Source organism: Myxococcales bacterium, assembly GCA_022184915.1.
Lineage (GTDB): Bacteria > Myxococcota_A > Polyangia > Fen-1088 > Fen-1088 > JAGTJU01.
This window is the reverse complement of record JAGTJU010000001.1, coordinates 576717-634387: the sequence shown is the minus strand read 5'-3', so window position 1 is coordinate 634387 and position 57671 is coordinate 576717. Positions and strand designations below refer to the sequence as shown.

The following is a 57671-nucleotide window of genomic DNA, read 5'->3' as shown; positions in this document are numbered from 1 at the left end:
ATCTTCTTTGCGATCGCCTGATCCAAACTCATGGCCCCCCCGATCTCTTCCTTCGGAACCGGGGAGCTCACGCCCGTGAGGAGGTTGCAGTAGCCTCCATGGCCGCTGCTGTTCACACGGTTCAGGCCTTCGATGTAAATCAGATCCCCCTTGTGTGCCTCGAGCGGCTTGCCGATCTCTTGAAGCTCGAACACCGTGCTTTCCCCGTCTCCCGTGCCCGTGGCGTAGTTGCGCTGCGGGCGGTAATCGGGGGCGAAGGCCTGTGACCCCGGCGCGCGCGGCCAAAAGCGTTCTGGGTAGGTCCCAAGAACGGTGGCCATGGCGATGAATCGTTTGGGATTCTGCGCAGCGTGTGCGGGCTTGGCGCGGCCCTCCAGGGAGAGGAGCGAGGGAAGGGCTATCGTGACGCCCGCGGCTCCTCGAAGGAATTGACGTCGCGGCAAGAGCTTCATGGCTTCACTCCTTGGCTCGATGAAGGGGAGACAAAACGATCGGAGGTCACCAGCGTCGGAATCAAAGCCCAAAGCGGCTTGTCACCGGACAAAAGCTGGTCCTTCATCGCAGTGACCGTGTTCTCGTCGGCCGGTGTCTCGGAACGCCCCAACGCAAACCTGAGAAAGTTGGTGGCCATGCAACGGGCGGCGCCTTCGTCTGCCGCTAGCTTGCGACCGAGCTCTGCGGCGCCTCTGAAACTTCCTATCGAGGAGCCGAACACTTCACCGGAATCATCTACGGGCTTGCCCCCGTCTGTGTCTCGCAACCTTCCTACCGCGTCGAAACGCTCGAAACCGAAGCCGATAGGATCAAAGAGCCGGTGGCATCCGGAACAATTCGGGTCGGATTGGTGATCATTGACCCTGCCGCGGGTTGTCGTCGCGGGTGTGGGGGACGGCAGAACGTTGTCGACCGAAACCGGAGGGGGCTCCAACTCGTAGCACAGCACCCGTTCGCGAACGAACACCCCACGCAAGGTGGGGGAGGTTTGGTCGGGCGCGGCCAGCTTGGCCATCAAGCCGCCCATGCTCAGAATACCGGCCCGGTTGTCATCAGGAAAGGTTCGCCTTTCGAAGGTCGCGCCCGCCGGTTCGGGAAGCTGATAATGCTTTGCCAGCACGCTGTTCACGAAGGTGTCTTTGCTGGTGAACAGATCCGCAAAACCGCCCTCGTCCGACCAGAACGCAGCCTCGAGAAACTTCGCGATCTCCTGGCTTTGAGCCTCCGCCACGGCGGCACTGAAGCCTGGATATGCTTTTGCGTCCTTCGTAACGGTCTGCACGCCTTCGAGGCCCAGCCACTCCACGAAAAACTCCTGCATCGGAATGCGTGACCGGGGGCTTTTGAGGAGCCGTTCCGCTTGCGCCAGGACCTGCTCCTCGGTCTTGAGCTTGTCGTCTGCGGCCGCTGCAAAGAGCTCGGCATCGGGCATCGTGCCCCACATCAAATACGACAGGCGCGACGCCATCTCCCAGGAGGTGGGACGGAGCTGCCCATCAGGCCCACCTTCGCCCTGCTCGGTCCGATACGCGAACGAGGGGGACATGAGCAGAGCCTGCACGACGAGCCGCACACCTTCTGCGAATCCCGCTTTGGATCCCTCTCGGAACATATCGAGCAAGTTGGCGCTTTCCGTCGGTTCCAGAGGCCGGCGCCAGGCGCGTTGCCCCAGCCGTGAGATGAACGCTTTCGCGCAGTCTTCGTCTTGTTTTTCGCCGCAACCCGTGAGCTTCGGCAGATCCATCACCGCGCGTGAAGACAGTGTTTCTGCGATGAGCAAGTGTCGTTCTGCCAACACGGGTGAGAATGTCAGGGCTTCGGCGTTGTTCTTGAAGCCATGCACTTCCTCCTCGGGAGGCAAGCTCAGCCCGCCCACGTCGAGGTCCAGCAGGTCAGCCAAGGTGCGCGCGTACTCCTGGTTCGTCAGCCGGCGCATCGGGGCATCACCTGACAGGGGACCCTGGGTCGCCGTCATGCCACCGGTCCCCGGCATCGGGGAGCCCCCTGCCCCGGCACGGGGCGTTGGTGACGGCTCGTCGTCGTTTGCCCCCTCGCCGGAAGCGCCGATTGACCCTGCACACGCCGCGACGCCAAGACACAGGAGGCCAAAGACGCCGGTGGGTGCCCACGGGGCCCGAGGCCGGCAGGGAGGGGCGCCGCTCGCGGCCTGTGCGGCGCCAAGCCCCGCGGTGGAGACGAAACCTCGTCTTTTCAGGTACATCAATTTTCCTCCGGCACGCGTAGACACGGTGGACGATTCATCAACTCAGTCAATGTCGCGCCTCGGGACCCTGGAGGATCAACGCGGTGACAAACTTCTCGCTGCAAAGGCCCCCTGCCGGTTGCGTCAACGGGGCGCCGTCTTGCACCCACCGCGGGGTACTCATCCCCGGCCGCGACCTGGCGGGGTCACGAGCAACGCCTCGAAGGTCTCCCGGTTGGGCGCCACCGTGAGGGCCGTTTTGGCGGTGATGCGCCCCTGGCGTACCAGGTCCAAAAGAGACGCTTCGAGCGTCAACATGCCCTCTTCGCTTCCCAGCTCCATCTGGGTGGCCAGCAAGTGGGTGCGACCATCGCGTATCTGTGCGGCCACGGCATGGTTCACGGTGAGTTGCTCGACCACGGGGAGGCGCTGACCGTCCGTGCTGGCGACCAGATGCTGCGTGACCACGAACCGCAAGCACGACGCGATCTGCGCGCGTACCGCTGGGCGCTGCGACTCCGCGAACCCGCTGGTCATGCGTTCAATCGCCCCGGCGGCACTTCCCGCATGCAAGGTCGAGAGCACCAGGTGGCCCGTTTCGGCGGCGGTGAGCGCCAGCCCTATCGTTTCGGGATCCCTCATCTCGCCCACGAGGATGATGTCGGGGCTCTCGCGCAAAGCGGCTCGAAGGCCCGTGGAGAAGTTGGCAACGTGCGTGCCGATCTCGCGCTGATGAAACAGAGCGCGATCGGGCGTGAACCGGTGCTCGATAGGGTCTTCCAGCGTCACCACGTGGCAAGCCCTCGTGCCATTGACGTGCGCGAGCAACGCCGCCAACGTGGTCGACTTTCCCGAGCCCGTGGGGCCCGTCATCAGAACCAACCCGTGGGGCACCGTGATGAGCCGCAGCAGCGTGCGCGGCAGGGCAAGCTGCGCAAGCTCTGGCACACGGTCGCGGATGGGCCGCAGCGCGGCCCCAAGGCCCTGCAGGTGACGAAACAGATTCACACGAAAGCGCGGCCCTGGGTCGTCGAGCTGCAGGCCAAAATCAACACTTCCTTCGGCGTCCAGCTGGGCCCGCCGCGCGGGAGACAACCACTCCTCGAAGAGCGCCACCAGGCGATCCTCCGTGAGCTTCGCTCCCGACAGGGGTTCCACCTGACCCCGCACTTTCATGGTGGGCGCCCGGCCCGCCGAAAGAAAAACATCGGAGGCGTCATGGGCAACCGCCTGCGACAGCAGCGGCCGAAGCAACGCGCCGGCCACCCCGGGAGCGGGTGGCGCGGCGGCTGACGAAGGCAAATGATAGGCCCGTGGGGGCGGCGGCCTCGGGGCCTCGTACGCGCCCGCAGGCGGCGCGGCCGGGTGTGGCGAGGGTGATGGGTCCAGCAACGGAGCCGGCCCACGAAACACGCCTCGCCGGATTGTCATCTTGGCACGCCCGCTTTCCATGCGCGCCTTGATGACAAACTGTCCGTTCGCCGCCGATTCGTAGCCCCGCTCCACGATCTGCCCTGCGGCCAGGGCAAGGTTCTCTTCTGCGGTGAGCAGCTCTTCGAGAAAGACCGTCATCAGGCCTGCATCGAGAGGCGGCATGGTCAATGCCCCCCCGCTCGCGCCCCCCAGGAGGGCAGGCACACGTCCTGCTTCGAGAACCAGACCATCGGCCTTTCGCAGGTCGATGAGCCCCACCAAGGAATCCACGGCAGCCATCGTACCCCCAGCATTGCACGCGCCGGGCCAGAGCGTCAGCGCCCCAGGGCGCCAAGGGCGCCACTCAAAAAGCCTGTTGCATGTAACGCAATGACCGGGCAGAATGTTGCATGTAACCGGACTCGAGGCTCGGGCTTTGGCAACGACGCACGTCAATCAACGGGTTCAAAAGCACCGCGATGCCATGCGCGCGGCGGGACTTCGTCCCGTTCAAATCTGGGTGCCTGACACGCGCCGCCATGACTTTGCGGAGCAGTGCCGACGCCAATGCTTGCTCGTGGCTCAGGGCGACAGTGCCGACACTGCCATGCAGCAGGTTATGGATGAAGCCTTGGCTGACGTGAACGGCTGGGTGGAATAAACGCCTCACGGATGAAGCCTTGGCTGACGTGGACGGTGGGGTGGAGTAAACGCCCATGCGCGGCGACCTCGTGACCATCGTTATGCAGGGCGACCTTGGCAAGCCTCGGCCTGCACTGGTTATCCAGGCCAACCTGTTCAGCGAGCTCGGCAGCGTCACCGTGCTACCTGTAACCAGCGTCCTTGTTGCAGCGCCGTTGCTGCGCGTGACGATTCAACCAAGCCCACAGAACGGCTTGCAGAAGCCATCCCAGGTGATGGTGGACAAGGCTGTGACGGTCAAGCGCGACAAGTTAGGGCCCGCCTTCGGACACATCGACCCAGATGCTCTGTTGGAGGTCGAGCGGTGCTTGGCCGTGTTCTTGGGGATCGCGAAGTAAGCGGACCGTCAGAATCCCAAGGAGGCCGCTGGTCGCAGGTGTGCTGGTTCAGCGTCATCGAGACGACGGGTTGATTGTCGAGCCGACGAGAACTCTGGGCCATTGACGCGCTAACGCGCCCGCCATCAATTAGGCCTGGGCTCTCCTTGCCGTCCCCCATCTGGCCGGAATCACCAACATAAATCCCAGCATTCCACTCACTCCCGGCACATGAGACAGCCTTCGAGATTCGCCGTCATCTGGCCCGTCGATGCCGAAGCCATGCAGCGACGGTCACGGGCATTGCAAATGCCACCGACGAAGCGATTAGATCGAAGATGGGTAGAACTATCGAAACCTCTTTGAATCCACCCATCGCCCACGCCTCCACATACGCAGTGGCCCGCAAGAGAAAGAAGACAATGGGACCAGAGAATTGCCATCCGCCACCGGGCTTCTTCCTCTCAGCGAAACGACTTACCGCCAACCCCAACAGCCCCACTAGCAGCGCAAGACCTCCACGAGCAACAACGGAGAATCCGGCAACGACGCCAGAAATCCACAACACGAAATCAAGACCGACGGCGAGTGACAGCGCGACCCCGAGCGGCCAATCAAACAGAAGCATGAATGCTGCACCCGCGCCCATCACAATGCGCAACGCTATGAAGATCACTGGCGGCTCTTCCATGCGTCAGGATCAAAAGCGGTATAGATCGAAGTCAAATCTGGGTCGGCAATGCACTCCCGAAGGTACCGAGTTCGAACCACGACTTCTCGTTCTTTTACCTCCGACAAGGCATCAGCCGCAAGTGCACCAATACGGTCACCCGGGACCATTCCGACAGTGAGGGCCTTGCGCAACGCCTGTAACGTGCCAACGTGGTCCACGCTGCCTGACCTCACCAGTTGCTTGATTTCGACCAGCGAAATCGCCATGCGGTGCTCATCTCGAAAGCGATCAGAATCGCGAAGAAACGCACGCTTCAAATTCCCCGACATGGCCTCACCCACTGTGCCGGCCAGGGCCACTCCAATCACATCGGGCACAATCAATCGGATGGTTCCAACCACCTGAACCACGGTTCCTAAAAAGTTTTGTGAAACGGGAGAAAACTCAGACTTCGGAATGAAGAGGATCTGCCCAAGCAAGTGCGGAGCCAGAAGCCCAACAAGCGACAACCCTCCTCGCGTATAGGCACGCGGATGAGAGTCGAATGCCAACTCTGTGAATTCCTCCATGCCCAGCCTTGCCAGCGTGCCAGCGCGGAAACGATTCTGAATCACGTCAGCTATCTCAGTCTGCAGCAACAGCAAAGTGCGGCGCACCCATCTCTTCCCCACCGGACTCTCGTTGAGGACCCGATCCGAGTAGAATAGCTTGCAGTATTTGAGGCCATACGAAAGCGGATAGCCTTTGTCACCCCACGGACCAAGATAGGCATCGATCTTCTCGTAAAAAACCCAAGGCTTCCCCTCCGTCGCAGGCCTATAAGCCAAGATGCTTTGTAACCATGAACCTAACTGATTCAGGCTTTCGGCGTTTAGCGCGGCCGATTTTCCCGGAGGCACGAGCTCTCGGCTTGGAGGGTAATCCCGCCCAGGAGCTCGGACAGCAGGTCTGCCTCCCAGTTTCTCTGCAGCCGCAGGACTTATCCTTGACTCCCGCCTCTGCCGTCGATCGTTCTGCGGCAAGGCGATGACTTGGTTGTCGTGACTCACAGGCTTTGGCACTTCTTCTGGACCCTCTCCCCTCAGCGTAGTTCCGTTACCATCAGGACAGAGTCTCGCAGATCCTCGCCCGGGGCGATATCCCCACTAACCTCACTTGTTGCTGATGAGGGCGCGCAGGTTCCGGATGGAAGGCTCCCAGTTGCGTTGGCGATCAATGTATTCGATGGTCACGGGCGTCTCGGCAGGCAACGCTTCGAGCACGTCGCGCCGCCACGCCTGCAGGCCCTCGTCGGCCGGGCCCTCCACCGCCGCTTCCAGCGCTCCGGGGCCGCAGCCTCGCACTTGCAGCGCAACGACGTGGGGCAACAGCGGCTTGACGACGGAGAGCTCATAGCCCTGACCTATGTAATGGGAGTGATCCAGGTTGAGCGATACCTGCATCGCCTCGCACAGCGCCAGCGCGCGCACGGGGTCCTGCGTGGTGGTGCGTTTGTGCGTCTCGATCACCATGCGCATCCCGTAGCGGCTCAAGACCCTTGCCAACGCCGGCAAGCGCGTCTCGTTCGGGGCCGCACCGTCATCGAAGGCGAACACGGTCATCGTGCGGCAGCCGAGCGGTGCCAACAAGGCGGCGCAGGCGTCGAGCAGCTTTTGCTCGCGGGCCACGTCGGACCGGCGATCGATCTCGAAGCCTGCCGAGACCAAGCGCAGACTCTCCACCGCGCGCACGTCTCTCGTGAAGCGTTCCCCCACCTCGGGCGAGGCGAGCAACGCCACAGGATCGAGGTGCCCAAGGTGCACGCCATCACCCCGAATTGGCAGCTCCCAGCTGTCGAAGCCCATCGCGGCAAGCCGCGCTAGAGCCTCCGGCACGGGCAAGTGGGTCAACGGCAAAGACGAACAGGAAAGCACGCGCGACATCTACACAAAAAAACGCCTTTTCGAGCTCGCCGCCATGCCCTGCGTTGATGAAAGGTGCGCCGGCTTGACCTCGGCGGCCGGCAAGCGCGACGTCACGTTCCCGCACGCACGTCGCGGCCAAGGGCGTGCTCGAGCCGCGCCTTCGCCGCCCGGGCGTCGAGGCGCGCCCCGATGAGCTCCCAGCGCGCCCGCAAAAGATCCGTCTCGGCATCGAGCATCTCCACCGTGGTGGCCCGGCCCGTATCCAGCAAGAGCTTTCGCACGCGGTAGCCCTCTTCGGACGCCGCCAGCCCGCGCGAGGCTGCGTGCTGCGCTTGCAGCGCCTCGCGAAGCGCGCCTTGTGCCTGCGACACCTCCCGCCGAATGCCGTCCTCGAGAGCTCGTTTTTGAGCCTGCGTGGCTTCCACCTGCGCCAGCACCTCGCGCCGCTGGGACTCGGTGGCCACCGTATCGGTGGGGGCCCACGTCAGCTGAAGACCGGCCTCCCAGGTGCCCCGCCACGTGTCTTGCGCGGGAATGAAGCGTGGGTTCGGGTTCGCATAGAGCGCGCTCGCCACGGCATCGAGACGGGGAAGCCCCACAGCGCGCAGAACCTTTGCTTTTTGCACGAGGCTCTCGGAAACCGCATCGAGGGCCCGCGTCTCGAGCCGCCGCTCCAGCGCCTCCTCGTAAAGCGCCGTCAACGGCGCCGTGGCAGCATCGGCAGGCAGAGCCACCTCGGATTGTACGTCCTCACCCACCTCGTACGCACCCTCCCGCTCGTCGTGAAGCACGGTGCGCAGCTGCTGCTCGAGCACCTCGGCCTGGGTGCGCGTACGTGTGGCGAGCAACTCCGCTGAGGCCACCAGGGATTGCACCCGCAGCACGTCGGCCTTGCTTGCGCTCCCCACCTCGGCGCGTTTGTCCACGGTCTCGCGCTGGGCCCGCGCTTGCGCCAGCGTTTGTTCGGCCACCGCCACCTGCCAGCGGGCCTTGGCCCAGCCGAAAAAGAGCTGACGCGCGTTCTGGGCAGAGGCCAGCCTCGCGGCCCGCAGGGTGAGCTGCGCCGCGCGCCGGCGGGCCTCGGCCGAGGCATGCCCCCGCGGCAAACGAAGCAGGTAATCCGAAAGAGGCACCGTCAAGCTGGCCTGTGCGACGTACTGGTCGAGGATCACGGGGAACGTGAGCGGCACCGCAACCAGCGCCGCGCCTGGCGCCAACGGCCCGGGCGGTACACCGGGCGCCGCCACGAGCGTGCCCAGCGCGGGCTGCTCGATCGGAGAGAGCCGCGCATAGCGCGCACCTCCGCTCAAGCGCGGCAGATACGCCGCGTCGGCCTGGCTTACCGATGCCTCCGCCGCCCGCGCTTCTGCCGCGCGCCCTTGCACCTCGAAGCTCGTCGAGGCTGCACGCAAGGCCACGGCGTCTGCCGTGAGCCCGCCTGGTGTGATGGCAAGTCCGAAGGCGGCTTCGGGCGCCGGGGCGCCGTGCGCGCGGCCCGCGCTCATCAGCGTGAGCAAGCTGGTCGCGCCCACCAAGACTGCGGCATACAGCACGAGGCGCACGACGGAGGCGGCGAACGAGGCGACGAGCAAAGAGGCGATGGGCTTCACGACGATCTCCTGCACACGATCGGGGTTGCTTATGGACAAGGCGGACACGGTCGGGCGTCGTCTTCAAAGCCTGTGCCAGCGCGTAACTTCCGTCCTTGCGGCCGCGCAAGGCGTACGCGTTCAATGAGTTGGGCTGCGAAGCGGGGGGCAGACGCAGGAGCCGGACACCGGCGTCCGGGCCCGGACACTTGTCAACAGGCGCGGACACCTGAACGGGCTCGCGCGGGGGCCTCGTCCGCTCGGTGCGCCGGGGCCCCAAGGATTTCAACCCCTTGCCACGTCCCTGCGCTCTGCCTCGGGTTGGCCCACGTCCTGCATTGCGGGGTCGCGAAAAATCCCACGGAGGACCCGATGACCGCTCGCTTGACCCCCCGCCCACGTTTTGCCTTGGCCTTTTTGGCCGTTGCCGGCTGTGCCGCCGAGGCCTCTTTGCCCGTGGCACCACCCGCCCCCAGCCCGGCCACCGAGGTCTCGACCGTGACGGCCGTGTCTCAACCTTGGCCGCGCACGCTCACCCTCACCGGGTCCTTGATCGCGAACCGGGATGCGCTCGTGGCCGCCGACGCCGCCGGCAAGGTCATCGCCACGCACGTCGAACGCGGCAGCGTCGTCAAGAAGGGCGCGCCCCTCGTCTCACTCGACAGGCGCAGCGCCGCGCTGGCGCAGGAGCAGGCCGAGGCGCAGGCCGAGATAGCCAAGGCGCAGCTGGCGCTCGCCAAAACCGAGTGTGCCCGCACCGAGCGCTTGTTCGCCGAGGGCGCCATCAATCAGGCCGAATACGACCGCGCCCGTACCGAATGCGAAGCGGCGCGGTTGCGGGCCGCATCGGCAGGAGCGCAGGCGCGCCTCGCCGGCAAGAGCCTGGGGGACGCCGTCGTGCGGGCACCCTTTTCCGGCATGGTGGTGGAGAAGTTCGTCACCGAGGGCGAGTATGTGCGCCCTGATTCCCGGGTGATTCGGCTGGTCGAGATGAACACCCTGCGGCTCGAGCTGGCCGTGCCCGAAGCGGCTCTCGCCCAGGTGACGGCTTCGCAGGATGTGCATTTTCAGGTGGCCGCCTTTCCCGCACAAACCTTCTCGGGACGCATTCGCTACGTGGGCAGCGCCGTGCGGCAGGCTTCACGCGATCTCATCGTCGAAGCCCTCGTCGACAACGCTCACGGCCCGTTGCGCCCCGGCATGTTCGCCACGGCCAACGTCGTCCTGGGTGAGCGCGCCCACGTCGTGCTGCCCGAGGCCGCCGTGCGCGAGGGCCGCAACGACGAAAGCGATCGCGTCTTCGTGGTGAAAAACGGCCTCGTCGAAGAGCGCCTGGTGCATGTGAGCGGGCGGAACGGCGATCGCATCGCCCTGGCGTCCGGCCTCAGCGCCGGCGAAGCCGTAGTGGCCAACGCGCAGGGCGAGCTGCACGACGGCCAAGCCGTCACCCTGCGGACGCCCTAGCAAACACCCAACGACATCATTCAGGAGATTCGCCATGCAATGGTTGGCCAGTGTCAGCGTACGTCGTCCGGTGTTTGCCACCGTGCTCGTGCTCGGCGTGATTGTGCTCGGGCTCGCGGGTTATGCGCAGCTCGGGGTGGATCGCTTCCCCAAGGTAGAGTTTCCGTGGGTCTCCGTCAGCGCACGTCTGCCTGGCGCGGGACCTGCGGAGATGGAAACCGAGGTCACCGACAAGCTCGAAGAAGCCATAAATACGATTGCCGGTATCGAGGAGCTCCGCTCGGTGTCGAGCGAGGGCATCTCGCAGATCTGGGTGAGCTTCGAGATGGACAAGAGCATCGATGTGGCCAGCCAGGAAGTCCGTGACCGGGTCACACAGGCCATGGTCAACCTGCCCCGCGGCCTCGATCCGCCCGTGGTCATGAAGCTGGATCCCGGGGCCACGCCGGTGGCCTATCTTTCGGTGAACGCCGAGGCATTGGCCCCGCGCGCGCTCACGGAGCTGGTCGACAAGACCTTGCGCCGGCAGCTCGAAACCGTGTCCGGCGTGGGGCAGGTGACTCTGCTCGGGGGCAAGAAGCGCCAGGTCAACGTTTGGCTCGACCCCGTCAAGATGCGCAGCTTGGGTCTCACGGCGGTCGACGTGCAGCGCGCGCTGGCGTCGCAGAACCTGATCTTGCCCGCGGGCTCTCTCGAAGCCGGCGCGTCCACCCAAACCTTGCGCATCCATGGGCGCGTGGCGAGCCCCGGTGCGCTCACGGAGCTCGTGGTGCGCCAGACGCCCGAGAGGCCCATCCGCCTGGGTGACGTGGCTCGTGTCGACGACGGCACCGAACAAGCCGAGACCTATGCCAACCAAAACGGGGTTCCCGGAGTGATGCTTTCGGTGCGCAAGCAGGCCGACGCCAACACCGTGGCCGTCGTGGACGCGCTGGCCGAAAAGGTCGCCGAGCTCACGCCGCTGCTGCCCACCGGAGTCACCTTGGAGATGGTTCGGGACAACTCACGTACGATCCGCACCAGCGTGGCCGCCGTGGGCGAGCACCTCGTCCTGGGGGCACTTTTCGCTGCGCTCACGGTGCTTTTGTTTCTGGGCGAGCTGCGCAGCACCGTGATCGCCGCCGTGGCCATCCCCGTTTCCCTCATCGGCACGTTCGCGCTGATGTGGATCCAGGGCTTCACCCTCGATACCATCACCCTGCTTGCGCTCGCCCTCTCGGTGGGCATCGTCATCGACGATGCGATCGTGGTGCTGGAGAACATCCACCGCTACGTCTACGAACGCAAGATGGCGCCCCGCGAAGCGGCCATCGTGGCCACCAAGGAGATCGGGCTGGCGGTGCTGGCCACCACGCTCTCGTTGCTGGCGGTGTTCGTACCCGTCGCGTTCATGTCGGGCATCGTGGGGCGCTTTCTCAAGAGCTTCGGCCTCACCATGGCCGCGGCCATCGCCATCTCCATGTTCGTCAGCTTTTCGTTGACACCCATGCTATCGGCCCGCTGGCTCAAGGCCGCGCGGCCCCTGGCCAACGAAGGCGGCGGGCGCGCCCATCGAACGCCCCTCCTCGAGCGCATCGTGGACAGGTTTTACGGCCCGATCGAGCGCGCGTACATGTATCTGCTCGCCGGAGTCATGCGCCGACGCTGGGTGGTGGTGGTGGCCTGCGTGGCGGCGTTGGCCACCGTGCCGCCCCTCATGGGCAGCGTGAAGAAGGGCTTCTTGCCTGACAGCGACGAGGCGCACTTCGAGGTGAACGTGCGCGCCCCCGAAGGCTCGAACCTGGAGGCCACGGCGCTCGTGGCCGAACGCATCGCCCGCGACGTGCGCAAGCTCGCGGGTGTCCTTGGCACCGTGGTGACCGTGGGTGACAACGTCCAGCGGGCCAGCAACCAAGCCGCCGTGTACGTAAGGCTCGTCGATCCGCACCTGCGCAACGAAGACCAGAACGAAATGATGGAGCGCGTGCGGCGTGAGGTGCTTGCCAAGCTCCCGAAGGAGCTGGTGGTCGACGTCTCTTTGGTGCCCCTCTTTTCGGGCGGCTTCGCCGAAGCCCTCGTGAACTACGAGATCACGGGCCCCGATCTCGACAAGCTGCAGGACTATTCGGACCGCATGCTCGTGGCGATGAAGCAGGTCCCGGGCGCGGTGGACGTCAAATCGTCGCTCGTGGGCGGAAAGCCCGAGGTGGGTGTGCTCATCGATCGCAACCGGGCCGCCGACCTGGGGGTGTCCGTAGCCGACATCGCCACCACCTTGCAGCTCCTCATGGGCGACGTGAAGGTGTCCACCTACGAGGAGGCGGGTCAATCCTACGAGATTCACACCCGGGCCGAACGGGCGTACCGCATGGACGCGCGGGCTTTGTCTTTGGTGACGGTGCCGTCCGTGCGCCTCGGTGCGGTGCCGCTCACCGACGTGGTGAGCCTTGAAGAAGGCAAAGGCCCTGCCCAGATCAACCGCCTCAACCGCCGCCGGCAGGTGGTGCTCTCGGCCAACGTGGCGCCCGGGTTCGCGGAAGGCGACGTGCTCGACGGCGTCAAGGCAGGCATCGCCGCGCTCGCGCTGCCCGCGGGCTACACCGCGGGCCCTCTGGGTCGCTCGAAAGAGATGGCCAAGGCGGGCAAAGCGTTTTTGCTCGCGTTCGTGCTGTCGATCGTCTTCATGTACCTGGTTTTGGCCGCGCAGTTCGAGTCGTGGGTGCACCCCCTCACCATCTTGATGGCCCTTCCCCTCACCCTGCCCTTCGCCTTGGTCTCGTTGCTGATGTTGGGGCAGTCGCTCAACATTCAGTCGATGCTGGGCATCCTGGTCCTCTTCGCGGTGGTGAAAAAGAACGCCATTTTGCAGATCGATCACACCAACAAGCTGCGGGAACAGGGCATGGAGCGGCTGCCCGCGATCCTGCAAGCCAACCGCGACCGGCTCCGACCCATCCTCATGACCACCTTGGCCTTCGTCGCAGGCATGATCCCCCTGGCCGTGGCCACGGGCATCGGCGCCGGCTTCAACCAGGCCACGGCGGGCGTGATCGTGGGGGGGCAGGTGCTCTCCCTGCTGCTCACGCTGCTGGCCACCCCGGTGACATATTCCCTCCTGGACGATGCCGGGGCTCGCTTCGCGAAGCTCAAGGTGCGGGTGGTCCGGCTGGTAAACCGGCTGCCCGCGCCGGCCGACCTCGAAAACCAGGAGCAATCCGCGTGAAGCGCAAAGGCCCGGACCGGGGCTGGGGCGGAGCCCGGGCCTGCGCTAATCTGAAGGCCACGTGCCGATTTCAGCCCTGCCGCCCATGATCGACCTGCAGAACGTCCGCAAGGTGTACCGCGCGGGGCTGGTGGAAACCGAAGCGCTCTCGGACCTGTCCGTGAAAGTCGCCGCGGGGGAGTTCGTGGCCGTCATGGGCCCGTCAGGATCGGGCAAAACGACCTTCTTGAACGTGGCGGGGCTGCTCGACACCTTCGACAGCGGCACCTTCCTGCTCGAGGGTGAAGACGCAAGCCACCTCTCGGATCGCCGCCGTACCCGGCTGCGCAACGAGAAGATCGGCTTCATCTTTCAAAGCTTCAACCTCATCCCCGATCTCGACGTCTTCGATAACGTGGAGGTGCCTTTGCGTTACCGGGGCCTGCCCGCTCGGGAGCGGGCCGAACGGGTCGAGAAGATCTTGGTCGAGATGGGACTCGTGGCCCGCATGCGCCACCTGCCCTCGCAGCTGTCCGGTGGGCAGCAACAACGGGTGGCCATCGCGCGGGCGCTCGTGGGACAGCCCCGTTTGCTGCTGGCGGACGAGCCCACGGGGAACCTGGATTCCGTCTCCGCGCGGCGCATCTTGGAGCTGCTCGAGCAGATCAACGTCGAGGCCGGCACCACCATCGTGATGGTCACACACGATCACGCCATCGCATCTCGCGCCCACCGCAAGCTACACATCCTCGATGGGCGGGTCATCGACCCACAGCGGCCCCCCCCTTTGGCCAGCCCTACGTCCTCGTCGTTGGTCCTTCCGACCTTGATGCGAGAACCTGAGCCGTCCTCCTGACGCGAGCCCCTGTCGTGCTACTTGGCTATCACCTGCGCCTCGCGTTCCGCAGCTTTCAGCGGGACCGCTCGTTTTCGCTGGCGATGATTGTGTGCCTGGCGCTGGCGTCCTCCATCTGGGCCGCTTCCTTGGCCCACTACCTGCGCCTGCACGAGCGGCACCCGGAGTGGTCACGAGAAGCCCATGTGGTGGATGCCCTGCGGCCGGGGACCGCCCTTTCGGGAGGTCCCTTCGTGGCCGGTGATTGGCGGCGCCAAACGTTGAAGCTCAGCTGGCCCGAGTTTCGCGCCTTGCAGGAAGACTTGGGCCCCCGCGTATCGGGCAACTACCGGGGCCACTTTTTGGTAGGCGCAGAGGGCGCGCCCCCGCTGGTCGACCGTGCGCCGGGACGCTTCGTCGACCGCACGTTGTTTCAGCTCTTTCCGCGTGACTTCGCGTGGGGCGGCGCGTGGAGCGACACCGACGAGCGCACCCAGGCCCGCGTGGTGGTTTTGTCGAGGGCTCTCAACGAGGAGTTGTTCCAGGGCGAAAACAGCGTGGGCCGTACCCTGCAGGTCGAAGGTCGAAGCTTCCGCGTGGTCGGGGTGCTCGCCACACCCCAGCCCTATCTTCCCGATTGGGATCTTTCCGCCGGCGGTGCCGACGAAGAAAGGCTGCTCGTGCCCCTGTCGCTGGTGGACGCGCTGGCGGTGAGACCCGAGTACGAAGTGAACCTCGCTCCCCGCGGGCGGGAGTTTGCAGCGCTCCTCGGCTCGCAATCGCCCTTCGTGACGGTCTGGCTCGCTCTGCGACCCGAGGACGCGCCGGCGGTAGAGAAGGACGTGAACGCTCGTCTGGCGCTGGTTGCGGAAGCGGGAACGCGGTTCGCAGTGCGGGACGTCGCCACGCACGTCGCCCTCTACCCCATGCCCCCCAGCGCGGCGGACTTCTTCGTGCTCACCTGCCTGCTCGTCATCGCCACGGGCGCCTTCAGCGTCGCGCGGCTGCTCCTTGCGAAAGCGGCGGCACGTCATCGCGAAAACGGCGTCCACAGGGCTCTCGGAGCGTCTCGTGCGTCCCTCTTCGTACGCACCATGCTGGAGGCCGCCTTCGTGGCCGCCGCCGGGTCTGCGCTGACCTTGCCGCTCACGCAGCTCTTGCTCGGGTTTTTCAACGCAAGAAAGCTCACGAATGACATCCCCCTCGTCATGACCTGGGATCTCGTGCTGGTGGCCACCCTTCCCACCATGGGCTTGGGCCTGATTGCCGGGGTCTACCCCGCGTGGCGGGTGGCTCGCACCCCGCCCACCACGTACCTCGCGAGGGCTTCGTGAGACCGCCAGAGTTTGGACCGATCCTGCGCGCAGCGTCCCGGCAACGCTCTGCCTTTCTCCTGGTGATCCTGGAGGTGGCCTTGGGCTTCGCCGTGGTTTCGATCTTGATTTGGGTGGGCACGTGGTATCGGTCCCGCGGCACGGCCGACCCGGGGTTTCCCACGAGCGAGCTCATCTCGGTGGCGAGCCTCGGAGCCGCCGAGCCCCTGGACTCAGCCGATCGTCGCGCCCAGGACGAACAGGGTGCCATGCTCTCTCTGCCCGGCGTCCTGCAGGTGGCGACGATCTCATCCGACGTCTTCGATCGCCGATGGCGCAGCGGCCTGCCGCTCGGGCCCACACCACATCCGGGTTCCGCAGCCTCGGGGAACAACGGGTGGGTGATTGATGGCTCGCCCGCGCTGCCACAGGTACTGGGTCTCAGATTCGCGGCAGGACGCGCCCCGCATGACACGGCCACGGAAGAAGAGGTCGCCGTCAGCGAGAGCCTGGCCGCGGACCTCTCGTCCACGGGCTCGGCCGTCGGCCATGCGTTGTGGATGGCAGACAGCCAAAGCCCCGCCCGTGTCGTGGGTGTGTTTCGAGACGTTGCCCTCGTGATCCCGTTTCTCGCGAACGCAGAGCGCATCGTCCTGAGGCTCCGGCCGCCCACGAACGAGCGAGGCACACGCTTCCTGGTGCGCACCCAACCCGGTGCCCGGGATGCCGTCACCGAACGCCTGCGGACAGCGTTGAGGGCACTGGATCCCGAGCGCGCCTACGACGTCAGGCCCTACGACCTGTCCGCCGCCCGACACGTGCAAGTTTCGCGCGGCTTGCTCATCACCCTCGGCATCATCGCCGTGGTGCTCGCGGCGGTGGCGCTCATCGGAAGCCTCGCCATCACAGCCTTCCTGGTGGCTCAGCGCCGCAGACAAGTGGGTATCCGCCGGGCTCTCGGCGCCACCCCTTACGACGTCGTCCGTTTGTTCTTGGTCGAAAACGCCCTGGCGGTCTCTTTGGGCTGTATCCTCGGCCTGCTCATTAGCCTCAGCTACTATTTCTCCTTCAACGACATGTTCCCGGGTGTGCGGGTCACCTGGAAACAGTTCGCCTTCACGGCCGCGCTGTTTTACATCGACGGTCTGCTCGCCACCCTCGTGCCTGCACTCCGGGCCGCCCGCGTTCCCCCCACCGTGGCCAGCCGTGCCCTCTAAGGAACCGCCATGTTGAAAGTGCTCATCATCGATGATCAACCCGCGGTGCGGGCCGCCCTCGAGACGCTCTTCGAGGTTCACGGCCTGCCCACCTCCAGCACGTCCACCCCGGAAGAGGCGCTGCACTTGCTTCAGACCGAAGACATCGGCGCCGTGGTGCAAGACATGAACTTTTCCCAGAACCAAACGACGGGGGCCGAGGGGGTCGACCTGTTTCGGGCCATTCGCAAGCTGGATCCGGAGCTGCCCGTGTTGCTGATGACGGCCTTCACGTCACTCGAGACCGCCGTGGCATTGATCAAAGAAGGGGCCGCCGACTACATCGCCAAACCCTGGAACGATGACAAGCTTCTCACCACCGTCCGCAACTTGGTTTCCCTGCGGGCCTTGCGGCAAGAGAACACGCGGATGCGCGCCCGTAGCGCCCGCTCCCGGCGCGAGCTGGCCGAACGCTACGACCTGCGCAGCGTGATCTACGCCAGCGATGCCATGCACGAAGTGGTGCGTCTGGCCGTGACCGTCGCAGCGTCGGAGGCGCCCGTCCTGATCACAGGTCCCAACGGCTCGGGCAAGGAGAAGCTGGCAGAGATTCTCCAAGCGAACTCCCGCCGCAAGGACAAGCCCTTCGTCAAGGTGAACGTGGGCGCCTTGCCCGACAGCCTTTTCGAGGCAGAGCTCTTCGGAGCCGAGGCGGGCGCCTACACAGGCGCGGCGAAGGTGCGCGTCGGACGCTTCGAGGCGGCCCACGGCGGCACGTTGTTCCTGGACGAACTCGGCACGCTCTCACTTGGCTGCCAAGCCAAGCTGCTGAGGGTCTTGCAAACCGGCGAGTACGAACGGCTGGGCTCGTCGGGCACCCGCCGTGCTGACGTGCGGATCGTGGCCGCCACCAACGTGGATCTTCCGCACGCCATCGCCGCGGGGTACTTTCGCGAAGACCTCTACTTCCGGCTCAACGTCATCGAGTTGGCCGTGCCCCCGCTGGCCGATCGGCTCGAGGATGTTTTCCCGCTGGCCGAGCACTTCCTGAAAGTTCATGTCGAAAAGGAGCACAAACCCGATCTCTACCTCGGCGAGGATGCCAAAGCCGCTTTATTGAATCACGAATGGCCCGGCAACGTACGGGAGCTGCAAAACCGGATACAGCGCGCCGTCCTGGTGGCGACGGGACCCGCGGTGGGCGCGTCGGACCTGGCGGTTCCCGGAGAACGTGAGCCGCGGCCCCCGGTGGCGCGAAGACCTCCGGCGGCGGCCGTGACCGACACCCCCGATGCTCACGTCGATCGAGAGCGTGCTCAGGTAGAAGATGCGCTCACCCATGCCGGAGGCGTGGTGTCCCGCGCGGCGGCGGAGCTTGGGCTCTCACGGCAGGCGCTCTACCGCAAGATGGAGCGCCTCGGCGTTGCGCTCGAGCGGCGGGTACGATGAACGAGCCCCGCCTCTTGTCGAGCCTTTCGGCCCGGCTCGCCCTGGCCGCACTCTTTGGCATCGGGCTCGTCATGGGGCTCACCCTCGGTTTGTGCCGCCTGGCTCCCACGTGGTCGTGGGGCACGGTGGCCGCGTTGGTGACGTTGGTGTCGATGCCCCTTTTGTTTCTTGCCTGCCGTCACGTGGTCCTGCGCGGCGTGCACGCCGCCATGATGGCTGTGTCCGATGGCCTGCTATCCCTCGGCGAGGGCGACTACAGCCTCCGCCTCGCAGCCGGCGGCCCCGACGAGGTGGCCACACTCAAGACCCGCTTCAACGCACTGGCGGCGTCGTTGCGCAAGGAACGCAACGACATTTACCAGCGGCAGATCATGCTGGAGACCGTGCTCCAAGGCACATCGCTTGCCGTACTGCTCGTCGACGAGAGCAAGCGCGTGGTCTTCTCGAACCCTGCGGCCCGTGACCTCTTGGGCAGCCGGCAGCGGCTCGAAGGCCAAAACTTGGAGCTTCTCCTCGGCACCGTGCCCGAGGAGCTCAAGCGCGCAGCCGAAGGCACGAGCGACCTGGTGTTCACCTGCGATGCAGGGCCCGAGCCCGAGACTTACAGGCTCATCAAACGCTACTTCCAGCTCAACACCCAGCTCCACACGCTCTATCTCTTCACGCCCCTCACGAAAGAGCTTGCCCGCAAGGAGGTGGAGACGTGGAAGACCTCCATCCGGGTGATCAGCCACGAGGTGAACAACTCCCTCGCCCCCATCTCCTCCCTCGTTCACAGCGCGCGCCTCATGCTCGCGGCGCCCGCACACGCCCAGCGGCTGTCCGGAGCGCTCGACACCATCGAAGAGCGCGCCTCCCACCTGCGGACATTTCTCGAAACCTACGCGAGCTTCGCGCGCCTGCCGTTGCCCACCAAGAGCCGCTTGACCTGGAGCGAGCTGCTGCACGGGCTCGAGGGTCTTTACCCCTTTCGCATCGAAGGGGACGTCCCTGCCGTTCGCTTCTTCGCCGATCGGGCCCAGCTGCAACAGGTCCTCATCAACCTGCTCAAAAACGCCCACGAGGCCGGTGGCGCCCCCGAAGACGTGGCCCTGGTCTTTCCGCCCCATCCGGACGGCGGCCACGAGGTGCAGGTCGTCGACCGTGGCAAGGGCATGTCCGAGGAGGTGCTGCGAAGCGCACTTTTGCCCTTTTACTCGACGAAGAAGACGGGCACCGGACTCGGTCTGGCGCTCTGCCGCGAGATCATCGAGGCCCACGACGGGCGCTTGGCGCTCTCCCTGCGGCCGGGCGGCGGTCTCGTGGTGTCGTGCTGGCTGCCCTGATCCTCCGGCGAACGGCCCCGCAGGGCGGCCGTCACGATAAGATGGGGATCGCCGTGCGCACCCTGTTCCGGATCCTCACCTCCCTCGGCGGAGGCGCCCTCGTTTTGTGCGCCCTTTCGGCCTGCCCGTGCGCCGTGGCCGCAGCGGGCGCAACGCTCGAGCTGTCGACGGCGTCGGAGGGGCTTCCCGGCGACACCGCCTACGCCATCGTCGCGGCAAGAGACGGCGCGTTGTGGGTGGCCAGCTCGGGGGGCCTGGCCACGAAAGCCCCTGGATCCCGGACCTGGACACCGTTTCGGGCGGGGCAGGAGATGCCCGACCTGCGCCCGCGCCGCCTGGCGCTCCACCCCGACGGACGGCTCTTCGCGGCGGGGACCGAAGGTCCGCTGGTCACCTATCACCACGGCCGTTTCACCACGCTCGCACGGCCGGCCCCGGTGGCCGAGGGCGCACTGACGTTGCTGGCTGTCGACGAGGCCGGCCACGTGTGGCTCGGCAACGACAAGGGACACCTCGCCACGTTTTCGTTGACTTCGCCCCAGGAAGGCAGCGTGCTGCGCCTCCACGAGCGGCTCGAGCCCGCGCGCGCAGGGTGCGCCGGCATCGCCACCAGCTTCTTCGCCTCGCAGGGGCGAAACTACGTGACGATCCAATCACGCTCTCGCACGGGAGGCGGCGTGCTTCGTGTCGCGGGCCCCGAAGTCAACTGTCTCTCCGGCCCAGGCTTGCGCACCGACTCTCTGACGGGCCTGTGGGTGAGCCCGCGCGGCACCGTGTGGGTCACCCAGTCCAAAAGCCTCGGGGTGAGCCGCCTGCGTGGAGACGAGATCCACAACTTCAACGAGTCCGATGGCCTGCGCTGTGATCAGATGCTGCACGTCTTCGGGCAAGCCGATACGCTGTGGCTCGCCTGCGCGGTGGGCATCACGGGTCTTTCGGAAGCTCGGGCCGATGCCTACCTGGCGGGGCAAACCGAGCACCTGTCCGCCTCCTACGTCAACCTCGTCAAGGGTGCCACCTGGCGCGAGCTCAGCGAAGAAGGCGCCCCGGTGACGGCATGGGCCGAGGATCGGCTCTGGCTGGCCACACGGGCCGGGGTGGTTGCCCTGCGGCCTCCCGTGCTCGACGAAGCGGCCCCCTACCCCGAAGCCCGCCTCGACCGGCTCGACGTAGAGGGGCAGCCCTTGGAGCTCAGCGCCGAAACGGCCATCCGCGGTTCGTGGTTGAACGTGGGCTTCGACGTGGGGTTGCCTCCCGAGGCCAGCACCTTCCGCTATCGCCTGGCGGGGCACGAAGCCACCTGGCGGGTGAGCGCGCGCGACAGCTCTGCCCGCTTCGCGAACGTGCGGCCCGGCCGCTACCGGTTCGAGGTGTCCACCACCAACGCCACGGGGGCCTGGGGGCCCACCCAGGTGCTGACCACGCTCGAGGTGGCGCCTCCGTTTCATCAGACCAACAGCTTTCGTCTGCTCCTGGTCGCGGCCACCCTGGCCGCAGGCGGCGGATTTCAGATGGTGCGCACGGCACGCCGCAAAGCCCGGGCGCGCGCCCTCGCCGAAGAGCGCCAACGCATCGCCCGCGAGCTCCACGACGGGCTTGGGCAAGGCTTCGCCGCCATGAACTTGTGCCTCGAGACTCTCGAGGAAACCCTGCAGGGCGCCGCCGCGCGGGACGACACGCGCCCCCCGCTGTCCCGGGCGCTCGCCGTTCTCGAAAAGACAAAAAACATTTTGAAGCAGGCGCGCGATTCCACGCGGCGAAGCGTCTGGAACCTGCGTGCGGACGCGCAGGGGGACAAGCGCCTCGACGTTCGCCTGCGTGAGCTGGCCACCAACACGGAGAGAGCCCCACGGGCCCCGCGGGTCGAGCTCGTGATGAACGCCGCCCTCGGCCCCCGCGACGCCTTCGTGGAAAACGAGCTGGCCCAGGTCGCAGGAGAGGCCGTGGCGAATGCCCTGCGCCACGCCCAGGCCCGCACGCTCACGTTGACCCTGAGCGAGGCAGAAGCGGGTCTCGAGCTTTTGATCGAGGACGACGGCCGCGGCTTGCCCCCCGCACTCGAGACACGGCTCGGACACGGGCACTTCGGGATCTTGGGGATGCGCGAGCGCTGTAGGGTTTTGGGCGGAGAACTCCAGGTGGCCCCCCGATTCCCTCACGGAACACGGGTGCGCGCCTGGGTTCCTCATGCGAAAACTCGGGGATGATGATGCAAGCGCAAGCCCACGCCCCCGTGCGCATTCTCGTCGTCGAAGACAACCTCCTCACCCGCTCGGGATCCGTGATGCTGCTGTCCACCCAGGAGGATTTCGAGGTGGTGGGCGAAGGAACGAACGGAGAAGAGGGACTTGCGCTTTACGCGGCGCTCAGGCCCGACGTGGTGTTGGCGGATTTGCGCATGCCGGGCCTCGGTGGCCTGGGGATGATCGAGGCCCTCGGCCGAGCCACGCCGCCGGCGCGCATCGTCGTACTGACGCACTACGACGGCGACGAAGACATCTTCGCCAGCGTGCGTGCCGGAGCCCTCGGGTACTTGACGAAGGAGACGGGGCGCCAGGATCTCTTCGAGGCCATTCGCACCGTGGCCCGGGGTGAGCGCTTCATGCCGCACTCCATTTCGAGCAAGCTCGCCCAGCGTGTGGCCCGCCCCGAGCTGACCCCGCGCGAACAGGAGGTTCTCGAACGCATGGCCACCGGCAAGAGCAACCGAGACATCGCGGCCGGCATGTCGCTCTCTGAAAAGACGGTGACCATGTACGTGAGCCACATCCTTCAGAAGCTGGGCGTCAAGAGCCGCACCGAAGCGGTCCTGGCGGCCATGCAGAGGGGCCTCATCAAGGGTGCCTAGCCCGCTCTGCGCACCTTTACCCACCCTTCCCCACCATTGAGTACAGACAAAGCTCGGTACCAGCAACAAGACTTTTCCGGAATTCTGCTAAGATAACGTTTCACGGTCCACGGCAGAGGAGAGCCCTCCCCTCTGCATTGCCGCACACGAAGAGGTTCAACGATGCGGAATGATGATTTTGCGAAGCATGCCCTCACGGCCTCGTCCTGGTCACGGCCCGGATGGCTCCGGCAACCGGTCACTTTGGCGGCCGCCCTGTGCCTACTCGTCGCGTGTAGCGGCGGTGTCGGAAGCGGCGATGGCGACGATGGCGACGGCGATGGCGATGGCGATGGTGATACCGGCAACGGTGGCTCCTCGAGCGGCGGCCGGGGCGGTAACGGCAGCCCGAACCTCGGCGGCGCTCCCCCACCCCCGCCCGTCAGCGACGAATGTAAAGACCGGGCCAAACGCATTCTCGAAAAAGACGGCGTGGCGCGCCTGACGGCCGCGCAATACCGCAACACCGTGCGGGATTTGTTCGCCGGTCACACCGTGCCCCAGATCGATTTTCCCGAAGAGCGCGCGGTCCACGGATTTCTGAACAACACCAAAGTTCAGGCCACGGCCGAGTCCCTCGTCGAGGGCTACGCGACGGCTTCGGAAAAGCTCGCCAAAGTGGTCGCCGACAACCTCTCCGACTTTGCGCCTTGTAGCGGAGACGAGGTGGCTTGCGGAAAAGCCTTCATCGCGAAGTTCGGGGCCAAGGCGTTCCGACGGCCTCTCGCCGACGACGTCCGCACGAGCTTCGAGACATTCTTCACGCAGATGCGGACCGAACACGGCTACGCCACCGCGATCCGCTTGGTCACCGAGGCGTTCTTGAATGCACCGGCGTTCCTCTACCGGCTCGAGCCTGGCAGCGCTGACGAGAGTGACCCGGCCCTGGCAAAGCTCGACGACTACGAGGTCGCCAGCCGCCTGTCGTACATGCTCACCGACACGATGCCGGACGACGAATTGTTCTCGTTGGCAGAGGAAGGCAAGCTCGGGGATCGCAACGCGCTCTTGGCCCAGGCGGATCGCCTCATGACCAGCGACAAGGGGCGCGAGGCCATCGCCCGCTTCCATGACCAGTGGTTGCACACCAACGCGATCGACTACGTTCGCCGTGACAGCCGCATCTACCCCGACTGGAAGCTCGCCGACAACGACGCGTACAAGGCTTCCTACCGTAAGTTCATCGAACATGCCTTTTGGGAAGAAGGCACGGTGGAGGCCTTGCTCACCAGCAAGACCACCTTCGCCGACGCCCGTCTGGGGGCGATCCAGGGCGTGGATGTCAACGGCAACGATCTCCAGAAGGTGGATCTTGCGAGCAAGGGGGATGCGTCCTCCCAACGCGCTGGCCTCTTGACCCAGCCCGCCTGGCTGGCCTTCAACGCCCACGACACCATCGACGCGCCGGTGTTGCGCGGTCTTTTCATCTTCGAGCGCTTCCTCTGCTTCGAGCCTCCTGCCGTGCCCGATGAGGTGCCTCCGCTCGAGTTCGACGCCGTCAACCGGAAGCAAACCGCGCGCATGATGCTCGAAGAACAGCACGAGCAAGGCTCGTGCAAGACCTGCCACAAGCCCTTTGATACCCTGGGCTTTGCGTTCGGACACTACGATGCCGTGGGCGCCTGGCGCACCGAGGACGCGGGTCTTCCCGTCAACGCCAAGGTCGAACTGCCGGCGCTCGGCGACAAGTCCGTCGAAGGCGCACTGGAGCTGGCCTCCGAGCTTGCAAAGAGCAGCGAGGTCCGGCGTTGTGTGGCCACGCAGTGGTTCCGCTACGGCTTCGGCCGCACCGAACAATCCAGCGACTCCTGCATCATCGAAGAACTGGATTCTGGCATGAGCGAATCCGGCGGTGACATGCGGGCGCTGGTGAAGACCATCGTGGGCAGCGAGGCCTTCCGCTTCCGCCGCACCCTCCAACAGTGATTCGGGTCCAGGAGTTCAGCCATGTGGAATCACACGAACATCGATCGTCGAAGCTTGCTGCAATCCCTGGGCATGGGAGGCGCGGCTTATCTTTTGCCTTCCCTGCGCGGCAAAACGGCCCAGGCCGCCGAAAAGCCTCCTCAGCGCGTGGTCATCTTCTACACCTTCCACGGCTGGTACTTCCCCGAGTGTCTTCCGGTGGGTCCCGACGGCAAGCCTGAAAGCGCCACCGAGACCAACTACAAGATGGGGGCCACCCACACGCCGCTCGAGCCCTGGAAGAGCAAGATCATCATGCCGAACGGCGTGGATCTCGTGGGCGGAGGCTCGGGAGAAGCCCACGGCAAAGGCGAGACGGTGGCGCTCACGGGTCTCGGCAAGACGGTCGGCACCCTTCCGGGCAGCATCTCGGTCGACCAGCACATCGCAAAGAAGCTCAACGAACCCAAGCCCACCACCCTGCTGACGTCGCTCGACTTGCGCGTGGTTTCGCTGGCACGGGGCTATTCAAACCCGGGAACCGGAAATCAGTCGGCAGCCTCCACCATCGCCGCCGGAAAGCCGACCCCCCTCGAGTCCGACCCCCGCAAGGCCTTCATGCGCCTCTTCCCGAACGGGCCCATGAACCCAAACAACATGGGGACCGACCAACTCGCCGCCTACCGCAAGCAAAAGCGCAGCGTGCTCGATTTCGTGCACAAGCAGTTCGAGGGCGCCAAATCCAAGGTATCCAAGGACGATTGGGACAAGCTCGATAGCCACGCCAGCCTGGTGCGGGCGCTCGAGCTCAAGCTCGACACGAATGCCGGCCCCATCGGCGCGGGCTGTGCGGACCTCAGCAACACCAACCTCTCCGACACGGCGCAGCTCGGTGACGGCGCGAAGTTCAGGACCTTGTGCGACCAGCAGTTCAGCGTGATTCAAGCCGGCTTTGCCTGTGATCTTTCGCGCGTGGCCATGCTGAGCGTGAGCTTCCCGCCGGGAGACGCGTTCGGGTACAAGCCCGGAGACTTCGGCATCGAACACGAACATCAGTTCGTTCACTCGCACGAAAACCACTCCGGCAAGGGGCAGTCTGCGGAAGTTCTGCTCAAGGGGTACCGCGTCTACGCCGAGGTCTTCGCGAAGCTGCTCGAAAAGCTCGACGCCGTGAAAGAGTCCGATGGCACGTCCCTGCTCGACAACACGGCGGTGCTGTGGTGCGGGCAGATCGCCAAGGGCCTGCACAGCCTCAAGGGGGGCCGCTGGCTCATCGCCGGGAGCTTGGGCGGCAAGCTCAAGACGGGCCGCTACTTGAAGGACACCACGATCACCAAAAACGGCGACATGTTCAGCACGATCACCGACGCGATGGGGCTTGGGACCTTCAACGGCTCCCCCGTCTCTCAGCTGCGCGCGTGACGAACGTACATCCTCAGGCGCCCGCGTAGACCGGCTGCTCGGGCGTGAGGATAGCGTCTTCCAACTGCCCCTCCACGGAGACCCCCGGCCACACGACGCAACGTGTGAGCCGGGCGTTTCTCAAAACGGTGGCCCCCGCCCCTACGACCACCTCCGGCCCCACGATGGCCCCCGCCTCGATGAGCGCCCCCGCCCCTACCCGGTAGGGCGGAACGAGCTGGGCTGTTCCATGAACGATGGCCGAAAGCTCGGCCCCCACGAGAGGCCCCGGGGCATTCGAGACCAGCTCGGGATTGCGCAGCAACGCCAGGTTCCCTGCCAGATAGCGCGCGGGTGTCGAGTGCTCCTCGAAGTACCCGGTGGTCTCCACGAAGCGCACGGGCTCTCCCGCGGCGAGCGCTGGCAGATACGCGTCGGCAATCACGTCGGACGCGCCAGTGGGAGGCAGGCGATCGAGCAACCGCGTGCTCACCACGTGCACCCCCGTGAACATCATCGCGCGCACCTTCCCCACGGGCGCCCGGCGGCCACGCTGACCGCGCACGCCCACCACGAATCCCGCCTCGTCCACCTCCACGGGCGCAAAGCCTGCCCCCTCGGGCACCGCCCGCAAGGCCATGGTGGCCACCGGCGTGTCGGGGGCGCCGCTATGGGCCGCCACGAGCCCGGGCAGGTCGATGTCCATCACCACCTTGGCGTTCATGACCAGCACGGGCTCCGTTCTGAACAACTTGCGCGCGTGTGCCAGGCCGCCCCCCGTGCCCAGAAGCTCCCGCTCGTACGCGTAGCGCACCCGAACCCCAAACGCGCTGCCGTCCCCCACGGCATCCTCGATGAGGCCTCCCAGGTGATGCAGATTCACCACCACGTTGGCGAACCCGGCCTGCCCGCAGAGCGTGAGACCGAACGCGATCGGGGGGTAGCCGCACACGGGAACCAGCGGCTTCGGCATCGCCGCGCCCAAGGCCTGGAGGCGGCTCGAACGACCGGCCGCTAGCAGCATCACCTGCACACCTCTGACAGTAACAGAAACGCGCCGCGCGCGCCCGGGCCCCCCGAGGGAAGACGAGCCGCAAAAGTGAGAAAAACAGAAGAGATATCAGCGATTTGCGGCCTCATGTCGCCATGGGCACGGCTGTGGTAAGTTGCCCGTCGCATGAAAGTTTGTGTCATCGGAACCGGGTACGTGGGGCTCGTCGCGGGAGCGGGCTTCGCCGAGATGGGCAACGACGTGGTCTGCTGCGACATCGACCAGAGCAAAATCGACATGCTCAAGGGGGGCAAGGTGCCCATCTACGAGCCCGGGCTCGAGGACCTCGTCGAACGCAACGTGGGCGAACAGCGCCTCTCCTTCACCACCGACGTGCCCGCGGGCGTCGCGGGGGCGCAGGTGATCGTGCTGGCCGTGGGCACCCCTCCCGGGCCCGACGGCGCCGCGGATCTGCAGTACATCTTCAAAGCCGCCGAGTCGGCCGCGCGGGCGCTCACGGGCTGGGCGGTGCTGGTGACCAAGTCGACGGTGCCGGTGGGCACAGGCGATCGCATCGAGTCGCTGGTGCGAGAGATCGCCCGGCACCCGGTGGCCGTGGCCTCGAACCCGGAGTTCCTCAAAGAAGGCGACGCCGTCAACGACTTCATGAAGCCAAGCCGCGTGATCATCGGCTCGGATGACGAAAAGGCGATCGAGGCCCTCGAGGCTCTTTACGCGCCCTTCACGCGCTCACGCGACCGCATGCTCATCATGAGCCGGCGCTCGGCCGAGCTTGCCAAGTACGCCGCCAACTCGATGCTGGCCACCCGGATCTCCTTCATGAACGACCTGGCCACCTTGTGTGATCTGCTGGGCACCGACATCGAGCAGGTCCGCAAGGGCATGGGGTCGGACGACCGCATCGGCCCGAAGTTCCTCTACGCCGGCGCCGGCTTCGGCGGCAGCTGCTTCCCGAAGGACCTGCGGGCATGCATCAGCACGGGCCGCGACGCGGGTCACCACCTCCGCATTTTGGAGGCCGTGGTGGAGGTGAACGATGCCCAGAAAAAGCGCCTGGGCGAAAAGGTGCTCAAGCACTTCGGGGGCCACGTTGCGGGCAAACGCATCGCGCTCTGGGGCCTGGCTTTCAAGCCTGGCACCGACGACATCCGCGAAGCCCCGGCGCTCGAGCTGGTCGAGCAGCTGCTGCACGCGGGGGCCGAGGTGGTGGCCACCGATCCCGTGGCCATCGAGGCCACGCGGAAGGTGCTGGGCGAGCGCATCCGCTTCGAAGACGCCAACTACGATTGTGCCAAAGGCGCCGACGCCCTGGTCCTGGTCACCGAATGGCACCAGTACCGCCGCCCGGATTTCGCGCGCCTCAAGGCGCTGCTGAAGACCCCCGTGGTGTTCGACGGCCGCAACGTCTGGAGCCCGGCCGAACTGCGCGCCCAGGGCTTCACCTACTACGGCATCGGGCGCAACGCCTGAGTCTGCATTCGACGTTTGGGATGGCACCGCCGTGTCTCACGGCAGTGCCTCCTCCGTCGCGGGGGTGCAAAAGCCTCAAAGAAGGCACCACGGGAATCCAAGCCAAAAAGCTTCGGAGATGCTAAACGCGGCCTTTCGGCTGAAGCCCTCATCGGCCATTTCAGGAACCTTTGACGCTGGCACAAAGCAAGCGGTCTGCGATTTCAGAAGAGAACGCTGCTCAAGGTGGATGGTGAGGTTGGTCGAGCGACATGGCGAAAGCTGCTTGAGAATCCCGAAAGTCGAATGGTCTTCGCTTATCGGACTGGTCCTCAAGCTCCTCTTGCCGACATTGCTGCCAGCTATATCGGTGCAACCGAAAGCCGCCCAGTGAATCGGATGTCAATGGCACCCGAGAAACGCCGAAATCTAACGGTTCGGGGCGCAGTGGTTTGAAATTCGCCCGATCGAGTGTTCCAGGGTAGACGGGGCGCCGCTCGAGGGAGAAGTGGGGAGCCGGGTCCAAATCTAGAGGGAAATATGGGTGGAAGGTTCGGCGGAAGGCCTCACGAAACCGACGTGTGTTCGGCGAAATCGAGATCGGCGGTGTCTGTTGTACGGGCGCCGAGTACGGAGGCAGATTGAGATTACTGGAAGCCCAGGACACCGATGCCCCTCCCAGTGGCCATTCGGACCCGGGAGTCACTGGCGCCTCGCGCCGTCCTGGGACCGCCGAGGCAACGACGCACTCAGCCCAGAACTGTGCTAAAGACGATGCCGTGACAGCGCCCGACATCCCATCAACTCCTTCGCTGCTTTTCGCGCAGGCAAAGGTTTTTGGCTTGATGAGCGCTTTCGTGAAGCTGCAGGCGGCCGTCAGCCACCTAACGCGGAAGGCCCGAACGAGGGCTCCCTTCAGGGAAGACGAGAAGGAGTTTCTAGTCGAACTCTTCGAATGTTTCTCCCTGGGTGGCCGTGCGGTCGGCTACAGCGAGGCGGCGCAGTTGTCGCGCCACTATGTGCATGGCAACGGGAAGACCCTCCGTATCAGCTCCGAGGTTTACGAGGAGTCCGTCATCGTCCGAGATGTTCAGGCAGTAATGAAGAGGCAGATTGTCGACGACCTCAAGAAGAATAAGGGAGCCGTGGCCCTTTCGTCGGCCGATGCGAGGCTGGCGAAACTTCCTGGATTCCACGCCCTCTCCAGCAGAACAAGGAATCAGGACACGCACGGCCGCGTACTGCCGGGGGGCTGGCTGTTTACCGAGCAGAGCAATCAACGTTTGCAAAAGGCCAACAATCGCTTCCAGTTGCAATCCGTCAGCCAAGGCAGCGGGTCGCTCGTCAGCACCACGTGGCGTGTGGACGACGAGTATCTGTTCGAGGGATTCGACAAAGACTTCGTAACGAACATCCCTATTCGCGAGAACATGATTCTGCTTATGCCGGACGGGCTGTCGGCCTACATGACGACGTTGCGAATTGCGAAGGCGTTCAAGCATTACGCGGAGTGGAAGGAAGAATGGCAACCTTCCGAGAAGTCGGTGTCGCCTCGTCCACCACGGCGCCCCTCCCCGCCAGGATCCGGAGCGAATGCGCATTAGCGTCCGTTTCGCTACGACCGCCATCATTGTTGGTCTACTCGGATACGTCGCGGTCGGCGTGATGTGGCTGCGTCACGGTGACTTGCCAACCTTCTACCGGACGACGTCGGGGGCGGTGGGCCCTGAAATATCCTCACCAGAGGGAATACGTTCGGCCCATGCGGAGATCCGTCGACTTAGCTCGAGTGGAATTTTTCGTGAGCAGAAGACCGTCGTCCTGTTGACAATCAGCGAAAGCCGTCGCGGCAAGTCTGAAACTTGGTCTCTCTTCTCCCCTCAAGACACTCCATTGAGTCTTGAGGAGCTTGCTCTTCACTGGATCACTCCCCACGAAGTGCAGATTTCGGCATTTGGGGTCACCATCTCGTTCCAAGTCGCAGGTGCTGCAGGTGGTGCTAAGTGAGAGGCAACCGGCTCTTACGCGCGATGCTGTGGGCGTGGATGCTGGGCCCGGCGATGCTGGGGAGCGCACTCGTCGCAAAGATCGGGATTCATAGGCTGCAGATGGCGGGCGGCGCAGTGGCGTGGCGCTTCGTCGACCCCGGATCGAGCCCGGTCCCGGTGCCCAAAGCAGCCGGGAAAGCCATGAACCTTGATCTGCCAGGTGGAGGCCACTTGCTACAGCAGTTGGGGGCAATCGAGAGCGTGCAGTCTGGCAACAAGGACGCCGTACCCACGCTCGCGATTCAGCTTTTCGACGACGATTGGGTGCCAAAACTGGAACTATGGCGCAGCGGCTTCTTCGGGCGCGAAGCGCTTGACTTGGGCGCAATGCTTGAATCGTCGCTCAACCGCTGGCCCGGACCACGGAGGCTCGTGGATGTAGCCGCCGACGGGAGATCCTTGAAGCTTTCGCTCAAGGGCGGCAACGAGTACCAACAGAACAGTCTCGTGCGCACGATCGTCATCGCTCGATGAGCGGCCTTGTTACCAAGACACCTCAAGGGACACTCCATGACGGAGGAGAAGTCGCTCGCCGTTGCGACGGCGGGCGCGGCTTCCCGCGGTCTGCGATGGGTTGAGCCCGCGGCAGCAGTGCTTCGCCTGGTCGGCGGTCGTAGAAGCTGGTTCGTTCCGTCGAACAGTCACGGCACGTGCTTCAAAGGTGGAAGTCATGATCGACCATGAGACCGAACTGGTGGTAGGCGTGCGCACCACTTCCCGCTGAAGCGGCTCCCCCTCTAGTCTTTGCGATACTTCATTCAGTTGTATGGCCTCGCCGTGTCTCCGCCGGCCCCGGGTGTCACCGGTGTCCAGGAGCCCACTCGGTGATTTCGTCGAGATCCTCCGCGCTGGCGTGCCGGAGCGCGCGCCTTATGACTCGTTGCGGCATTTGTAAAAAATCGCCATCAATCGGATGGCCCACTGTGGCATCGGCGTACATCATCGACGAATTCGTGTGAACACCTGCTCACGTCGCTCTCGGACTCTCACGTGTTCTGGGGAGGAGGCGAAATGGCCTCGGTCGCAGTAATGGACATCATCCACGTCCTCTAAGGCGCGGAAGCCCTACTGAGGCTGCGCTCTCTCCGAGCCAGCGGCGACTTCGACACCGAGCCGCCCATCACTGAGGCTCGGCAGCCGTGAGCGAACGTTCGGCGACTACGCGGGCTTTGCCGTCTGCAACAGCCGCGCTCAGGTTGTCGACCGATCCCTGGGAAAGGAAGAATCTCAGCCGCGCATTGTCGTACGGTTTACTGGCCTTGAAATTAAAGCTGCTGGCACCGTTCATCATGAAAAGGTTCGCGTAGATCTCGACCTCGCCCTGGCGCGGGACAACAGCTGCGTGAAGGACGCCGCCGTCAAGGCATCGCACGGTGATGTCCAATTCTGTTCCCACGCTCATGGTCCATGTGTCTCCACCCTCTGCAAACATGGGCGAGCGCGTCCGCACCGATACGCGGCAGCTGTCCGAAACGCTGCCGGCACCGAGAATCGCATGCTGGTTCTTGATGGCGAAGTCTGCCTGCGCGTGCTCAGCGTTTACGAACATACCCACCTTCGCACCGGCGGCGATGAGCGCGTCCGCCTTCTCCTGGTCCTTTTCCTTGTAGGCGTGATCGAGTGCGTTCAAACCATCGTTGTCTTTTAGATTTGGATCGGCACCATACCGGATAAGGAGTTTGACGTAGTCGGCGCCAGGGGCTTCCATGATGACTGTAGAGCCGAGTGGCCCTCTGAAGTTTGGATCTGCCCCTGATTTCAAGAACTCTTCATAAACTTGCATGCGGTCTTCGAAGAAAGGGGCCCTAAGCAGAACAGACTGACCCTGGCCAAGGAAACTGTACTCCAACTTTGAGCCTGCTCTCATTAGCACTCGTGCGCATTCGGCGGTCGAAGCATACGCAAGGGGAGGCGCGGCCCCGTTGAGGAGCGCGTCCACATCGCGCGTCTTCGCGACAAGTTGTCCGATCGTTCTAGTTGCCACAGCCGGCGGCAGCCTATTGCAATGGGTCGCTGTGGTTCCCAATGCTTCCGCGTTGACAGCTGTCGTGTCTGGCAGGGCAGAAGCAAAGCCTTCGATTCCAGCTTTGTTCTTACAGAACAGTGCACTCCCGAAGGCATCGAGTTTATCGTAGTCGGCCACGGTCGGAAGAATGATATGGCTGAGAAATGGCATGTTGCATGCCGACCAGTTCAGAATGTCAGAGCGGACGAACCAAATAAGCGCCACCAAAGCTGCGCCAGATGCCACAAGAGTCACTTGCACGGGGCGATTCATCTCGTGTCCTGATCCGGCTTATCAATCGACAAAGAAGAAAAGTAGTTTTCGTCAGTCACAAAACCAAGATCTCCCTCAAACGCTGATCCTTTCAAGAAAGCAGCGTCTATCTCTGGCAACATCAAGGTGAACGCAGTCTTTAGGTCAGCCCCCAAACCAACTTCTGTAGGGGCATTGAGCCCCACGCCATAGGTATAGCCGCGTTCGCTTAGGGAGGAAGCGAATGGCTTTGGCCCCATAATGGATAGCATTGACTTTCGATCCGAAGACTCGATGGCGAATGTCAGGTCGATAAAGCAAGCGAAGACTGAGAATGCCTCGGCTGTCGCCATTGTACCTGTAACAGGAAAGCCCACTAGGGCCTTGGCGTACGAATTGTCGTGTTTCACTAAACCCGCAAGAGCCGCCTTCCATGCGAACTGTCCTCCTGCCACAGAGCGCCCGACGTTGACGATTGTTGTCGGATACTGAGGCCCGTAGTCATCGATGAAGCGATGAAGCTCACGAAACTGAAGCCGCCCTGGTAACTGCACGTTCGCCTCTATGTGCGTCAAACGAGCGCCAAAGCAGAACATCAATTGAAGAGATTTACCCCAGACGGACTCACCTACCAGGTTGAGTCGCAATCCGGCGCCGTCTGCGGCCGCATACTGCATTTTTCCGTTGACGCGCGCCAATGCCGCCAGCGGCACGATCTCCTGATATGGCAAGTCGAATACATTGCCTATGGTCTTCTCCGACGTCTTCTTCGCGAGGAAGCTGCGGTCGAGCAACATGCCAACGGAGTTGCCGTCCCTCAGGTCGAAGTGAATCTTTCCTTCAACCTCGCTGCGTTCGTGAGCGATGCGCTTGGCGTCCTCGCCCGTTGCGATCTCGAATGCGACAGTGAAGTTCGGATCCGGTGACAAGGGTATGTGGCTGAACGGCTTGATGCCTCGGTACATCTTGTTGCGATAGAAGTAGAACGGGAAGAACACGGCGTAGTACCCGAGTGCATCCTCGCTCAGCGCCTTCTCCAACGGTTCTTCAGTTAGCAGCTCCTTGTCGTCGCCCTCGCACATTGCCAAGGGCGGCCGAGGGATGACGCGCGTGAGCGAACTCTTGTACACGGGTCCCTTGTCGTTGAAGACTCCATCTGTTCGCACGATTTGCAAGGACACCGGAACGCCTGAAAGGTTCTCCGCCGCCGACCGCGCACGAAACGCGGCGGCGACGCGAACTTCATCGAAAGGTCCCACCTTGAAGAGAGCCTGGTCGATAGGGATCCAGCGCCTACTCGTGCGATCACGAACGTAGGCGCGTGCCCATGCGTACTGCTTGTCGACGACACCTGAAAAGTTTACGGAGAACGATCGCGCGAGCGCCGCGAAGTCATTCGTTTCCATGCCTTCCATTGGAAACAAGTCATTGCGGCCGAAGTTGGCTTGGTGGCCTCCAGATTCTTTGATCTCGCTCCAGGAATACTGACTGGGTGTCAGCGCAGTCATCAAGTTCTCGGTCCAGTCAGCTCTTGTGCCGCCGCAGGCATACATCCAAACCTCATCCAGGGGCAGCTCTGGCCATACGATTGCCGGAAATGGCGAGCCCAGCAGATAGGTCCTGACATACTTCTCAATCTGGTATTCACGAACCTTTCGATCAAAACGGGCCTTGTCGTACATCGGGCTTCCCAGGCGCTCGATGAGTCTCAAGAGTCCGATGATCGCGATCACCCGCGAATACCACATCACCAAAGGGTCGCCGGGCTTGGAGCCTCTCGGCAGAGCGCGAACGCAAAGAGCATGCTGGCGTCCAAGATCGAGCAAGCGGTTGCCCTGGGACCGGTGCCTGTACCCCAGGCGATCGACAGCGCTGCTAATCGTATCGAGCACCTTGAAACCCAGGTCCTTGGCCACCCCTGCCATCGCCACCACCTGCGCCACTTCTCCCACGACAGGAATCATCGAGATGCCGCCCATCACCGCCGCCGCCGACTGGGTCACGACCTCCATTTCCGCGGCGTCCACTCCCGCGCGCGCTGCATCGGCCATGCGACGAAGCGCCTCGAGTTTGGTCCATGATTCGGTATTGGGGGCGGCGTGGTAGCCGTCGTGGTATCGCTTCAGGCCCGTGTTCAGGCGCGCGTGTTGCAGGTCGCGATCGCCATGCGCATCGATGAGCGCCGATATGGATCTGGCAGCCTCTTCGATCGTCAACGCGGTGTCGATGGCGCTGAGCACCCCCTTCAAGGCCCTGCCTGCCTCGAACCCGCGCAAGGCTTTGATCTCTGACTCTTCTTTGATTCTCTTGAGAAGATCCGCAGAGACCTTCGACTCGTCGAGCAGGCCGACCTTGAGCAGAAGCTTTTGTTTTTTGTCCTTCAGTGTCTTCCGCACCTCAATTTCCATGTCCCGGAAGAAGTTCGGATGGAAGAACACCTCGAACGACTTCACGCCCTCGGAAACTTTGAGCGCGGTGTTTCCATTGACCTCCATCGCCTTCCAAATGACATCCTGCAGGGTGTCGCGAACGGCGAACCACTGTTTCTTTCCAAGGAGATAGGCGCGGCTGGCCTGATATCCATCGAGAATGGATTTCGCAACCTCCGACGCCCCAGGAGCGAGATCAAGCGAAGGCAAAACCTCAGCAAGGGCTTTGTCGGCCAAGGAGAACAGGTAGTCGGTGATGTCCTTGCGCCCACCCGCGAAGGAAGCGTCAGCAGGCATGAGTCCCGTGACCAAAGCTTTCTTTTCTTTATATACGAGCGCATGCGCACGGGCTGATGCCACGGCGTTCATGCCGGCTTCGTACACAGGCACTGCCTCGTCTTCATCGCCGAGGAGATGCGGAAAGCGATCGGCAAAGTGCAACATGACCGAAGATTCGACGGTCGGCATCTCCAAGATGTGTACGTCAAGATCGAAAAAGACACTCTTTATGGCGAACGCGACCTCGAAAGTCCGGTGGATCGATCCGGAAGTGGCATGCACCCGGTGATCCGCAAAGGCGTGAGCAGGTATCGAAACGCTGTATCTTCCCTCTGGCAGCGCCGGGCCCACGGCCGCCTCCACCCGGTAAGACGCCTTTGCCTTTCCCGGCAAAGTCACCGTCAAGAGATCGGGAAGCCCAACCGTTTGTACGGGCTTTCCATCGCACTTTAGTTTGCACCCGCGAAGGGAGGGAGCGGCAGCCGCATCCACCAGAATCAAAAGGCAGCGGTTCTTGATGACCAGCTGGCCCCAGAACTCGCCCTTGTCGAAATGACTGAGGACCTTCTTTTCGTCGTCAGACGCACCCGGCTTGACCTTTGCCGTGGTGAACTTGAACGGGATCGTGCTGATGTTGGTCGTGATGCCCGCGCCCGCAGCCAGAGTCAAAAGGTGCGTTTGCCATTGAATGCCGTAAGCCGCAACGGCATCCCTCAGGGTGCCGGTGGGCGCCAGGGAAAATGTGAGTGGCCTTTGGGGATTGCGTTGCACAGGATCGAGCGACTGACCCTGCTTGCCAAGCGACATCAACTGGCCGCGCGTGTCGGCGTAGTTCAGGCTCAACTGGCCCTTGTGGTCGTTCAGCAAGATAACGCGATCCGCCACCGGCTCGAGCGAGTGATCGAGGACGCCAAACTTGGGATCGTAGGCGCCACTCATCAAGTACAAGCGCGAAAGAGACGCCGTAGCCATTCAAGCACCGGCCTTCTGCTCATCAGCAATCCGTTCGAGTTCGAACGGTGATTCATCTTGCAGCAGAACATCGATGCCGCCACCCTCATCTTCGCCATGGTCGCGGATGAGCGTGTAGTTCTTCATCTTGCGCGCCTTTTTGAACTTCACACGCATGCAGTCCTCGCCCTCTTTCGTCATTTGCCCGGGGCCCACCCGCTCGACTTCAACGTGAGCGCTGTCGAGCAAGATCAATTCGTCGTCTGCGGCCTTCGGATCTTCGGGATCGAATTGCACGAGCAGTTCCCACACCCAGGGAACGATCTTCAATTCCGCGCCATCAACCTTCTGGCCCATGGCCTCGGCAGCGATCAAGAACTTGGTTTCGTCGGGCACCACCGGGCCTGATTCGAGGGCGTCAGGCACGCACCACTGAGCGCGCGCCATGGTTTCGGTTTCGCCGTCGCCCACCCTGCCACCCAGGGTGGCAACCACCTCACGCGTCGCCGCGTCCATTATCACGAAGGTGATCGAGGTCCCGATGGGAAACTGAGCGGTCGTCACACGAACAAAAACGGTGTCGTCGATGCTCGCCGTTGAAATTATGTCTTCACGGCTGCCCATGGGCTCTTTTCCCAGCCATCTCGGATCCCGAAGGCGCTTCGCTACGAGCTCTTTCAGCTTGGCCGGCGTGACCACATCTTCGGGCGCCACGTACCTTGCTGCGTTGGCCACGGGGGCGCGCAGCAATACGAGACCTGCGTGTTTGGCGGGTGACGTAAGGTCTACGACGTTCTCCGCCAACACAACCCCATGTTCCGCCAGGGTTGGCGTGTTTCGCGCCAAATCCAGCACCATTTGGGCCGCCTGTCCTGCAGGGACCACGTCGTATTCGCCTTTGCGCCTGAGCTCATCGGCGGCCTGCCGAAACACCAAGCGGTGTTTTCGCACACCGATGTGAAACTCGCGTCCAAAGTAGGACCTAAATGCCTTCAGAGCTGTCAAAAGCGGGCGACCGGCGTCTGATTCGTCGCCTGCGCCGGGCCTGGCGAGAATCAGGGCGCCGCGGTGCAGGCTTGCCATGATTTCCTCGGCGACGGCACCGTCGTTCGTGAACGAGCCGACGCGCGCGAGGCTAAAGAGGAGATCCCAGATGGCTATGGGTTGTAGGCGCACGGCCGCTTTCAATGCGTCCATGATCTGCCGCTCGTACGACAGAGGCGAGAGCGCGTGCTCCTCCCCGGGCATGCGGGGCCGTCTGACCTCGAAGGGACCCGATAGCAGGTCGAGTATGAGGGGCTTGTCTTTCATGACGGGGGGGCAGGAGGCCGCGATAGTCTCGCCCCAGTGCCCGGAACAATCAACGCCTTGGCACGACGATCCACGCGCGCCCGAAACAGGCTAGCTCAAGCCTCGCTCGGCCCTAGCGGGGCTCGGGCGCGTGGTACGGCAGCGTGGGCACTTTCAGGCCCAGAGCCTTGAGCTCGGGTCCGTGCTCGGAGCACCACCACCGCACGAAGCGTTCGATCCCTTGCGAGATCTCCACCTTCGGTGCGTAGCCCAGCTCTCGTCCGGCCAGGGAGACATCCGCGTGCGTGTGCTTCATGTCTCCTGGTTGCTCGGCCTTCCAGGCCACGAGGGGCGTCTTGCCGAGAGCCGCCGCGATCATATCCACCAGCCCTCGCAGCGTGGTGGTCTTCGAGCCCCCCAGGTTGTACACGCGAAAATGGCCTCGCGACTCTCGTGCGACCTGATCTACCGAGGCCACCACTCCATCGATGATGTCGTCGATCCACGTGTAGTCGCGCGAGGTGCTGCCATCCCCGAAAAGCTCGATCTGCTTGCCCATGGCAATCGATCGCGTGAACTTGTGGATGGCGAGATCCGGCCGCTGGCGGGGTCCGTACACGGTGAAAAAGCGCAAGCAGGTGATGCCGGTGCCGTGCACGTGGTGCTCGGCGTGCGCCATCATTTCGCCCGCGCGCTTGGTGGCTGCGTAGGGAGACAAGGGGCGCGCACAGCGATCGTCCTCGCGAAAGGGTACGACGCTGTCCGCGCCATAAACGGACGATGACGAGGCAAACACCACCTTGCCCACGTCTCGTTTGCGGCAGGCGTCGAAGACGTTGACGGTGCCCGTCACGTTCACGTCGGCGTAGCGCACCGGCTGGGCCAGCGAGGGCCGCACACCGGCAAGCGCGGCCAGATGCACGACCAGGTCCACCTTGCCGCCCGCAGCGGTGAACGCCCGCTCGAGATCCCCCGGAGCGGTCAGATCCCCTTCCACCAGCGCAAAGTTCGGCCGGGCGCGCAGGCCCGCGAGGTTCCTCTCCTTGACGACCCTTGGATAAAAGGCATCGAAATTGTCGAAGCCCACCACGTCATCGCCCCGGGCGCAGAGGCGTTCGGCCAAGTGGGATCCAATGAAGCCCGCGGCCCCTGTCAGCAAGATCTTCATGACGAGCCCGGAAGATACCCCGAACCGGACGAATTGGAATCGACGACCTCGAGGTGCAAAAGGAACTCCACGTTCCCCTTGCCCCCCGTGATGGGTGAAACCGTGTCACCCCGCACCGCAAGCCCCAGGTCGCGGGCGGCACGGGCCACGTCGGCCAGAGCCTCCCGCCGGGCAGCCTCATCGCGCACGATGCCCCCCTTGCCCACGTGGGCGCGCCCCACCTCGAACTGAGGCTTCACCAGCGCCACCACGGGCGCCCCTGCCCGAAGCAGCCCCGGGAGTGCCGGCAGCACCAGTTTGAGCGAAATGAACGACACGTCGATCACGGCCAAATCCCCCCGCTCCCCCAGGCGCTCGGCGGGCATGTGGCGGATGTTCGTGCGATCGATCACCACCACGCGGGCGTCGCTGGCCACCTTCTGCGCGAGCTGGCCGTGCCCCACGTCGATGCAGTACACGCGCGCCACCCCCCGCTGCAGCAAACAATCCGAAAACCCGCCGGTCGAAGCCCCGATGTCGATGGCCACCCGGCCCTGCACGTCGATCCCAAACGTGTCGAGCGCATGGGCGAGCTTGACGCCTCCGCGCGAGACAAAGGGCATGGGCTCGCTGCGCAGCCGCAAAAGGGCGTGTGCGGGCACGAGGTCCCCGGCCTTGTCGAGCGGCCGATCCCCCCAAAGCACCTCACCGGCCAAGATGAGCGCGCGGGCCTTCTCGCGGCTCGGCGCGAGCCCTTGCTCGACGAGGGCCAGATCGGCCCGTACGCGGGGGTTCTTGGGCATGAAACCCCCACCATAGCGGCCCGGGCGGCCGCGCGGCAGGGGTGTAGACTGCGCCCGCGTGACAGAGTCGGAAGGAAGCCGCGTGCAAGCCACCGAGGTGGCGCGTTTCGTCGTGGCCGCGGTGCAAAGCCAGGCGGGCTCGCGGTGGAACCAGGGGCCCCGCAAGGCCCCCTTTGCCGTGAGCGAGGGCGCCGACCCCAGCGTTGCGCTCATGGCCTCACGGCGGCTCTTCGGCATGCCCGAGCCGGCGGCGCACGCCGTGTGCGCCTGGCACGAGGGGCGTCGTCCCGCCTGCCTCCTCGACCACGTGCCCACGGCCCGCCAGGTGCTGCGCCTCCAGGCCGCAGGGCAAAGGTGTGTGTCGCTGGTTTCGGACGCCGCCGCGGCCGCACACGGAGATCCCCGGCACGTCACCGGCCTTGCCTTTGCGGCTCACGACCTCTGCCATCTGGAAAAGTTCGTGGACCCCGCCCACCACGTGGGGCAGGTGGGGTTCTTCGCGGCCCTGGACGAGGCTTTGGCCCACCCCGATGGGTCCGCCTTGCAGCAGGGCTTCGACCCCGCCTGGGAGGCGGACCGCAACTACGTGCTGGCCGACATGAACGGCTCAGCGGTGTTCCTCTTCGCCGCCTTGAAGATGAAGCTGAAGATGGCCGTAAGGCGCGCGGTGGCGCGCGATGAGGGCGTTTCGGCGCCCCGGGGCGGGCCGCTCGGCGACCAGGAGACCAAGGCGTACGTTGGCCGCAGAGACGAACTGCTACGCCTCTTGGGGCTTGCGGCGCAGGATGCCGAGGCGGGCCGCGCCGTGTCGACTCGACGCTCAGACCCCGAAGCCGCCGCGCGGCTGCTCGCGTGCTTCGAGTCCCGGGGCCGGCAGGTTCTCGCCCGCCGCAACGGGCATGCAACGCCCTTGCAAAGCGGAGGCGAGTCTGTATTATCCGGGCGTCCGGTTTTCCCGGACCATCCTTTGGGGCTGTAGCTCAGCTGGGAGAGCGCCGGAATCGCACTCCGGAGGTCAGGAGTTCGATCCTCCTCAGCTCCACTTCGTAAGTACGGGAATCATCACGGCAGTCGGGCCTCCCCCATGGAGCACCGTGAGCGGGCCGCGCTGCTTGGCCGACGACGCCGCCTCGGGCTTGGCATAGCTCTGGATCGTGGTGCTCACCGACTCGTGGCCCAGAGACGCGGCCACCACGGCACCCGTCGCCCCTGACGTGGCGTGAAGCCCGCGCATGCCGTGAGCCGAGACCTCGGGCACCTTGGCCAGCCGGCCCGGTGGCCGCTTGGCTGACGGGCGCCTGCAAGCGGCTCCCGCATCTGCCCTCTGGGCAGGGTTGCTACTGACAGGCTAAGAACAGTCCATCTTCTTGACCTTCGCGGCTCTGACTGCGATGTCCACCAACGAAACCCGAAGTGCCTTAACTCGCGCCTTTTCCAAAGGGTTCATTCCTTTGGGAGTGTGCAAGCCCTCGATGCCGCAGTGGCCATGTCCGCCAGGACACTCAATCTCCATGCGTAGGGTTCGCAAGCCTTCGAGCTTGTGAATCTCTGCAACCGGCAGATCGCACCTACGAAGAACCGCCGTGGAGGCTCGGGCTGCCCGGGCCTGCTCTTCTGTCGTGCGCGAATCATCCCACACGCTGATCGCAACAGGCCTACCAAGCTCCATCGCTTCCCGCTCGTCACCTGAGTTCGGCCGAAAGGCCAGTTCGGTCGGCTTATCCTCTCCAGGCGGAAACTGATCTCCCTCTTTCGGCAGGCGGAACACCGTAGCAGTGTCCGGCACGCGTTCAAAGGTCGCCACCCGCGCTCACGTCAAGTGGTTCATGTACGCTTCGGCGGCGACCGGAAGCTGAGGAATCACGTTGAAGTCACCGCCGTCGTACTGGCCGGTTCGGCGATTCGAGTAGGCCCATTCAACGGAACCAGAGGGATCAAATTCGAGCGAGAAATGGTGGTCTCCCCGATCCCAGAAAACCAGAAGGACACCGTCAAGGGTGGACGCTCGAGGCGAAGGGAAATCAGCAATGGTCTCCCGAATCTGGTTCCAAACGGAAACGGTAACGCCGAGCTGCGACTCACCTATCACGCCTCGGTGGGCGAGCTCTTCGAGATACCGCCGCCAATCGAGGTCGTCGTTCTGACACTGCTGCACCAACCCTTCAAGCGGAACGTGTCAACGATTTAGAGACAGAAGGTTTTGGAAATATGTGTAGCGCCGCTGCAGCACGGCTCTGGCAATCTGCCCACAACCGCACAGCGTCGCTGGTCATGTGAGGACCTACGACCGCTGTGCACATGTGGACAGAGCCAGAGCCGCACCTCCGCTCATGGCTGGCTCGGAGCCTCGGCGCCGGGTAGCACGATGACAGGCGGTCCTGATGGAGGTGGCGGTGTCCAGAAGACAGCGGCCTGCTCGTCATCCAGGCGAAGCACGGTGTCAGCTGTTTGAGGAGCAGCATCAATGGGGTTGAGTTCGACGCGCACAGGGGGACGCAAAGCGATGGGGCGCCCCTTCACAAAGCGTTCTGGGTTGCGGGCAAATGCATCGTCCAGCGCTTGCTGACGACGCATGAGGATGTCCTCGACCTGGCCCTTGAACACCTGCTCCGGCGTGTAGAGGGCCAAGCCATCGTGATGGTGCTTTTCGTTGTACCAACCAAAGAATGCGCCTGCCCAACGGCGCGCGTGGTGGACGTCCTTGAAGCGTCCCGGGTAGTCGGGCTGATACTTGACCGTGTGGAAAAGTGATTCAGAGAAGGCGTTGTCATTCGACACCCTCGGGCGCGAGTACGTTCGCTCGACGCCCAACGTACCCAACAGCTCGGCGAACCCATGGCTGGTCATCGGAGCGCCCCGGTCTTGATGCACCGTAAGCGTCTTGGGCTCTATACCGTAGCGTCCGATCGCCTCGCGGAATAGCTGCTGCGCCAGTGCGCTGTTCTCCCGCTCCGAAATCATCCATGCCACCACGTAGCGGCTGTACATGTCGAGAATCACGTACAAGTTCAAGAATGTTCCCCTCACGAAAGTCGCGAGTTTCGAGACATCCCAGCTCCACACTTGGTTCGGTGCGGTTGCCGTCAAGCGCGGCACTGCATGGCGCTGAGGAGTCCGGTGATTCCGCCGGTCCTTGATGGGGGCTCGCTCTGCAAGCACGCGATACATCGTCCGTAGTGAGCAAAGATAAATCCCAGCTGAAAGCAGCTTCCCATAGACCTCGCGTGGTGGCTGATCCACGTTCTCGTCCGAATCCAACACGCTCAGGATGTTCTGCCGCTCTTCATCGGGAATCCGTCTGTGCGCCTTCCGCGGCCCGCGCTTCCTCTGCGGACCTGCTTTGGGATACAAGTGTCGGTAAGCTGTCGCGCGGCTCAGCCCTACTGCGTCGCATGCCGCAGTCATCGAGACCTCCGGCGGGCGCTGTTGGACGAGCTCAAGGAGCTGTCCTGTGCTTCTTCGATCCTCGGCAGCGCTATCCCGAGAATCTCGTGCGCTTTTCCCGAAAGCTCCAACAGCGCCTCCGAGATGCGAAGCTTGTCTTCCAGCTTTGCATTGCGCTTCTCCAGCTCGGAGATCCGCCGATCCTTTGCGTCCCTGATCGGCTTACGCCCGACCTTCTTTCCTTTCAGACCCTTGGCCCCCTCCGCCTCGAGGCGCAGCCGCCAGCTCGCAAGCTGCGACGCGTAGATGCCTTCCTTCCGCAGTAGCTTCCCCACGTCACCGCGCTCGGTGCATGCGTCGGCTTCTCTCAAGATCCGGAGCTTCTCCCCCGCGCTGAACTTTCGCCGCTGCGGCCCGTCGTTCTCCGGCAGCGCGATCACTTCGTTGTCGATGCTTACTGGTTTTGGCACTTCTTCTTGACCACTCTCGCCCCACAATGTACTTCAGTTCTTGTCAATCTGGCGTCTCGGGTATTGTTGCCACGGGGGGCAAGGGCACCCTCACAACGGGCCCCGATAGGGGCGTAGGACTTCTCGCTCTCTGTGGACTGCGGCGTAGCCTCCGGATCTAACTCACAAGGTGGCGACGTAACCTCCGTGAGCTCTTTCCATACCCTTTCGTCGTAGCTGGCCCGACGACCGAGGTAATTGGCTGGGTCACGTAGAGAGAAGCCAACAGGAGACCCTTCACGACACGCGGAGAACCCGTAGAGTTGCAGCCGACTTCAATCATTTAATCCACCTGCCGGAGTCAAATCCTCAGCGATTTTCACGAACTCGTCAAATAGGGCTGGGATGTCCGGATTGCTGACCAGCCCGTAGTCCGTGGGGGAGCTGAGGTCAAGCTCAAGACGACAGGCGAAATGGGTTTCCACACTCGCCGGTGCGAGCGACCCTTGATTCGAGGGTACGAGAATCGCCTCTTGATACTTCGCAACCGACCACCTCTGTATTCGGTTGAGGTGAACTCCTGCCGTAGAGGCTGATGCCACTGGATAGTTTACCTGAAATACGAAGTCGCTGGCCTCCGGCTTCAGTTTGAGTTCGAGCTTCCTCGCTACGTATCCATACCCAGCATCCCCTCGACTCCAAGGGTAGGAGAAAGACAGCTCCGAGCGCCACCCTGAACGCCTGAAACGGGAGATTTCGGCTAAAGGCTTTTGCTTGCTGAGTAAAGGTGCCCGATAGGTGGTCCACTCCGCCGAGCACGCGAGGCCAAGTAGCGTCGTTCGCGGGCTGGTAAACGAGATCCACCCGGTCGGGACTTTGCCCACAACGCAGGAGCCCCTCGTGGTAGGGGCCTTCCTCTACAAGCGTCTGTCGCTGTTCGACCTTAGAATCCGGAGTCTGCTTACAAAAGACCTCGAGCAGGGGCTGCAAAGGAGCCGGCCTTCGGAAGAAAGTTACACGCAGGTGCTCCAGTTTCCAGTCGCTAGATGGCGGCATCACGAATCCCCGGCGTACCGTTTTCTCGACGACGGAAATCGAATTTCGAGTGGCTCAAGGCTCTTCAACTGTACATCGGCGGTTCTACGCGGCAACTGAACACCCACACAGGAGCAGCCGCCGAGTCAAGCACCGGCCCCCTCTTGAGCACGGCAGCGCGCCAGATTCTAATGCACCAAATGAGGCGGAACCGTGCGACACAATTTACCTGTATTATCGTGAGGCGACTTACATTTCTCCCTGTGGGCTGTCCCCAGAGTAGGAGAAACCAGCTCCCGGCGGGGGGTGGTGCAGATCCGGCGCAGATCTGGGTGCGATTCATGCGACTGGCCGAGCTTTGTGAGATGCGCCGTGTGCGTAAATGCGCAGAATAGGGGTAATAGGCCGACCTGAGAAACGCACTCCGGAGGGTCAGGAGTTCGACTCCTCCTCAGCTCTACGTCGCCGCAGGCGGGAACGCGTTCGATACGGTGTGGATGGGTACCAACCTGGTTGCGAAGGGACTCGGCGGGAGCCCCAGCCTCGTGTGCTTTACGCGCTTGGGAGGGGGGGGCCCTGCGGACTCTTGCCCTGACAAAAACTCCACCTACGTCAGTGAGATTGCGTTTTGTCCCGCAAGAGCCATGCGCTTTTCAGCGACCGTGGGAACCTGCGACATTTCGCGGCTGAGTCGAGGATCGTGCCTAGGCGGTCCTAGTTGTCCGTGGACACTGGCCCCCCTGGGCGCCGCAGCTCAATCCGCCGGCAGGAAGCCTTGCTCGAAGTTGCGAACGTGGCAGCAGGAGTCGGTGTAGATGGTCTTGTCATCCAAGGTGATCTTGCCCCTCCAGCCGGTGCTCAGCGAGCCGGCGTCGGTTTTGAAGACGGGCTTCGCGTCACCCTTGGCAAGGCCCTCGCAGCGCGCAGAGCCGGTACCCTTTTGCCAGGTCTTTCCTCGGTCCGTTGAGACCAGATGGTCACTGTAACCATCGCGAATCCGCTGCACGATGAACTTTCCATCCTTGTAGTTCACGCAGTCGTACCAGCTGCCAGGGACCACGTCGTCGTGGATCTCGGTCCACGTCTTTCCGTCTTCACTCGTAAAGATCTTCCAGCCCACGGCGACCCACACGCCATCGCCGTACCCTGCCCCGCGCAGCAGGTTTCGGTCGTCGCCACCGTCGGGGTCGAGCACCACGCGCTTGCCCCAGGTCCGGCCGCCATCCGTGGAGAACATGCGCAAGCCGCCGTAACCCACCGCGATGACCGCCCGCTTCCTCTTGCGCGCCCGAAGGCGGGGGCCGCGTCGGCGGCGGAGGTTGGGTGGCGCCCCCGCTGGGTGCTCCGCCTTGCCCGCCCATGGCAACGACACCACCTCCGCCGGCTCCCGCCATGCCGGGCCTCCCTGTGCGTTGGATTGGACCCACCACCGCTGCCCCCCAAGGGCGCAGGCACGAACACGCCACCGGTACCGCCGGACCCGGACTGCCCTGCGCGTCCGCCCTCGGAAGCGGGCCCACCCGAGCCTGCTTCACCCGGGTTCGGCTCGTCGTCGTCTGCTGACACTTCGTCCGAGTCGCTGATGGCGCCGGCGCAGGCCACGAGAGCCATCCCAGAAAGCGCAAGCCCGCCCCACATGAGGACGAGGACGCGCCCCGCTCCAGATCCCGTCCTCACACTCAAAGCCCAGCAAGCGGGCCGGTGCCCGGATCGAGGTTCCCGAAGGTGTTCCCATCGACCCCGAACTTCTGAGCGATCGCCACGAGCACGCGGTGGTGCGAGGGGATGGTCTTGTCGTTCGAGCCGTTTTTGTCATTCGCCTTCCAACCGGTGTTCACCACGAGGTGACGTCCGGTTTTGAAAGCAAAGTTGCCACCGCCCACCATGAACATCGGCGTGCGCACCGATGCATGCACCCCGCCTCCGCCCCGCATCCAGCCTTGTGTATCGGTACCGAAAAGGATCAGCGTGTTGTCGAGCAACGACCCGTTGTTTTCCTTCACGGCCGACATGGCCTGGAAGAGGTGAAGCATGTGCCCCGCATTCCATGCGTCTTGTTTGCGGTAGGTCTCGGCCGCGGACTTGCTGCCGCCTCCCGTGGAATGGGCAATGTTGTGACGATCGGCCTCGGGAACCGGACCGCCATCGGCGTGCCCGATCTGAAGTCCTGCCACCCTCGTCAAGTCGCACGCGAACGCTGCCACGATCGTGTCCATCTGGGCGCGGATCTGGCCCGCTTTATCGGACGTATTCGGCGTTGCGGGCTTCTTACAGCCGGCACCTCCCCCCACGGCGACGTCGCCGCCCACGCGCGTCTCGAGCGATCGCACGGCATCGAGATGGGCATCGATCTTGTCGATCTGGGACGCGCCCAGCTTGGCGCGTGCCCGGTTCAGGTCGGCGCGCACCATGTCGATCACGCTTTGCTTGCGCAGGCGAAGCTGTTCGAGCTTGGCGGTGTCTGGTGCGGGGGCGCTGCCCCCGCCGTTGAAGTTGGCGAACAGCCGATTGAAGGCAGCCCCAGGGTCCTGTTCGGCCTGTACCGGTTTGCCATTTCCGGCCCAGAACGCGTTGCTGTGCTTGCCAGAGTTCGTGGCAACCCCCAGCACGATGTTGCGAAAGCGTGTGCCGGCGCTGATCTTCTCAGCAACGACGTGGTCGATCGAGGGTCCCTGGGCGGTGAACAACGAATCGTTGTTCGTCTTGGCCCCGGTGAAGATCATCTTGATGCCCTTGCCGTGCTCGTTGTCCGGCTGGTTCATCGAGTAGTGCATGCCGTAGACGTTGAGCCCGTCGGGGAAGATGAGCTGGTTCTTGAAGGGCGCCCACGACGCGTTTGCGTGGTTGCTGCCGAAGCCGAAATCTGTGTCGGAGCGTCTCTCTGGCCAAAAATACTCTTCCAGCCAGCCCATGCTCGTGAAGATCACCAGCAGCCGCTTGGGGTCATTCGCGGCACGCGCCGCGCGAGGAATCAAAGTGCTCAGCCCGCCGGCCACGCCACCGGCCAAGCCCAATCCGAGCAGGCCCCGTCGACCAAATGAGGGGTTCGTCATCGTCATTACTCCGCGTGAATGAGCCGGAAGGCGTCCGTGGCAACCAGGGACACGAGCATGTCGCGAATGTTCCCGCCCGATTCGCGTGCGGCCTTGTTGATGGCTGCCACCGAGCAGGCGTCCGCGTCGGTGGGGCTGCGACCAAGGGCGTAGCGGAACCACTGCACCGCCACGCACGACTTGACCTGTTCGCTTTGTGCAAGTTTGTCGGCGAGTTCTCTCGGGCCCGAGAACTTGCCATCGACATCGGTCTCCACCAGCTCACCGGAGGCGTCGATGCCTAGATTGCCCACCTTGGTCCGGTATGTCCCGACGAGGTCGAAGTTCTCGAGTCCGAAGCCGATGTTCTCCATGAGACGATGGCAGGCGTTGCAAGCAACGTTGTTCTGATGCTCCCGCAGGATCTCCTGCGCCGAAAGCTGGTCGGCGTTGGGCGGCAGCTCGAAACTGACGGCCTCGGGAGGCGCGCCCAGCTCGTCGCAGAGAATGTTCTCGCGAACCAGGATGCCGCGGTAAACGGCAGAAGCGTGCTCGCTTGCCCAACGCGAGAGAACGGCGGGCTGGGTCAGGAGACCAGCGCGGCGGGACGAATCAAGCGCGAGTCGTCCGTTGGCGAGGTCGCCCCGCTTGGCTCCGTAGATCGCAAGCACGGCGTCGTCGTCAGGAGCGGACCAGTTCGCCGTGAGCAGAGTCTGCACGGTGGCGTCGCCCTCGAGGATCACTTTCCGCGCGAAGCTCTCGGTCTCGGTACGCATCGCCTTGATGAGAGCAGGTCCGTATTGGGGGTACTTGGCGGGGTCTTTTTCGATCTGCTCGAGCTTGTCGATGCCCATCCACTGGGTGTGGAAGGCGTCGAGCGTGGCCTTGGCGCGGTCGTTCGATAGCAACCTTTCCGCTTGTGCCACGAGCTGCTCTTTGCTCGAGAGCTTGCCATCCTTGGCTGCAGTGAACAGCTCGTCGTCCGGCATGGTGTTCCAGAACAAATACGAGAGCCGCGTCGCCGTTTCGTAGGGCTCGAGGACCTTGCTGTCTTCGTTGGTCGGCGGGTACTCGAAGAGATAGAGAAAGTTGGGGCTTTGCAAAACGCCTTCGATGACCAGGCGCACGCCCGTCTCGAAGCTGTCCGACTTGCCAAGGTTGTAGAGCTTGCGAAGCGAGGCCTGTTCGTCGGACGACAAGGGGCGACGGTAGGCTCGCAAGCCAAAGCGATCGATGAAATCGTTTGCGCAGGCATCGTTTCCGCTGGCGGCTTTGCAGGGCAGGATGGCGTCGAGGTTCGTTGACGAAGCCAGGGTTGCCGCCGCTTGCTCATACTTTTCGATCGCAAGCTCCGTAGCGGGCACGGAGGTATTGGTATCGAAGGGTCCTTCCTTGGTGTCGGGAAGGAACGAAGATGTGGGCACGGTGCTGGCCTTGAGCAGGTCGCGCACGGTGTTCGCGTACTGGAGCGTGGTCAAGCGCCGCACCTTGGCGCGCCCAACGGCGGGGCCACTCGCCGCACAAAGGGCCTCCGCCTCCGTGGGATGCAGAGGCTCCTGGGAGCCGCCGCCGGTGCCACCGCCGGTGTTTGGGGGCGAGGACGGGCTGTCGGGGGTGTCATCCGACGGGGCGTCGCCATCGTCCTCTTGCCGGGCCGAGGGGGCGTCGCCCGAGATGGAGCCCGAACAGGCTCCGAAGAAGAAGGACATGGCGATAGCCAGCTTCACGGTGGATGTAAACGAACTTACTGTTTGCATTCCGCTCTCGCGCTGTTCTAGGCGCTGGGCCGAAGCCGTGACGCATAGAGCCTATGTGTGGGGATGGACTACAGCCCAGAGCCCGCCAGTACCCCACGCAATGATCATGCGTCAGGTATTAACAGGAGTATCAGCGCGAAAGGGATACTCTGCAGTTGACGTTCGTCAGTTGCTCGATGACCACGCCACTGCCGGCAGCTATCCGGGGTGTGACTCGTCCCAGGAGTGGCGGTCCGGAGAGGCGCCCCTGGTGCCCATGAACGGTCTGGGCAAGCGGTAGGCGGCGAAGTCCTCCGCGGAAGAGACTCCTGTCTGACCGCCTCAGTAGGGAACAACAGTGACTTCCAGAAGCGCTTGGCTAGGGTCGACCTCCGCGCCGAAACTAATGCCATCTCCTCCCGAATTCTCGCCTAATTGTTCGTCCGCGTGTGAACACCGGAACTGGCTCTTGTTGGACCTCGTCGCCCTGAACACGAGGTCGTCCGCAACGGCGGCCGTGACGTCAACAGTCAAGGTCACGGTTTGTCCCCCCGTCATTTGAGACCCGGGAAAAGTACTTTTTATGTTGAATCCAGCAGAAGCGTAAGGAGTCTGCTGGAGGGCATAGGCGGAGTACCCTGAGGCGGAGTACCCGGGCGAAGGAAGAGTGCCGAATGAAAGAGAGTCAAATACGAACGGACCGAGGAACTGTTCGAATCCTTCGTAAATAGACGGGTAAATGTCCTTGAGCCAAAGCTTTGCAGCTACCGCAGTGCGCTGCGACGGGATCGGTGTCAGGTCAAAGGTAAGGAACATGCGCGCAACGCCCGGAAAAAAGTCGTTGCCGCCGCAACCCAGTTGCGCGCCTGAGGACAGATAGTCGCCTTGTATGTCAAGTAACATCCGACCCGACTGAGCCGTCGTGAATGGGAGCCTATATACGTACTCACAACGATTCTTTGTCTGATTGCAAACGGCATTGGGTCCCGCCGTACAGTCCGAATTCTCGCAGCAACCGCCGTCCGGCACGCACTTGGTTCCGCATTGCTTGAAGTCGTCTTTGCAGGCCCAACTGCAGGAGGAACCGACGCAGATTGTGTTCGCATTCGCAGGCGTGGAATTGGTGCAGTTCTGGACAACAGTGCTGTAGTCGTTGCCGTTGCACTTCACAACAGCGGTTCCCGCAGCATTGCACGTCTGCTGATTGAGAGGGCACTTGTAGCAGCTCGTCGCTGCTTCTTGGCATCCGTGTTCGCATGCGGGAGTCACAGCGACGTACTTCCCTGCGTTCGAGCATGTCTTCAGTGCTCCAGACACGCATACGGCCGTCGAGGTAGGAACGCAATCTCCGCACGTTGCGTCCGATGGTGAGCAGTAGATCGAGCACGCAGGCTTCTTGACCCACGTCCCGTCGGCACCGCAGACCTGCGGCACCTTTCCATCGCAACCGGTAGCGTCTTTCATGCACTGCCCACAGGTGGCGTTGGCGCACGTCACGCCTTTGGTGTCGCAATTATCCAACACCACCCAAGCCCCCGTGGAGTCACAAGTCTCCACCTTGTTGTTGCGGCAGACGTTCGCGCTCACGCCAGGCTGACACGCTTTGCAAGTGCCTGCGATACAGCCCTGGCCCCCCGTGCACATCTGAGGATTGCTCCACTCACCTGAAGCGTTGCACGTTTCGCCCCGCGCCCCCCCAGAGATAGGCACGCACTGGGTATCCGTGTTTGGGGTGCAGTCGCTGCACTTCGTACGGCCCACCACACAGCCCTTGGCTGAGCAGGTCATCCCGCTCACGAAGTCACCCGAATCATTGCAGCTACGCAGAAACTTACCCGTGGGATCGCACTTCGGTGCCGTCCCAGCCGCGTCCGGAACGCAGTCGTGGCACTTGCCGTCCTTGTTGCTGCAGAACACGGGACAGGCCGGCTCGGCTTTCCACTGGGCGTCGGATCCGCAAAGCTGGGGCACCTTCCCCGAGCACGATCGGTCGCCCACCTTGCAATTGCCACACTCTCCGGCGTGGCAGGACACCTTCAAGTTCGTGCAGTTTTGCTTTTCCTTCCACTGGCCATCGGCGCCGCACTCCAACACCTTGTCGCTCTGACACTTCGGCTGCGAGACCCCTGGTTCACAAGGCGTGCACTTATCCTGAACACACCCTTCACCAGCGGCGCAGGTCTTTTCTTCGACCCATTCTTTGTTCGCAGAGCAGACCATCAGGCGCTTGCCCGTACAGGTCTTCTTCCCCGTTTCGGGGCAGCCGAAGCACAAGCCGTTCTGTGCGTTGCAGCCCGTCTCGCAGGCACTGCCCGCGTTTTCCCATTGACCAGCGGCACTACAGACCTGGGGCTGATTTCCGTTGCACTTCGGTGAGTTCGGCTTGCAGGCGACGCAGGCATTCCCAAGGCAGTGACCTTCGCACGGCTCCGGGGGAAGAAAGGCCTTTCCATCCGCAGAGCAGGTTTGAAGGCCCTTTCCGTCGGCTGAACATTTCTTCTCTACGTTTGGTTTGCACTCACCTGTGCAGATCCCGCCCTCGCAGATGCGGTCGCAGGTGTCTACCTCGACCCACCCGGCGGATTGGCACTCCAAGACCTTGTCGTCCTGGCACTTTTTCTCCGTGAGAACACATGTCTCTTCCGTGCCTGCATCGGGGTCCAAAGGAAGCCCTGCGTCTTCTCCACTTTCACCTCCAAGCGGCGCTTCCGCGTCGGCCTCCGGGCCCCCGCCGGTGCCGCCCATGCCCTCGAGGCCGGCTGTGCCGCCCATGCCCTCGACGTTGGGCGCGGTTCTCTGTTCAGTACAGGAAACCGCCATGAGCGCCGCAAGAACACCCACGAACAGAGAGGAGTGACGAGATACCTTGAGTGACAGCATGGAAAGCACCTTCGACTTAGGTTTTCGGCGTTGGGGCAGGCAAAGTTGCGCGCTCGTCAAAAACGGCCGCCGCACCACACTCCCAGCGACGATCCGCCCGCTTTGCCAAGTCCCGCTGATGGGGCGCAGTTGGGGCCCATGCCAGCCGCCATCGTGGAGGAGGGTTCGGAGTTGGAGCTGAAAAGCAACAACGCCGCTCCGCCGCCAGCCAGCAGCGCCCCTCCGATGAGGCCGATGGTCATTCGGGATGTTGCGCTCGCGATGTCTTGGTCGAGCGCTTCGCACGCGCTGCCACCCGTGATGGTCCCGCCTGGTGCCACGAAGCAGCCGTTGCTGTCATCGTTGAAGTCTTTGGCAGCAGCCTCGCGATCCGAGTAGGACAGCGCGCCCCAGCCGAGCCCCAGAGCTCCAAGTCCCACGAGGCTCCACCCGACGTAGGGCTTCCAGTGACCTGAACCCGAACCCGCCGAGTCTCGATCTCTCCCAGGAGCGGAAGCCGTCGCAGCCAACCCTTCCGCGGGCTGGGCAGAGGTTTCCGTCGCACTGGGTGGGGCTACCGGAGTCGCAAGCTCGAGAGAGACCCGCAACGCCTCCCCCGCGTGTCCCGTCCGCTCGACGGACGTCGGCACGTAACCATCGAGCGAAGCGCTCACGCTGACAGGTCCCGGCGCAATCCACACGTTGCCGACATCGGAAGCCCTCCCGAGGAGGGCTCCGTTGATCGACACCAGCGCGGAATCGGGCGTGACGGTCAGCTCGAGGCCGACCAGGTTCTGTCTGACCGTGCTGCGGGCGTCCTCCAACACTTCACGGTTGCGCTGCACCCAGGCGTCGGACTCAGAAAACAAGGCCTCAGAAAGATGTTGTTCGGCGTCGGACCACCTCTTCAAGGCTTGTTCACATAGACCCAGCTGAGCCGCGGCACGCGGTGTTCGCGAGAGCTCGTAAGCACTTTGGAGCTTGGGCAAGGCATCGGCATCCCGGCCTCTCCTCCGGAGTTCCACGCCCTGGCGAATCAACAACTCGGACGAGTCCGCCGCAAAAACCGGCGCTGGTGTCGCCAGCGCAGCAAGAGCCAAGAGCAATCCAAGGCAACGACCCATGACGCTATGCACACTGCGCATGGTCCAAGCACTACCAGGAATCGGATTGGAGATCAATCCAACGGGGTGCAACAGGAGGCGTGTTTTGGGAGCCCCAACACGCCTCCCCAAAAACCCTATCCGTCGTCGCCCATGATGGCGACCACCGGATGCGTGACATGCAGAATGTCGTCATCGCTCCACATCTTCGCGATGAATGTATGTGCTCCCGCACCGAGGGCCTCGAAGGTAATCGGCTCACCAGCGTTACCTCCAGCCATGATCGTCTTCTTCAAGCTGACACCCTTGTAGATCTCATAAACTTCGATCTTCTTCCAACTGAACCCTGATGCCACTTCGAGGGACAGTGTTCGGCTTTCCCCTGGCTTGCCGTGGGGCGGAGCTTGCTTCCAACGAATCTTCTTCGGCTCCAACACCGGGAAAATGCCTTCGGTCACAGGCTGTCCTTGAGCGTTCCTCAGGGCTCGGAAATAGAAGAACCCCTGATAGACAGCTGCGGACTCAGGCCCTGGCAGAAAGCTCATTGTCTGGTCTGCGCGCTCCATCTCGGAAGCGTCTGCGTATGGCTTGACGTCGACGGCATACTTCATGGGTGCGAGAGCATCGACGACCGTTCCCAGATAGCCCTTGGTTTTGTCGAGCGGCTTGAGGGTGCCGTCGCTGTTAAGGCGCAACTGTATGAGTTCCTGCAAGTACGGCAGAAACATCACCCACGAGTCGACGATCGCGTTGGTCTGATTGGTGTGCAGCACCATTCCCCAAAGCGCGTCCTGACCACGTCCCTCCGTGAACACGGGGCGAACACGAGAGAAGTTCGACGAAATCGACTTCCTCGAGAAAAAGTAGAGACCAGGAACCTTCCGTCCCCCCTCGGTGCTCGCGGCCAGAGGTATGGGTGCGTCCATCGCATCCCGGCGCAGGCTGATCTTGTCCAGAACGAACCCGATCATGCGCTGGGAAAGAGCAGGATCTCCGTGCGCCTCGTGCGGCAGTGCCGAGAGGAGCTGATTGACGAACACCGGTGCCGTCTTTAGTTCCGGGTGCATCGATTTGTCCGCGAGCAAACCTATCCCCGAGACCACGGCGGCCGGCCCTGTGCTCCCACCTGCACTCACGAGCGCAAAGTCGTGCGCGCTAGCGAAGCGACGCATGTAGTGGAAGAAAAGACGGCTCCCGTCCCCGTCCATCTGGGGATCGACCATCAGGACACCCTTGACCTTGCCCTGGCCCCTGAGCTTCGTGGGAAGCCACATCCTGAGCCCTGTGCCCTCGGCGGTGACAATCTCGGGCATGGTGACCTCCCGCGGCGCCTCGAGCGTGAGGGAGTCGACGAGGACATCCGCATCGGCGGCGCGAATGCCCACCGTGAACTCGCCGATCGTGCGCTTTACGAGCGCAAAGCGGTGGTTTTGTCGGTCGAGCGCAACACCTGCTTCGTCGAGCAGTTCTACCCAGGCGTCCAGGAAGAACGGAGGCGCCGGTTTGACTGTGACGCGCACAGAGGACCATCCAGCGTTGGGCTCGAGGTAGGTCCATCCGTAAGCTTCGCCATCTCGGGAGGTACACGAGCTGCCGGAGTCACAAATATTCCCGGTGTCGCCACTCTGCACTTCGGCGATGCCGCCGAGCCAGCACTCCTTGCAGAAGTGCACCGACTCGACGTCGACGTCCTCCGGGCCTCCGGTCCGCCCTTTATTGATTCGGTACGACACCTGGTAGCCGTCGTTTCGGTTGCTGTCCGTTGCGAACGCAAACCAAACAACGGGCGCCTTGTCGCTCTTGAATCGTACAGTGGCGGAAAACTGGTTGTAAAAGTCCGTGGGTGTGGCATCGGGTGTGGTGTCGTAGACGAGCACGGCCGAGCGTTGCTTTTCGATCTTGAGCGCACCTCCCTCGACCGAAGCCGTGCCTTTCCGTACGAAAAACTTCGACGACAAGTCATCGGCAGCGTCAAACTCTATCTTCCCAGGATAAGTCGTGCTCGGCTGCGCGGTCGGCGGCTCCGTGATCGGCGTCGGCCGAGGCTCGACTTCGTACTCAGGGAACGCCGGCAGCGCGGACCCGCCGGCGCCCGCCATGCCGCCAGTGCCCCCAGCGTCGCCGCCGGTTCCCATTCCACCTGACCCACCGCCGCCCGTTCCCCCTCCACCGGACCCACCCTTGCCTCCGCCAGAACCGCCGCCGCTCTCCCCTCCGCGGTTGCCTCCCGACCCGCCGGCTCCGTCATCGCCGCCGTCGCCTTTGCAGCCATCGAGAAGGCCCACACAGCTGAGGAGCAAAAGAAATTTGGCCTGACGGGCCACTACCAGGCGAGGGTACCGGTCGCGCATAACGGCACACGATATCGCCAGCCCGGAACGAAAGCACCTGTTTTCGGCAGGCTCGCGCAGCGACACGCCTCGTCAGGCACTGTCGAGTGACTTTGGCCTCATGAGACCTCCGCTTACGATGGACCTTGCAGCCAGGATGCGGCATGCTTCCCGATCGAGCTCGTTTCACTCTAGCTGTAAATTGTTCCCCGATCTGGGCCCTTTCCTCAGGGGCTCGAGGGGACCTCGAGGAGACTCAGTGATGAAAAGATCCGTTCGATTGAGTAGTTTGGCCCTTTTGCTCGCCGCTCCGGCCGTGGTGCTGTCATGCAGTAGCTCTGAGACCTCAGACGAAGACGAACCCGAGGGCGGGTCCGGCGGAGATAACGGAGGTTCGGATGGCGGGAAGGGCGGATCCGGCGGCGCTGGGAAAGGCGGCTCCGGCGGCAGCGGATCTGGGACGGCTGGAAAGGGTGGTACGACGGCGAACGGCGGCAGCGGCGGCACCACCTCCGGGGGCGCCAACGGTACGGCAGGAAGCGGCGGTTCTGGTGGTAGCGGAAACACCGCCGGAACCGGGGGGGGAGACATGGGAGGCTCCGGTACCGGGGGAACGGCTCCCGTCGATTTCTGCTCGTTTGAAAGAGACCGCTGCTATCCGGGTGCGGCGGGTCCAGCGAAAAGGACGACCCCGAAGGCCAACAGACCGGCCGTTTGCACGCTCGACAGGGCGCTTCTCAAGGACGGAGACCTCGGACAGGGGCCAGGCTCGGTAATGGAGCCCCTCAATGGTCTAACGAGTGCTGGGGGCAAATACCAAGAGCTCGACGCTGGGGCGGGAGACAGTGCGCTATTCAAGAAAATCTACGTACCCAAAGCCATGGACAACGCCGCGAACGGAGGGCTTGGCGTGCTCTTCGTTCTCGGGGGAGACGGCAACGGAGGATTGGAGTCCAATCGCAACTTCACCGGCTACACGAACCGATCCTTCACACTCGAGGGCCTCACAGACAAGCTCGCCCAGAACGGGGACATACCTCCCCTGCTTGTAGTTTGGCCCACGGAACACGGGTCCACCATTGAGTGTCGGGATACGCGCCAGGCAATCGACAACTGGCGAACGTTCGTGCTTCCCCGGCTAAAGCAGCTCTTTCCGAAACTCTCCGACAAGCCGGAAATGCGTGCCGTGATCGGGCAGAGCACCGAGGGCGCAAAAGCCTTCGATTTCGCCTGGCGTGCGCCAGATGTGGTTGGAAAGGTGTTCTCGGGGTCGGGTAGTTTTGTGTGCTTCATGCGGTTGGGTATGACAGCGTTTCAAGATCCTACTCAGCTCGTCCTGTGTCCAATTCAACCGCCCCCACCGAAGCCCGGAGAGCAACCTGCCCCGCCCAACCTCTGCTGCCCGGTTACGGGCAAGGACCAAACGCCTCTTCCAGGCTGCGATAACTTTGGTTACAGCAAGCTCGTTAGGTCCTGCGCTGCAAAGAATCTTCGCGTCTCGCTGAGCGTCGGCAAGAACGACATCACGCCTCAAGGCGTTCCCGGACAGGACGACACGTCGTCATGCCAGGCGAACTGGCTAGCGACCAACACGGACTTCGCGGCTGCGCTCAAGGAAAAGGGGGTGGAGTACCAATACGTCATCACTCCGGGCGGGCACGGTCCTGACAGCTGGGTAGCCTACGCCGGCGACCGCTTCCGTTGGCTCTTCAGAGACGTCATGTGCTTTGATTGAACGGCCTATGAGTGAAGCCTAAAGAGGCTTCGCCAACGAAAGGCGCCTTGCTGAGCTTCCGACGAGAAGCTCCAAGGCGCCTTTTCTTTTCCTGTTGCGGGTGCAAGTTCGGCGGCGCCACAATGCCGCCGTGTACGTCACCAGCCTGAACCACGTGAACGTCCGGACCCACCGGCTGGAGGAGATGGTGGCGTTTTACCGGGACGTGCTGGGGATGCGCCCGGGGCCTCGACCCGGCTTTTCCTTTGGGGGCGCTTGGATGTACGTGGGGGCTCATCCGGTGGTGCATTTGGTCGAGGTGAGTCAGCCGCCCACGCCGGGCGCTTCGCTGCAGCTCGAACACTTCGCGCTGGCAGGGCGGGACTTACCGGGGTTTCTGGCACGGCTCGACGCCCTTGGTGTTCCGCACCGCGAGGGACGCCTCGACGATTTCGCGATCAGCCAGGTCCACGTGCACGACCCAGATGGCAACCACATCCACATCGACTTCCCCGACGCCGGCGATGCAAGCGTGGAGAGTCCTGCCCGCTAACCGAGACTGACCTCCAACGTGGCCCCTTGCCCGGGTGCGCTCTTTACGTGCAGGCGGGCG

Annotated in this window: 45 protein-coding genes, 1 tRNA gene and 1 pseudogene (2 of these 47 cut by a window edge); 22 read left to right on the top strand and 25 right to left on the bottom strand. The window is 63.5% G+C overall.

Going from position 1 to position 57671, the window contains the following annotated elements; translation table 11 throughout:
• From KA712_02700 to KA712_02690, 3 genes are all read right to left on the bottom strand, one after another.
• Positions 1-452 carry the 5' end (the start) of a DUF1552 domain-containing protein gene (locus KA712_02700; GenBank protein ID MCG5051845.1) on the bottom strand. The gene continues 952 nt to the left of window position 1, outside the view, so the window shows 452 of its 1404 coding nt (coding positions 1-452); it begins with the start codon at positions 450-452; the stop codon falls past the left edge of the window.
• Positions 449-1930 carry a DUF1592 domain-containing protein gene (locus KA712_02695; GenBank protein MCG5051844.1) on the bottom strand — a complete coding sequence of 494 codons (1482 nt, stop codon included), beginning with the start codon at positions 1928-1930 and terminating at the stop codon, positions 449-451. The genes KA712_02700 and KA712_02695 overlap by 4 nt, the downstream gene beginning before the upstream one ends.
• Before the next feature lie 447 nt (positions 1931-2377).
• Entirely contained in the window at positions 2378-3910 is a 1533-nt protein-coding gene (locus KA712_02690) for a PilT/PilU family type 4a pilus ATPase (protein ID MCG5051843.1), read from the bottom strand.
• 136 nt (positions 3911-4046) lie between these two features.
• Here KA712_02690 and KA712_02685 point away from each other — a divergent pair, with 136 nt between their 5' ends.
• Both KA712_02685 and KA712_02680 read left to right on the top strand, forming a co-directional pair.
• A complete protein-coding gene (locus KA712_02685; GenBank protein ID MCG5051842.1) occupies positions 4047-4271 on the top strand; it encodes an antitoxin MazE family protein in 225 nt (74 codons plus the stop codon).
• A gap of 55 nt (positions 4272-4326) precedes the next feature.
• Positions 4327-4650, top strand: coding sequence for a type II toxin-antitoxin system PemK/MazF family toxin (locus KA712_02680; GenBank protein MCG5051841.1), 324 nt, complete (start codon positions 4327-4329; stop codon positions 4648-4650).
• A gap of 235 nt (positions 4651-4885) precedes the next feature.
• Here the strand turns inward: KA712_02680 and KA712_02675 are convergent, their stop codons facing one another.
• From KA712_02675 to KA712_02660, 4 genes are all read right to left on the bottom strand, one after another.
• Complete coding sequence (locus KA712_02675; protein ID MCG5051840.1) at positions 4886-5320, bottom strand: hypothetical protein; 435 nt, start codon at positions 5318-5320, stop codon at positions 4886-4888.
• Positions 5302-6201 carry a hypothetical protein gene (locus KA712_02670; GenBank protein MCG5051839.1) on the bottom strand — a complete coding sequence of 300 codons (900 nt, stop codon included), beginning with the start codon at positions 6199-6201 and terminating at the stop codon, positions 5302-5304. Before KA712_02670 ends, KA712_02675 begins: the two co-directional genes overlap by 19 nt.
• A gap of 252 nt (positions 6202-6453) precedes the next feature.
• Positions 6454-7215: a sugar phosphate isomerase/epimerase gene (locus tag KA712_02665; protein MCG5051838.1), complete on the bottom strand. Its 762-nt coding sequence runs from the start codon at positions 7213-7215 to the stop codon at positions 6454-6456.
• Positions 7216-7316: 101 nt separating this feature from the next.
• Positions 7317-8864 (bottom strand): TolC family protein, encoded by a 1548-nt coding sequence (locus tag KA712_02660; protein ID MCG5051837.1) that lies wholly within the window; start codon positions 8862-8864, stop codon positions 7317-7319.
• Positions 8865-9167: 303 nt separating this feature from the next.
• On the opposite strand from KA712_02660, the gene KA712_02655 reads away from it, so the two are divergent.
• From KA712_02655 to KA712_02605, 11 genes are all read left to right on the top strand, one after another.
• On the top strand, positions 9168-10259 hold the full coding sequence (locus KA712_02655; GenBank protein ID MCG5051836.1) for an efflux RND transporter periplasmic adaptor subunit: 1092 nt from the start codon (positions 9168-9170) through the stop codon (positions 10257-10259).
• A gap of 34 nt (positions 10260-10293) precedes the next feature.
• Positions 10294-13461: an efflux RND transporter permease subunit gene (locus tag KA712_02650; protein MCG5051835.1), complete on the top strand. Its 3168-nt coding sequence runs from the start codon at positions 10294-10296 to the stop codon at positions 13459-13461.
• Positions 13462-13546: 85 nt separating this feature from the next.
• A complete protein-coding gene (locus KA712_02645; GenBank protein ID MCG5051834.1) occupies positions 13547-14296 on the top strand; it encodes an ABC transporter ATP-binding protein in 750 nt (249 codons plus the stop codon).
• A gap of 14 nt (positions 14297-14310) precedes the next feature.
• A complete protein-coding gene (locus KA712_02640; GenBank protein ID MCG5051833.1) occupies positions 14311-15609 on the top strand; it encodes an ABC transporter permease in 1299 nt (432 codons plus the stop codon).
• Positions 15606-16805, top strand: coding sequence for an ABC transporter permease (locus KA712_02635; GenBank protein ID MCG5051832.1), 1200 nt, complete (start codon positions 15606-15608; stop codon positions 16803-16805). The genes KA712_02640 and KA712_02635 overlap by 4 nt, the downstream gene beginning before the upstream one ends.
• 9 nt (positions 16806-16814) lie before the next feature.
• A complete protein-coding gene (locus KA712_02630) occupies positions 16815-18233 on the top strand; it encodes a sigma-54 dependent transcriptional regulator (GenBank protein MCG5051831.1) in 1419 nt (472 codons plus the stop codon).
• Positions 18230-19558: a PAS domain-containing protein gene (locus KA712_02625; protein MCG5051830.1), complete on the top strand. Its 1329-nt coding sequence runs from the start codon at positions 18230-18232 to the stop codon at positions 19556-19558. The genes KA712_02630 and KA712_02625 overlap by 4 nt, the downstream gene beginning before the upstream one ends.
• A gap of 53 nt (positions 19559-19611) precedes the next feature.
• Positions 19612-21765 carry a hypothetical protein gene (locus KA712_02620; GenBank protein MCG5051829.1) on the top strand — a complete coding sequence of 718 codons (2154 nt, stop codon included), beginning with the start codon at positions 19612-19614 and terminating at the stop codon, positions 21763-21765.
• Positions 21762-22406, top strand: a complete 645-nt coding sequence (locus KA712_02615; GenBank protein ID MCG5051828.1) for a response regulator transcription factor — start codon at positions 21762-21764, stop codon at positions 22404-22406. The genes KA712_02620 and KA712_02615 overlap by 4 nt, the downstream gene beginning before the upstream one ends.
• Before the next feature lie 162 nt (positions 22407-22568).
• On the top strand, positions 22569-24371 hold the full coding sequence (locus KA712_02610) for a DUF1592 domain-containing protein (GenBank protein ID MCG5051827.1): 1803 nt from the start codon (positions 22569-22571) through the stop codon (positions 24369-24371).
• Between the two features lie 21 nt (positions 24372-24392).
• The gene (locus tag KA712_02605) at positions 24393-25772 is read left to right on the top strand and encodes a DUF1552 domain-containing protein (GenBank protein MCG5051826.1); all 1380 of its coding nucleotides are present in this window, start codon (positions 24393-24395) and stop codon (positions 25770-25772) included.
• A gap of 13 nt (positions 25773-25785) precedes the next feature.
• On the opposite strand, the gene KA712_02600 is transcribed toward KA712_02605, so the two are convergent.
• Positions 25786-26775, bottom strand: a complete 990-nt coding sequence (locus KA712_02600) for an NDP-sugar synthase (GenBank protein MCG5051825.1) — start codon at positions 26773-26775, stop codon at positions 25786-25788.
• 153 nt (positions 26776-26928) lie between these two features.
• Between KA712_02600 and KA712_02595 the strand changes: the two genes are divergently transcribed.
• The 4 genes from KA712_02595 to KA712_02580 all read left to right on the top strand — a co-directional run bounded on the left by KA712_02595 (position 26929) and on the right by KA712_02580 (position 30734).
• Positions 26929-28233 (top strand): UDP-glucose/GDP-mannose dehydrogenase family protein, encoded by a 1305-nt coding sequence (locus tag KA712_02595; protein ID MCG5051824.1) that lies wholly within the window; start codon positions 26929-26931, stop codon positions 28231-28233.
• Between the two features lie 758 nt (positions 28234-28991).
• On the top strand, positions 28992-29816 hold the full coding sequence (locus tag KA712_02590; GenBank protein MCG5051823.1) for a hypothetical protein: 825 nt from the start codon (positions 28992-28994) through the stop codon (positions 29814-29816).
• Positions 29806-30219 carry a hypothetical protein gene (locus KA712_02585; GenBank protein ID MCG5051822.1) on the top strand — a complete coding sequence of 138 codons (414 nt, stop codon included), beginning with the start codon at positions 29806-29808 and terminating at the stop codon, positions 30217-30219. Before KA712_02590 ends, KA712_02585 begins: the two co-directional genes overlap by 11 nt.
• A 38-nt stretch (positions 30220-30257) precedes the next feature.
• A complete protein-coding gene (locus tag KA712_02580; protein ID MCG5051821.1) occupies positions 30258-30734 on the top strand; it encodes a hypothetical protein in 477 nt (158 codons plus the stop codon).
• Between the two features lie 646 nt (positions 30735-31380).
• On the opposite strand, the gene KA712_02575 is transcribed toward KA712_02580, so the two are convergent.
• The 5 genes from KA712_02575 to KA712_02555 form a co-directional block, all read right to left on the bottom strand.
• Positions 31381-32538: an ankyrin repeat domain-containing protein gene (locus tag KA712_02575; GenBank protein ID MCG5051820.1), complete on the bottom strand. Its 1158-nt coding sequence runs from the start codon at positions 32536-32538 to the stop codon at positions 31381-31383.
• Positions 32535-36164, bottom strand: coding sequence for a hypothetical protein (locus KA712_02570; GenBank protein MCG5051819.1), 3630 nt, complete (start codon positions 36162-36164; stop codon positions 32535-32537). Before KA712_02570 ends, KA712_02575 begins: the two co-directional genes overlap by 4 nt.
• Before the next feature lie 33 nt (positions 36165-36197).
• Positions 36198-37487, bottom strand: a complete 1290-nt coding sequence (locus KA712_02565) for a hypothetical protein (protein MCG5051818.1) — start codon at positions 37485-37487, stop codon at positions 36198-36200.
• A 112-nt stretch (positions 37488-37599) separates the two neighbouring features.
• A complete protein-coding gene (locus tag KA712_02560) occupies positions 37600-38634 on the bottom strand; it encodes an SDR family NAD(P)-dependent oxidoreductase (protein MCG5051817.1) in 1035 nt (344 codons plus the stop codon).
• Positions 38631-39416 carry a TlyA family RNA methyltransferase gene (locus KA712_02555; protein ID MCG5051816.1) on the bottom strand — a complete coding sequence of 262 codons (786 nt, stop codon included), beginning with the start codon at positions 39414-39416 and terminating at the stop codon, positions 38631-38633. Before KA712_02555 ends, KA712_02560 begins: the two co-directional genes overlap by 4 nt.
• Positions 39417-39474: 58 nt before the next feature.
• Between KA712_02555 and KA712_02550 the strand changes: the two genes are divergently transcribed.
• Complete coding sequence (locus tag KA712_02550; GenBank protein MCG5051815.1) at positions 39475-40395, top strand: hypothetical protein; 921 nt, start codon at positions 39475-39477, stop codon at positions 40393-40395.
• Positions 40386-40458, top strand: a tRNA-Ala gene (locus KA712_02545). Before KA712_02550 ends, KA712_02545 begins: the two co-directional genes overlap by 10 nt.
• Here KA712_02545 and KA712_02540 read toward each other — a convergent pair.
• From KA712_02540 to KA712_02500, 9 genes and pseudogenes are all read right to left on the bottom strand, one after another.
• Positions 40450-40650 (bottom strand): hypothetical protein, encoded by a 201-nt coding sequence (locus KA712_02540; protein MCG5051814.1) that lies wholly within the window; start codon positions 40648-40650, stop codon positions 40450-40452. The two genes, KA712_02545 and KA712_02540, sit on opposite strands and share 9 nt — an antisense overlap.
• 114 nt (positions 40651-40764) lie before the next feature.
• Positions 40765-41220, bottom strand: coding sequence for a hypothetical protein (locus KA712_02535; GenBank protein ID MCG5051813.1), 456 nt, complete (start codon positions 41218-41220; stop codon positions 40765-40767).
• Positions 41221-41226: 6 nt separating this feature from the next.
• Positions 41227-41571, bottom strand: coding sequence for a hypothetical protein (locus tag KA712_02530; GenBank protein MCG5051812.1), 345 nt, complete (start codon positions 41569-41571; stop codon positions 41227-41229).
• 173 nt (positions 41572-41744) lie between these two features.
• A pseudogene (locus KA712_02525) lies at positions 41745-42872 on the bottom strand (IS3 family transposase).
• The gene (locus KA712_02520; protein ID MCG5051811.1) at positions 42818-43270 is read right to left on the bottom strand and encodes a hypothetical protein; all 453 of its coding nucleotides are present in this window, start codon (positions 43268-43270) and stop codon (positions 42818-42820) included. Before KA712_02520 ends, KA712_02525 begins: the two are co-directional and overlap by 55 nt.
• Positions 43271-45038: 1768 nt before the next feature.
• Positions 45039-45659: a glycoside hydrolase gene (locus KA712_02515; GenBank protein ID MCG5051810.1), complete on the bottom strand. Its 621-nt coding sequence runs from the start codon at positions 45657-45659 to the stop codon at positions 45039-45041.
• 304 nt (positions 45660-45963) lie between these two features.
• Positions 45964-47337 (bottom strand): DUF1552 domain-containing protein, encoded by a 1374-nt coding sequence (locus tag KA712_02510; protein MCG5051809.1) that lies wholly within the window; start codon positions 47335-47337, stop codon positions 45964-45966.
• A 5-nt stretch (positions 47338-47342) separates the two neighbouring features.
• On the bottom strand, positions 47343-49025 hold the full coding sequence (locus KA712_02505; protein MCG5051808.1) for a DUF1592 domain-containing protein: 1683 nt from the start codon (positions 49023-49025) through the stop codon (positions 47343-47345).
• A gap of 369 nt (positions 49026-49394) precedes the next feature.
• A complete protein-coding gene (locus KA712_02500; protein MCG5051807.1) occupies positions 49395-49955 on the bottom strand; it encodes a hypothetical protein in 561 nt (186 codons plus the stop codon).
• 769 nt (positions 49956-50724) lie between these two features.
• Here KA712_02500 and KA712_02495 point away from each other — a divergent pair.
• Positions 50725-51159 carry a hypothetical protein gene (locus tag KA712_02495; protein MCG5051806.1) on the top strand — a complete coding sequence of 145 codons (435 nt, stop codon included), beginning with the start codon at positions 50725-50727 and terminating at the stop codon, positions 51157-51159.
• Positions 51160-51988: 829 nt separating this feature from the next.
• Here KA712_02495 and KA712_02490 read toward each other — a convergent pair.
• Complete coding sequence (locus KA712_02490; GenBank protein MCG5051805.1) at positions 51989-53056, bottom strand: tetratricopeptide repeat protein; 1068 nt, start codon at positions 53054-53056, stop codon at positions 51989-51991.
• A gap of 95 nt (positions 53057-53151) precedes the next feature.
• Positions 53152-54972 carry a hypothetical protein gene (locus KA712_02485; protein ID MCG5051804.1) on the bottom strand — a complete coding sequence of 607 codons (1821 nt, stop codon included), beginning with the start codon at positions 54970-54972 and terminating at the stop codon, positions 53152-53154.
• 1252 nt (positions 54973-56224) lie between these two features.
• Here KA712_02485 and KA712_02480 point away from each other — a divergent pair.
• Together KA712_02480 and KA712_02475 are read left to right on the top strand one after the other, a co-directional pair.
• The gene (locus KA712_02480) at positions 56225-57079 is read left to right on the top strand and encodes an esterase family protein (protein ID MCG5051803.1); all 855 of its coding nucleotides are present in this window, start codon (positions 56225-56227) and stop codon (positions 57077-57079) included.
• 94 nt (positions 57080-57173) lie between these two features.
• Entirely contained in the window at positions 57174-57611 is a 438-nt protein-coding gene (locus KA712_02475; GenBank protein MCG5051802.1) for a VOC family protein, read from the top strand.
• On the opposite strand, the gene KA712_02470 is transcribed toward KA712_02475, so the two are convergent.
• Positions 57608-57671, bottom strand: the 3' end of a protein-coding gene (locus KA712_02470; GenBank protein ID MCG5051801.1) for an ATP-binding protein. Its footprint extends 2801 nt past the window's final position; 64 of the gene's 2865 nt are visible here — the last part of the coding sequence; its start codon lies beyond the right edge, outside the window; it ends in the stop codon at positions 57608-57610. The genes KA712_02475 and KA712_02470 overlap by 4 nt on opposite strands.

What these genes read in the sequence shown, in the direction of transcription:
- KA712_02695 (MCG5051844.1), bottom strand. Translation starts at nt 1,930, where the DNA reads ATGCGCCGGCTGACGAACCAGGAGTACGCGCGCACCTTGGCTGACCTG.
- KA712_02690 (MCG5051843.1), bottom strand. Translation starts at nt 3,910, where the DNA reads ATGGCTGCCGTGGATTCCTTGGTGGGGCTCATCGACCTGCGAAAGGCC.
- KA712_02680 (MCG5051841.1), top strand. Translation starts at nt 4,327, where the DNA reads ATGCGCGGCGACCTCGTGACCATCGTTATGCAGGGCGACCTTGGCAAG.
- KA712_02675 (MCG5051840.1), bottom strand. Translation starts at nt 5,320, where the DNA reads ATGGAAGAGCCGCCAGTGATCTTCATAGCGTTGCGCATTGTGATGGGC.
- KA712_02655 (MCG5051836.1), top strand. Translation starts at nt 9,168, where the DNA reads ATGACCGCTCGCTTGACCCCCCGCCCACGTTTTGCCTTGGCCTTTTTG.
- KA712_02650 (MCG5051835.1), top strand. Translation starts at nt 10,294, where the DNA reads ATGCAATGGTTGGCCAGTGTCAGCGTACGTCGTCCGGTGTTTGCCACC.
- KA712_02645 (MCG5051834.1), top strand. Translation starts at nt 13,547, where the DNA reads ATGATCGACCTGCAGAACGTCCGCAAGGTGTACCGCGCGGGGCTGGTG.
- KA712_02630 (MCG5051831.1), top strand. Translation starts at nt 16,815, where the DNA reads ATGTTGAAAGTGCTCATCATCGATGATCAACCCGCGGTGCGGGCCGCC.
- KA712_02625 (MCG5051830.1), top strand. Translation starts at nt 18,230, where the DNA reads ATGAACGAGCCCCGCCTCTTGTCGAGCCTTTCGGCCCGGCTCGCCCTG.
- KA712_02615 (MCG5051828.1), top strand. Translation starts at nt 21,762, where the DNA reads ATGATGATGCAAGCGCAAGCCCACGCCCCCGTGCGCATTCTCGTCGTC.
- KA712_02610 (MCG5051827.1), top strand. Translation starts at nt 22,569, where the DNA reads ATGCGGAATGATGATTTTGCGAAGCATGCCCTCACGGCCTCGTCCTGG.
- KA712_02605 (MCG5051826.1), top strand. Translation starts at nt 24,393, where the DNA reads ATGTGGAATCACACGAACATCGATCGTCGAAGCTTGCTGCAATCCCTG.
- KA712_02600 (MCG5051825.1), bottom strand. Translation starts at nt 26,775, where the DNA reads ATGCTGCTAGCGGCCGGTCGTTCGAGCCGCCTCCAGGCCTTGGGCGCG.
- KA712_02595 (MCG5051824.1), top strand. Translation starts at nt 26,929, where the DNA reads ATGAAAGTTTGTGTCATCGGAACCGGGTACGTGGGGCTCGTCGCGGGA.
- KA712_02585 (MCG5051822.1), top strand. Translation starts at nt 29,806, where the DNA reads ATGCGCATTAGCGTCCGTTTCGCTACGACCGCCATCATTGTTGGTCTA.
- KA712_02580 (MCG5051821.1), top strand. Translation starts at nt 30,258, where the DNA reads ATGCTGGGCCCGGCGATGCTGGGGAGCGCACTCGTCGCAAAGATCGGG.
- KA712_02575 (MCG5051820.1), bottom strand. Translation starts at nt 32,538, where the DNA reads ATGAATCGCCCCGTGCAAGTGACTCTTGTGGCATCTGGCGCAGCTTTG.
- KA712_02570 (MCG5051819.1), bottom strand. Translation starts at nt 36,164, where the DNA reads ATGAGTGGCGCCTACGATCCCAAGTTTGGCGTCCTCGATCACTCGCTC.
- KA712_02565 (MCG5051818.1), bottom strand. Translation starts at nt 37,487, where the DNA reads ATGAAAGACAAGCCCCTCATACTCGACCTGCTATCGGGTCCCTTCGAG.
- KA712_02560 (MCG5051817.1), bottom strand. Translation starts at nt 38,634, where the DNA reads ATGAAGATCTTGCTGACAGGGGCCGCGGGCTTCATTGGATCCCACTTG.
- KA712_02555 (MCG5051816.1), bottom strand. Translation starts at nt 39,416, where the DNA reads ATGCCCAAGAACCCCCGCGTACGGGCCGATCTGGCCCTCGTCGAGCAA.
- KA712_02540 (MCG5051814.1), bottom strand. Translation starts at nt 40,650, where the DNA reads ATGCGCGGGCTTCACGCCACGTCAGGGGCGACGGGTGCCGTGGTGGCC.
- KA712_02510 (MCG5051809.1), bottom strand. Translation starts at nt 47,337, where the DNA reads ATGACGAACCCCTCATTTGGTCGACGGGGCCTGCTCGGATTGGGCTTG.
- KA712_02505 (MCG5051808.1), bottom strand. Translation starts at nt 49,025, where the DNA reads ATGTCCTTCTTCTTCGGAGCCTGTTCGGGCTCCATCTCGGGCGACGCC.
- KA712_02500 (MCG5051807.1), bottom strand. Translation starts at nt 49,955, where the DNA reads ATGTTACTTGACATACAAGGCGACTATCTGTCCTCAGGCGCGCAACTG.
- KA712_02490 (MCG5051805.1), bottom strand. Translation starts at nt 53,056, where the DNA reads ATGCGCAGTGTGCATAGCGTCATGGGTCGTTGCCTTGGATTGCTCTTG.
- KA712_02480 (MCG5051803.1), top strand. Translation starts at nt 56,225, where the DNA reads ATGGACAACGCCGCGAACGGAGGGCTTGGCGTGCTCTTCGTTCTCGGG.